Source organism: uncultured Campylobacter sp. (genome assembly GCF_938017775.1).
In the GTDB taxonomy this organism is placed as follows: domain Bacteria; phylum Campylobacterota; class Campylobacteria; order Campylobacterales; family Campylobacteraceae; genus Campylobacter_B.
This window is the reverse complement of record NZ_CALIIU010000019.1, coordinates 1-54,994: the sequence shown is the minus strand read 5'-3', so window position 1 is coordinate 54,994 and position 54,994 is coordinate 1. Positions and strand designations below refer to the sequence as shown.

The window sequence follows — 54,994 nt, the reverse complement described above, 5'->3', positions numbered from 1 at the left end:
GTATGCGTTCGCCTGCCGTGACGGGGATAAATTCTATCTTACCGCGCCCTTCGCCAAATACGCTTTTACTAAGCGCTCTTGCTAACGAAATTTCAAACCCCTCAAATTCGCCGTTCTTGGATTGGCTAAGCGGTGGGCGACCCTCTCTTACGCCGATTCTGATTGTGCCGCTTTGTTTAATGCCTTCAAGGCTATTTACAAAAAGCCCCGCACAAAATAAAAATAATGCAAAAAACAACTTCATTTTTTGCTCCTTTTCTTTGAAATTTATATAATGATATCAAAATAAAACTGTTATTTGTGCTAATAGTTTTCAAATAGCAATTGCTTAAATGTGTGTTTATGCGCATTCTCTCGCAGTAATTGGAATTTAGATAGTAAATTTATAGCTTTTCGCCAACTTCTACGATTTTGCTTAGCACGTATTGCTCCAGATCGCGCCTTGGTATGTCGCTTTTGATCGCTTCGTTGTAGATATTTTCGACTATGCGGCTGTATTTTTCGTAAGGAAAGTATAGGAAATGGTTCGCCCAAGCACGTTTGATGAGCTCGTGAGTAAGCTTTTTTCTAGCCCATGCCTTAAAGCAATCAAAGCCGATAAAAACCGCAGATGTTGCTATGATCGTAAATAAAATGGAGAAGTGAAAGTCGATCTTTTCAAACATCGCGTGCGTCAGCGTTATCAAAAACATTACGCAGACGAATGCGAAGCAGGCGAAGATCACGTAGGATTTGCCGTAGTTAAATTTAAAATTTAGCTTCGAAGGATCGACGAGCATTCCGTCGTTAAACTCGGCGTTGGCTTCGAGCAGATCGCGGAAGAGCACGGGTTTATGCGATACATGAAACATAATTTCTAAAAGCCTATCTTTAAAATTTGATTTATCCATAGGGTTTCCTTCGATTTTTGCGGCATTATATCTTAAATTAAATTGTTATAAGATAAAATAGTGCGAAATTTCAAGGAGCGATTATGTTTGAAATCAGCGGAATGAGCGGCGATGAGATAGTTTATATTAACGGCAAGTTTTGCGCGGCGAGGGATGCGGCGATAAGCCCTTTTGATCGCGGTTTCGTGCTTGGAGACGGCATCTATGAGGTAGCCCCCGTGGTAAATTCTAAAATTTGCGACAGGGCGGATTTTTGGGAGCGCTTTGAGCGCAGCGCCGCGCAGATCGAGCTGAAAATTCCATATTCTCGCGAAAAATATGAGGAAATTTTATATGAGCTCATCGCGCAGGGCGGCGTGAGCGAGGGCGCTTTTTACACCCATATCACAAGAGGTGCGGCGATGCGCGATTTTGATTACGTCCGCGGCATAGAGCCCAGCGTATTTGCTTTCGTCTATCATACGCAAATTTTTGATAATCCGCTCGCAAAAGAGGGTATCGAGATCGTGAGCCTGCCAGAGATCCGCTGGCACAGACGCGATATAAAATCGATCTCGCTTTTAGCCCAGTGTATCTTAAAGCACGAGGCCCACAAGGCGGGTGCTTATGAGTGCTTTTTGATCGAGGACGGGCTTGTTACCGAGTGTTCGAGCTCCAGCGCGTTTATCATCAAAGATGACGTGCTTATCACGCGGCCGCTTTCAAACGACATACTGCCGGGCATCCGCCGCAAGGTGATCCTAGGCCTTGCCGAGCAGGCGGGGCTTAGCGTGCAGCAGCGGGCGTTTGGAATGAGCGAGGTTTACGAAGCCGATGAAGCCTTTATCAGCGCGGCGACGCTGATGGTGCTGCCGATCGTAAAAGCTGACGGCAGAGCGATCGGGGGCGGCACAGTCGGCAAATACGTACCGCGCCTACGCGAGATGTATGCTGCGCGGCTAAGATCCGAAGCGGGACTGTAATAGGGCGGTCAAATTTAGCCCGTTAAATTTAAACGATACGGGCTGATTAAATTTTGCTTTCTAGCTCTCCGGTTATGTGACCCAGCTCGCTTACTAATTCTAAAATCTCAGCCAGTTCGTATTGATGAGCATACGCCGTTCCGGTTGTTGGAGGTATGCTAAATAGCTCTGTTTCGAAGCGATTCGGCGCGCCGTTTAGAAATAGGTAAAATTTATTATCCATAAACGCCGCGCTTATGCTAAATTTATGGTAGTATCGCTTTAGCTCGTTTAGTCGCTCCATCAGCGCAGGCGTCAATAGATAGCGAGCTTCTACCTTGTCGTCGGCAAACACGCGAAATTCACTATTAAAAATGACGTTGTCCATTAGCTCCTTCTCGCCTAAAATTTTTGTATTTAGCTCGCGGCTCGCCAAGATGGTTTTGGCGTAAAATCTCTTACCGAATTCGCATATCAGCACGCTGCCGCTAAAATCCATATATGCATCATATAAGCTCATTGCAAGCGAAGCTAGCTTCACATAGGTATTGTCTACGCCCAGATCGTAGTTCTTTTTGATTCTAATCGCCTCGCTGAAGCTAAATTTTACCCCATCCCATTCGCCTTTTATCTCATCTTCGCTGATAAAATCGGAGTTTGCAAAGATTCCCGCTCGCCTGAATTCCTTCGCGCTTATGCCACGTCCTGGCGAATAAGTAAGCTGCGGATACGCCTGTGAGATCGCCGTGCGTACCAAAACTTTTTTGTAAAATAGTTTATATTCATAAGCGGCGTCCGCAATGCCGTCGTAAATGCAAGCAACATAAATAATCAAAAGCACCGCGTAGATAAGATAGACTTCGATCATCTCGTAATCCGTATCGTCGTTTGTTTTAAATACCGCATCGATCGAAAACATCACTATAAATGGAAACAGATATAAAAATGCTATCTTGGCATAGATCATCACTACCTTGCAAATACACTTTTTTTGTTTGGCTCTACTTAGCGCTATTGCTCTTTCTAGCTGCATGCGCTTCCTTAAATTTTTTGATCCGAAATTTTATAAAATTCATTCTCTTGATAAAATTTCACCACAGCCTCGTCTGCGCTTGCGCTGCGCTGCAAATACCGCAGCAATGGTTCCGCGCGCGTATATATCACGCCAAGCCCAGCAAGGCTCGTCGCACGCGAAAGCGCCACGTAGAGCTGCCCTTTGGCAAAGATCCTGTTGATGTCGCAGATGAGCTGCGGGATGCTCATGCCTTGGGATTTGTGGATCGTGATGGCGTATGCGAGCTTGAGCGGGAACTGATAATACCGCGCCATCACGATCTGCTCGGCATCCGCGCCACTTGCGGCGATCTCGCTTAGCTCGTAGGTTTGCAGCTGCACGCGGCTTAGTATGCCGGAGGGCTTTTTTACGACCACGCTTTCGATCTCGCCGCCGGAGCTTTTTTCGATCTTTTCGACGACGCCTTGCTCGCCGTTAAAAAACTCGCCGCTTTTATTTGCGGTAAACAGCACCTTCGCGCCCTCTTTCAGCGTCAGACTTTGCGGCGCGTTTAGCGAGGCGATCCATTTTTGAATTTTCTGCTCGCTCACTCCGCTTTGCAGCGCTTCATAAACGCCCTCGAAGCTGCTTTGCGGCGCATTAAGCTTGGCTAATCTGGCATTATTTATCGCATCTACTTCGGCGTTTCTGCCCGAGATTATCGTGGCATCTGGTTCTGCTTGCGCGGCATCGATGAGCAAAGATCGCATCAGCTCCGCCGTCTGCTCGCTCGTGATGCCGAGCCGCAGCTCGCAAAGCAGGCGGTATAGCGCCGCATCTGCCGTGCGCTTGGAGCCTATCATCTCGACGTAAAAAAACTCGCACTGCCTCCACGCATACGAGCCGAAGGCGTAATCCGAGTCGCTAAATAGGCTCGCGCGCGGCGCGCTCTCGCCCTCTTTGCGCACCGGCGGAAGCTGATAAAAATCTCCCGTAACGAGCAGCCGTCCGTTAAATTTAGAATTTGAAATTCTAAGATAGATCATCTCGAAAAGCTCGGCGCCGATCATCGAAATTTCATCGATCACGATGAGATCCGCGAGGGCTAAAATTTTTCGCAGCTCGCTTAGCTTGCCGCTTTGTTTGCGATCGAAGCCCTTTAGCTCCTCGTGGTTTTTGCAAATGCCGAAGCGAAAGAAGCTATGCACGGTCACGCCGCCGATCTCTACGGCGCTGATGCCGGTGCTGCCGAGCACGATGACGAGCTTGCCGCGAGCGCGGTAGTTTTCGATGAGCTCTTTTATTACGTAGCTTTTGCCCACGCCTGCGCCGCCCGTGATGAAAATATTGCGATCTTTTAGCTTCTGGATGATGAAATTTATCAAGTTTTTTCCTATTTTTTGGCAAAATTATAGCCAAAATTTTTTAAAAGGCATTTTGTTTGAAACGATTAGTATCTCTTATCTTTGCGGCTTTAATCCTTGCAGGTTGCGGCGAAACCGTCGGCCCGCGCAAGTTTATCCCGGAAAATCCCGCTATTTTGGATCTTGAATACGCTCAAAACAGCGAGCGGCTGCCCGCTCCTGCGTCGGTGCAAAACATAAGCGGAAAAGCGTTTAAGAGCCGCTATTTTAAAATTTGGTTTGACGATGCGCCCGTGAAGGTGGAGATCGATACGTTTTGGGGGCTTAATTACGCCAGGGGGCGCCACTTTGACGCCGCAGGCAGGATATACGACGATGCGATCTATCAAAGCATTCGTATAAACGCCAATGAAGAGGCGTTCGGGCTGATCTCCGAGCCCGCTATAACGGTAAAAAATGCGCTGCTGCGAAATATCCCAAGCGACTTGCCGATTTTCGGCGATCCGAGCGAGCCGGGGGAGGGCGAGCCGTTTGATTACGCCGCAAATTCCGCCGTTGGCATGGGCTATCCGCTGCTGCTGTCGCATTACAGCAGAGACGGCGCGTGGGCGTTCGTGCGCAACGACGGCGTCTGGAGCTGGATCAGAAGCGACGCGATAAAGCGCATTAGTCCTCAGCAGGCGGATATCTACGCAAATTCTAAATTTATAACGATCCTGCGCGAGGGCGCCGCCATTTATGGCGAAAACGGCGTGGAGCTTTTTAGGGCGCGCACAGGCACGATCCTGCCGTATGATTTTAGCGGCGAACGCGATCTTGGCGGCACGCTCGGCGTACTGAGCGTATTTAGCGGCGAAATTTTAACCCAGTTTGGCAGCAGGAGATATTTTGTTAGCGCGGAGGATGCGAGGCTTTGGCCCGCGCCGCTTGATGAGCAAAACTCAAAGATCGTAGCCGCTAGCCTGCTTGGGCAGAAATACGGCTGGGGCGGGTATAAATTTCTTCGCGATTGCTCGCTTATGACGAAGGATTTTTTGGCAAATTTCGGGCTGTGGCTACCGCGAAATTCCAAGGCGCAATCGGCTCGCGGCGAGCGTTTTTCGCTGGCGGGGATGAGCGCGGATGAAAAGCTTGAGCTCATCGGCAAAAACGGCGTGGCGTATAAAACCCTGCTGTATATGCCCGGCCACGTGATGCTCTACGTAGGGCAGGTGGACGGCAAGCCGGCGGTGCTGCACGATATCTGGGGGCTTCGTACGATGGATGGCGGGCGCGCGGTCATCGGACGTACGGCGATTACGTCGCTTACTATCGGCTCGGATCGCGCGGACATCGCCGAGGATCGCCTGCTGATTTCGCGTATCAGCGCGATGAGCGTGCTTTCGGGCGAGGAAGACGGCGTTTTGGACGATCAGTTTGGCTCTGCGGATTTCGGTGCGAATTAAACGCTGTCTCGTAAAAAATAGAGAGCGGGCTATGGGCGATGGCCTCTGAAAAAAGCAACGACGAGAACCGGATGCATGTAAAAAGAGCGGACCGCGCGTTGCAAATATGAGTGCAAGCCGTCGCCGCTATCGAAAGCGGCGCGTTGCTTGCGTATATCTTCTCTGCGAACTGCTCGCCGCTATGGATAGAGGCCCGCGGGTATAAGCGCGCTCGCCGCCGTCCCTTGCAAATCGCTTCGTCTAAAACATCGCCTCTTGCGTATTTCTTACTAGCGATGTGTTTGTCGTTTCGTCGTGCCTACTAGGCGCATCGCTAAATTTTACATTTCGTGTCTTCATCGCCAATATGCGCGCCCTTGCGCCGCCAATAAAATTTTGCTTTGAAATTTCGTTTGAAATTTTAAAGGAGCCGTCGCGAGCCCGGTAAAATTTCATTCGCTGTTAAAATTTCATTCGTTCGGCCCTTAAAATTTTAAGAAACGCTTTTCCGCTAAATGTGCAGACGGCTCTAAACGCACCCAGACTTCAGCCGAAGCTATTATTTTTCGCCGCAAGCGGGAGCGTGCGTCATTTGCCGTCCGGACCCAGGCCGTGCAGTATGTATCCAAACTCCGCGCCACCTACGAGGATGATTTGGTTATTCGCGTTGCAAAGCGAGGCTACTTTGCTTACTTTCTCCGGTAGCTCGACGACATTTCCGCGCATATCTTTAACCGTCCTCGGCTCGCCCGCGGCGGCATTTAGACAAAACGCTAGAAACAAAGCGGCGACGAGAGCCAAATTTTTCCTTACGAACATACTCTCTCCTTAGTGCCAAAATTTTATAAAACGTCTAGGGCTGCGGCATGCCCTAGGTTTTACCCTCCCCTTAGAAAAACAAAAAATATCTCGGCGTCTTGCGTTTATACTCCAAATACTCCCGCCCGTAGGCTTGCTCGCAGTAGCGCTCCTCGCCCAGGACCACGAGATGGTTGTATATGGCAAAGGGCACTATCACTATGAGTAGCCACAGCGACGCCGAGGCGATACAAACGCCCGCCATGCCGAGGAAATAAAAGAAATACATCGGATTGCGCGATAGGCAGTAGATGCCGCCTTGTGCGGCTCTGTCCGCAGGGGCTGCCGCATAGTCGTAAAAGGCTTTGATAAAGCCCGCAAAAGCCGCTACATAGATCACCGCTCCGATCCAAAACCACGCGCTGCCCGTCTTAAGAGGCACGAAGACCGATAAAATGAGCAGCGCTACTTGCAGCAGCGAGCTTATGATCGCATTTCGCTTATCCGCGAGCGTGTACCATGAGGTATCGGTGGCGCGCTTGCCGACCTCTTTATAGATAAACATATATACGAATTGTATCAGCACCATCGCAAATGAGGGTATCCAAGCGCCCGCTAGAGAAGGCTCAAGAGTCGTAAAAAATGAAATTTCCATGACCGCTCCCTTTGCTTTAAATTTTATCTTGCAGCTTTGTTTTGCCCTTGTTTGCTTGTCGTTGCTTTGTCCTTTTTCACCCGCCGCGGGTTTAAATTTTATTCCGCCTCGCACCGCTTATTCAGCGCGCTCTTTGCTAGGTACGCCGCCCGCCGCCGATGCCGCTTTGATGAAGTATATGGTATCGGCCTGCTTGGCGCTATTTGTTGAAAGAGGTTTCGGCGCTGGTAAAATGGCGGTCTTCTCGGCACCGATGTGCGTCGCACGATGAAACATTCTGTACCGATGTGCCGCCACTGATGAGAGATTCGGCACGGATGCTGCCTACTGGGTGCGGCGCCGACGTCTTTCGTTCGGTGCTGCGTCTTATTTGCCCTCCGGGTTAAGTCCTTTTAAAATATAGCCAAATTCCGCGTCGCTTAGCTCGTAATTCATAAATTTTTTATAAAACGCCTTCGTTTCGGCCTTTATGTCGATGTCGGCAAAAAGCTCCGGCTGGATAGTTTTCGCCGCCCATAAAATTTGAAGCACCGTATCCGCGCCGTATCGATCCCAGTTGAAAACTCCGCGCGGATTGCCGTAAACGCGTCCGTTTTTGACCGCATCCGTGCCGCTGTAAACCGGGCTTGATTTGATCTTCTCTACCGCATCTTCGTTGTGATCGCCGCCCACGATTATGATCTGCGGGTTGCTCGCGATGATCTCCTCGGCGGTGATAGTTTTCATCGGGCCTTTCGTGGCGGTGATCGCATTCGTTCCGCCGGCCAGCTCTATCCACGAGTCGATCAGCGTGCCCTTGCCGTCGATCTTTAAAAGATCGCTCCCGCCTACGATGTGAAGGACGCGCGGGCGCTTGTCGGGGCTTAAATTTGCGGTGCGGCCGCTAACCAAAGCTATATTTTTATCGAGATTTGCGATCAGATCCTTCGCTCTTTGCGGCGCGTCGCCGCCTAGCATATCGCCGCACATCTTGATGCTACGCCTCATCTGCTCGTAATCGCTAAAGGACGCCTTTAAAACGGTAAAGCCCTGCTTAGCTAAATTTTCGCCTGCCAATGCGGTTGAGACGATGACTACGTCAGGGTTACGGCTCATCAGCTCCTCTAAATTTACGTCGTTATTTTTTAGCAGTACTGGGATCTGTGCCAGGCGCGGATAAATTTTAAGAAACCATGCGTTTTTGCTGATATTATCGGTGGTAGCGACGATCTTATCCGCTCCGCCCAGAGCCAGTAAAATTTGATTGTTCGAGTGCCAGAGTGCAGCGATACGCTCAACTTTTGCGGGGATTTTGACCTCAGCTCCGTCCATATCCTTGATAGTTCTAAGCTCTGCTGCGCTCGCAAAAAGCGCACCCGCTAAAAGCAGTAGTAAAAATTTTTTCATTTTTTCTCCTAAAGGGCATTGAAATATACGCCGCGATATTACAAAAAACCTCATTAAAATTGCGTAAATTTTAACCGCTATCGCCGCGATTATTTATTATTTTTCAAAGTAAATTTTTATATAATCCATTTTAAATTTAGCATTTTTAAAGGAGAGAAAATGGGTGAAATTTTATATTTGATAGGCGCCGCCGCTGGGGTTTTAATCGCGCTTTTTATCATCGTGCCTCTGTTTTTCAGGCGCATAGTGGAGACGAATGAAGTGCATATCGTCCAAAGCGCGCGCAAGACGACGAGCTATGGCAAAGATACCGGCAACGGCAACAGCTACTACGAATTCCCGAGCTGGGTGCCGGCGCTGGGCGTTACGAAGATCGTTTTGCCGGTCTCGGTCTTTAGCATCAAGATCGAGGATTATGAGGCGTATGATCTGGGCAGGCTTCCTTTCGTAGTCGATATTACGGCGTTTTTTAGGATCGTGGATTCAAATTTAGCCGCACAACGCGTCAATAATTTTCAAGATTTGAACAATCAGCTCACAAATATCATTCAAGGCTCCATTCGTTCGATCCTTTCGAGCCGCGTGCTTGAGGACATCTTGCAGATCCGCTCCGAGCTCGGAGACGATTTTACCAAGGCGGTAAAGACGCAGCTGCAAAACTGGGGTATCGAGCCCGTTAAAAACATCGAGCTCATGGATATCCGCGATAGCAGCGGCAGCAAGGTCATCTTAAACATCATGGAGAAGAAAAAATCCCAGATCGAAAAGGAAAGCCGCGTAGAGGTCGCAAACAACACCAAGCTCGCCCAGATCGCCGAGATCGAAGCCGCGCAAGCAACCGAAGTGCGCCAGCAGGAAGCCAATAAGATGGTAGGCCTTAAAACCGTCGAAAACGAGCGAGAGGTCGCGATCTCAAAGGAGCAGGCCGAGCAGCTCATCAAGGATCAGCAAAAGATCACGCAGGAAAAGGCGATGGAGGTCGTGCGGGTGAACGACGTCAAGCAGGCCGAGATCAAAAAGCAAGTGGAGATCGTAAAAGCCGAGCAGGAGCAGCGCAAGATCGAGATCGACGCCGAAGCGCGCAAAAACGCCAAAATCCGCGACGCCGAAGCGATCAAGGAAAATCAAATTTTAGTGGCGCAGGGCGACAAAGAGAAGCAATTTCTCGCCGCCGCGGCGCTTTTGGAGATGAAGGACAAAGAAGCGCAGGGTACGCTAAAGATAGGCTCTGCGGAGGCCGAGGCGCTTAGGCTAAAAGAGCTCGCGCCCGTAAACGCACAGATCGAGCTGGCGCGTGAGATCGGCGAAAATCAGGGATATCAGACCTATCTCATTTCGATCAAACAGATCGAAGCGAACCGCGACATCGGTCTGGAGCAGGCCAAGGCACTAAGCGCGGCGGATCTTAAGATCATCGCAAACGAAGGTAGCGTGGGCGAGGGGATGAGTAAATTCGGCGAAATTTTAAGCGCCAAGGGCGGCACGCAGCTAGCCGCGATGCTCGAAGCGCTAAATCAAAGCGAGGTCGGCAAAAAGGTGCTGGATAAAATTTCGGGCGCCAAAGAAGAGGGCAAATCCGAGTAATATTCGCAGCGCCTCGGGCGAGTAAAATTTTAAATTTATACGCTAACGGCGTTGCAGGGGAGAGTAAATTTGAGTAATCGCTAGCGGCACCGCGCAGGCGAGCAAATTTGAGTAGTCTGCTTGTTTTGGCAGTCTGTTTATTTGCGCGGTTTGCTTGTCCGCATTAGATAAAATTTAAGGCGCTGGCGGAATTTTAGAGATTGCGAAATTTCAAATACTCGCGGAATTTCGGATTTTCGTGGGATTTTAAAACGTCGTGGAATTTTAAAATGCTGCAGAATTTTAAATATCGTGGAATTTAAACGCTGTGAAATTTCAAACGCTCGTAAAATTTCAGGCTCTCGTGAGCGAGCATTAAAAACGGCGCGGTATCGCAAGTATTCGCAGGGCGCCGAAACTGCGCGTAAATTTTAAAAATTCGCAAGGCGAAGTAAAATTTAGGACGCGCAGCTACCTGTCATAGACTACGCTTAGCGGTTATCGGTTGCTGTCAAATGCTTGAGCTCTGCCGTTTATCGGTCAAATTTTGCCGCCTGCGAGGCTAAATTTATTGGTTCGCATGAAATTTAAGAAGCGCGAGCTGTTGGCGGCAGCGCAAAATTTAACCCGTCTGCATAAAATTTTAAGGAGCGCACGATGGCAAACGCCGTAAATTCCGCGCAGTACCGAGCGCGCATCAGGCAGGCAGAAACTCTTTTCGAGGGGCGAAATTTTACCCGGCGTCAAACGATAAATTTAAGCGGCGGATATGAGATCGTAAAGGACGCATATAGGCTCGGCGCGACAAGCTTCAGCGGCGGCGAATACACGCTGTTTGATACTCACAAAACGCAGATAAAAAGCTGGCGCTGTATAGACGATCGGGCGGAATTTTTTAGCCTGATCCGCCACGCAGACGGCAAATTTTACCTCGTTTTTCGTCAGGATCTATACGGCTACAGCGTGCTTGATCTAGCCTCAGCGCAGATCATGCGCTTCGTGCCGGACACCTGGCTAGACGGCAAGGAGAGCTTCATTTGGGACGGCGTGCACTATCTGCGGGGTTGGGACGCGCTGGCCGCGAGCGGCTGCTACTGGGGTGCTCCAAACGACGTGCATTTGGTAAGCTTTGCCGAGCCGATGAGTGAAGAGCAGAGATATGCAGACGTTTTAGACTGCATGCAGGGCGGTTACGACATCTATGAGCAGGCTGATTTTGCAGGCTTTGAGGATAATGAACTGAGCCTGAAATGCTTTCGCGCGGACACCTTACGATATGAAAACGTAAAAATTTCGCGCGAGCAATACCGCGAATGGATGCGCGAAGCAAAACGGCTATAAGGCTTAAATTTGCTAAATTCGCGCTTAAATTTAAAGGCTTGCAAGTGGTAAATTTTAATGACGAGCCGCAAAAGCGGAATTCAGAGAGACCAAAGGGGCTGAAATAAGGAATACGGATGTTTTTTGAATACATTTTAATTGGCGCCTGCGTAGGCTTTATCAGCGGATTTTTCGGCATCGGCGGCGGCACGGTCGTGGTGCCCGTGATGATGCTCTTCGGCTACGATGTCAAGTACGCCATCGGCATTAGCATCATGCAGATGATTTTTAGCTCGATCTTCGGTTCGTTCGTAAATTTTAAAAGCAAAATGCTAGACGTCGCGCCCGCGCTGGTGCTGGGGCTCGGAGGCTTTTGCGGCGCGCTTAGCAGCGGCTTTATCGTAAGCTATTTCTCCTCAAAATTCCTTCTGGGCACGCTTATTTTGGTGCAGATCATAAATTTAATCAAACTCTTTAAAACCCCGACCGAGCCCGCGGGCGAGACCAACGAATCTAAAATTTTGCTCTTTATCGTGGGGCTGTTCGTCGGCGCCGTGGCGATCAGCGTGGGTATCGGCGGCGCGGTATTCGTGATGCCTATTTTGATCAGCTTTTTAAACTACGACATCAAAAAGGCCGTCAGCACGGGGCTGTTTTTCGTGATATTTTCCTCAAGTGCGGGTTTTATTAGCCTCTCCGCGCACAGACTCGTGCACTACGAAATCGGTGCGTTACTCGGCGTCGGCTCGCTAGCGGGCGTTTATGCGGGCGTCAAAACCTCGCACAAGAAACTCATCGCTCGGGTTCTCGTCGTCTAGATGCGCGGGCGTGACGAGCTCAAGCGCGGTTTGCGGGATCGTCGTTTTAAACGTCTCTATTACCCACTGCTGAAATTTCACGTTTGGATGCACGATAAAGTCGTCGCTGTTTGGCGGCGCGCTAAAATCCTCGTCCCAGCAGATTTCATCGTATCCGATCGCAAGCAATCGCAAAAAATCAAGCCCGCTATGAGCCAAAACGCAGGTCATCGTCGAGCCCGAACCCGATCCCATGTGCCGGGTCTAGTCTCGCCCGCATCATCCAGCCATAGCGCGCACATCGAGCCCTCCGAGCCGCTGCCTGCGAATACGCAAAGCCGATGCTTGATCTCCGCGGCAAGCTCGCGATCCTCGCCGTAAAACCAATACCTTAGCTCCTCGTCGCGATTTTTCGGCTCATCCGTGAAAAATACGATGTCCGTGCCGCCCTCGCGCTCATCGTCGCTCCAACTCTGCTGCAGCCGATCCTGTGGGTAGAGATAGCGCGTCTACGCCCGCCAACGTCGTCATAAAAGCCGTTTGCCTCGATCCACGCATAAAGCGCCTGGATCTCGCTTGGCACGCGCATACCCTGCGGTAGTACCTCGCGCAGCTGCGCTAGTAATAAATTTTCCACGATCGCTCCTTTTGCTAAATTTACAGCTCGAATTTTACTTTATTTCGGCTAAATTTACGGATATTTTTCTAATATCTGCAGCGTTTTACGCGCCTCGTCGCCGCAAGCACAAATCGGGCTTTTAAAATTTAGCCGATTTTAGTTGCGATACGCACGCAGCGGCGTAAGCGCATATTTAAAAAAGAGTGTGATAATTTTAAGTAGAAAAATGCGTAAAATTTTACGACCTAAATTTTACTATTTTAAGGCCTCTTTGCTTTTTTGTAGAAATTTACGATTTTAAATTTAGCTCGCCGTAAAGAGTAAAATTTTAGCGATATCTATAAATTTAAAATTTCCCGCGCCTTTTGTTTGCAAGCCTTAAATTTTTGCTCAAACTCCGCGCGTCTTTGCAGCTCGGTTTTCGCCCCTATTTTGGTGTATCCAGAGCCTCGCCCCAGAAAATATACATAGCCCATATTCTAAAATTTCGTTATAAACGGCATTTTGTCATTATTAAATTTACAAATTTTGCCGCCGTCTGATCGGACGGACGAAATTTCGTCTAAATTCCAAGCTCGGCTCTTACGAGCGCTTCGTTTTGCGGCGTCAAAAAGCCCGCGATATCCTGCCACATGGAGTGAAAGCCGTACCCGCCGTCTATCATCTCGCTGCGCGCGGCGTCCAGACTCCAGCCCTGATAGATCACGCGGTACATCGCCACCACAAGCCCCGTGCGATCGGCTCCGTGATAGCAGTGCACGAGCACGGCGCCCTCCTTTTGGCGCTCGCGAATGGTGCGCAAAACGTCCGCGATCTGTGCGGGCTTTATCTCCCAGCTTTGAAGCGGCTTGTTTGCGAGCCAAAATTGATCCCCAAACGCCCTTTTGTCGCCGCCTCTGCTAAAATGGCGCAGATTTACGATGCTTTTGATGCCAAGCTCGTGCAGCTTCGCGGCGTAGCTTCCATCAAGCTGTGCGCTACGAAACAGCAGCTCGTCCACGCGGTAGAAATTTTTTGCTTCGTCGATGAGGGTTGCTTTTTGCGATGAGTTTGGGTTTGTACCGCGCGCTGCGGTATCTGCGCTCTTAAACCCCACGTTTTGAAATTTGGCGTCTTTTGCGTCCGCGAGATTTTGCTCCGCGCCGCTCGTTTTTCTAAAATTTATGGAATTCGCTTCTGTCGCAAGCTCCGCATTCATGCCGGTCGCAAAGAAAAATACAACCGCTAGCGCAAGGGTTTTAAATTTCAAATTTCATCCTTTAAATTTGGCTAAATTTTATGATTTTTCTAAAATTTTATGCTCGGCAGGTTAAAATGCAAAATTGCAAGCGCGCCTAAATTTAACGCAAAATTTGAGCGTCAAGGCCGCCCAGATCGCCGCCAAATTTTACTGCAAGCCCGCAAGTCGCGCCGCAAAAATTAAAATTTCGTTTTAAAATTTCCCCGTTCCCGCCCTGGGTATCGCTAGATCAGCATTAGGTAGTTACATTGCGTAGTCACATTGCCCCTGTAAATTTACTGAAAATAAATCGTAAAAAGGGGGTGCGCCGTTTCCGCGAGCGCTATTAATTCCGTTGCAGGGAAGGTTTTCATGCTCGCCTCTTGCGATACTTACCCGAAATTTTATCTTTTCGCGAAATCCTTTCGAATTTCGCCGCTAAATTTGACGCTTTAGTCGATCAGATCGGTCTGCCAGTTCGCACCTTGCAGCGTCGTATCAAGCTGTCTGATCTGCCTAGCTAGCTCGTCCACCTGCTTTTGCAGCGCCGCGACGTCGACCGTGCTTAGGATTTTAATCTCGCTGCGTGAATAAACATCCACTTTTTGCGCGGAAGCTTGCGCGAAAGCCCGCAATGCACCAGCTTTTAGCGTGAGTATGTCGCGTTTGGCGATCAGCTCGGTCAGGTTCTTGCCGTCCGCTTTTGCGGTGCAGTTGGTTAAATTTATCCGAACTATCAGGCGCTCAAGCTCGCTTGTGAGCACGTCCAGCTCGGCTAGCAGCGCCTTTGGCTCTTCGCTAGGATTCTCGCCCTCTTGCACTTTCGCATTGTCCGCGAGCCTTGATTTTAGCTGCTCGATGCGTTTTTGTATGTCGGCGCGCAGTATCAGCGCCTCGGCTAGTTTCATTTTCGTCCTTTTTAAAATTTATTTGCCGCTATTTAGCTGCCGATCTTGTCCGTAGTGCGGTGAATACGGGCCGTATAGTAAGCAGTTATTGCAGTTCTGCCCCAAAAGTATCGCATCTGCGCTCGCAGAGAGCTTGTATCCCGCATCGGTGATCGTATCACTAACCTGCTTAATGACAGCGGAGATCAGCATACCCACGAGATTGTTACCGCCTCCGCCCGAGTCGTCGCTGACCTGCGCCGAGCCCTCCCAGAGCATCACGCCGCTTCGCAAATCCACGAGTTTGGCATTGACCGCCACCACGTTCGTGCTTTTGATAAGCATATACGAAGTGCCGTATTTGACGACATTCAGATACAGCACGGCGTCCGCACCGAAAATCTGCCTTAGCTTGTGCGCGGAGACATTTTGGATGTCGCTAGCCTCGTAAATTCCGTTATTTTTGAAGGTCTCATGCACGAGCGCTGGATCAAATACATAATACCCCGCTTCGCTTAGCGGATAGATCGCGTTGGCAAGCACGGCAGCACTTGCGTCCACTTCGGTTGTTTCGTTGCTCGGCATCAGCACCAAAATCGATCGAGGCTTAGCCTGCTGAAGCGCCGAGTAGTCATAAATTTCAGGCTCACTTAGAGCGCACGCATTAAAAAACAGCGCCACGAATACGCTAAAAATAGCTATTTGAGCTTTATTTTTCATTTTTTAGCCTTTTTATTCGTTTTGCCGCCCTGCTTTGCGGCAGCTTTGCCTTGCTTCGCAGAGGCTGCTTTGGCGGCTTCGCGTTCGCTTGATCCTTGGGCTTTATCGGCGCCGGGCTTGGCTGCAGCCTCAGCTTTTTTAAGCGCGGCGGGGTTTGTAACGAAGGTCAAAAACGGTTTTGATTCAGGGAAAGCCTGAGCTTCTTTTTCAAAGTTCTCTCTCGCCCTTGCGCCGTTACCCGCGCTTAGATACAAAAGCCCCAGATGCGAATAAAGCCCCGGCGGGACTTTGAGTCCCTTTTCGTATGCTTTTTGGATAGATTTTTCAAGCGCTTCGATCTGCTCGCCTACGTCGCCTTCCTGCTTTAGATACTGATAGGTCGAGTCCGTGTAGCTGCCGTCCCAGTAATAAATTTGATTCCGGCTCCCGCCGCCGCAGCCGCAAAAGATCACGGCCGCAGCGGTAAGCGCAAAAACGCTACCTGCTTTCAAATTTTATCCTTATCTCACTTTAAACGCGCCGTTTTCAAGGCCGTTTACGAGATTATTGACCGCTTCGATGATCGCTAGGCTTAGCACCTTGCCGTTTAGCGTCGAATCATAGCCCGCAGTGCCGCCGAAACCTAGCACTTCGCGATTAGATAGCTCATACTCGCCCGCACCCTGGGTCGAAAAGACCACCTCGGACGTTCTAACATCAACGATGTTTAAATTTACTTTAGAATACGCGGTTTGAGTCTTTCCCTTGCCTAAAATTCCAAACAGCTGATGATCTCCGGTCGTCTTGCGGCCAAACTCAGTCACGTCGCCGGTGATAACGTATCTGGCGCCTTTTAAGTTTTGTGCGCTTTTGGAGATTGCGCTTTCCTCTTTGATGGCGCGCATATTCGTGCGATCAAGCACCGAGAAACGTCCTGTTTGTTGTAAGCTTGAGATCAAAATTGTCTGCGCTTGGTTGCCCAGTCTGTCCTCCCCGTCGGAGAACACCCCGTTGTTGTAAGAGGACTGGTTGTTAAAGCGTCCTACCGACACGGCGATCCGCTCGCCAGAGTAATTAGTGTTTAGACTCGCTACCGTAGGGGTTTGCACTACGCGAGAGCTCTCTTTCGCGCATCCGCTAAATAGCGCCAGCACTGAAGCTGCAATAACGGCAGCCGATATGGTTTTTTTGAAATTCATTCTTTACTCCTTGAAAAAATTTACGTATGATAGCAAGAAATTCTTAAAAAAACGGATACGATTTGTTTCAAATTTAATTAATTTGCCTTAAAATACGCCATGTCAAAATCGCGGAGATTTGATAAAGATCGCGCGAACAGCGGCGTCACTTTAAAGTAAGCAAATTTTAAAAGAGGCTTGCCGATGCGAAGCCGCTTTTAAAAAGCTTATAAAAAACCGCGCGCAGCTCTGCCTCAATTTAAATTAAACTCATCCGGTTGCGCTGAAATTTAGGGAAGTTTAAACGATATGTTTTTAAAATTTAACTTATATTTTAGCAAGGTGAAGCGCGCGTACTAAAGCTCTGCGAAATTTCAATTTTTTCAATGAGGCAGTCCGGATCGATCTTAAAAACGATAGAAGTTCAAATTTGAAAGGAGCTCATATGCCAAAAAGCTACTTTAAAAATTTATACGCGGATTTGCGCGCAGGCAGGCTGCTGCTGCATCCGATTTTGGTGACGGCGGCATTCTTGGCGGCGCGCCGGCTTTGCTACTTTATAATTTTTCATTTTATTTTCGATCGCTGGTATGGCTGGGATTTCGTAGGAGAAGGGATATTCGTATTTATGCTTGAGTTCACGTGCTGCGCCTATTTTATCACTCTATGCACACATTTTTTGCTCGTGCGAAAGATCAAATACTCTTTTGCGCTTATATGGGCGGCGCTTGCGGTTTTGCTCGTCGCAGCGTGCTTTTTGGGATATTATCGCGTAGATATCGATCATCAAAAAGAAGGTGTGTTTTACTCCTTTTTCCTCGCATCCCTAATCGCCGCGAGCATCTATCTTTTGTTTTTATCGGTCGTATGTAAGCGATTTTTGCCGATTATTTACGCGGCGGTATTTGTCGTGAGCTACGCATTGGCGGTTTATATCGTTTTTAAGGCGCAATCGTTCGGCGCTTTCTCATCCGCTTGGGCGCTGTCGATCGTTTGTCCTTTGCTATGGGCGTTTTATTTCAAATTTGAGTTCAAAAGAATTTTCGCCTCAGAGGATAAAAACACGCAAATAAACGCACCTGCAAGTGGCGAGGAGTGAAAATTTATCCGCAACAAAATACTACAAAATTTTACTGCCGCGCACAAACGAGTAAAGCGGCAAATTTCACTGCCCGGGAGCACGTTTGACAATGCGACGATTAATTTTCGCCTTACAATCACGCCCGTTTATTTTGTCTGCTTGAAAATAAATTTGTTATAATCCCGAAAATTTAAAAAATCACAAAAGGAGTCGTATGTTTAATATCCTACTCGTCGAAGATGACGAGGCTTTGAGCTCGGCGATAAGAGAAAAACTGCTTGACGAGGGCTTTAGCGTGAGCTGCGCCTTCGACGGCAAGCAGGCGATAGAGGCGTTAGACGAGGCTCACTTCGATCTGATCATCTCGGACGTGATGATGCCTAAGATGGACGGCTTTGAGCTTAGCAGATACGTTAGGCGCGACGGAAAGAGCCAGCCGATACTGATTATAACGGCAAAAAGCGAGATCGAGGATATGCAGACGGGCTTTAAAAGCGGCGCGGACGATTATATGAGCAAGCCGATAAATTTAAAAGAGCTCGTGCTGCGCGTGCATGCGCTGCTAAGACGTGCAAAGATCGCGAACGAAAAGCGACTTCTCATCGGTGAAAGCGAGCTTGACTACGATACGCTAAGCGTCTGCGCGGCGGGCGAGCGGATAAGCCTGGCGCCGAAGGAATTTCGTCTTTTGTTTCTGCTACTAAGCTACGCGGGCAGAATTTTTACGAGATTTGAGATAATGAGCGAAATTTGGGGCTACGAAACGGACAGCGACGAGCGCGTCGTCGATACGCACATCAAAAAGCTGCGGGCGAAATTTGAAACCTCCAAGGATTTTGAGATAATCACCGTGCGCGGGCTCGGCTACAAAGCCGTAAAAAAGGAGCGAGCGTGAAAAAATACCTCATCAGCCTTAAAAGCTTCATCGCGTTTTACTCTTCGCTCGCATTCGGCGTGATAAATTTCATCGTCTGCTTTGCGGTTTGCATGCTTTTTTACATAGGCATCGGCGGTAAGATCGGCGGGTTTTGGGACGGAGTGGCGCTGTGTGCGATCATCTGCCTAATCACGATGGCGCTAAATTTTACCCTGCTTTACTTCGGACTTAAAATTTTATTCCGCCCGATCAAGCGGCTACTAGACGCGATCACCGCGATCGCTAACGGCGATTTTGAGGCGCGCGCTGAGCGCAAGATACACAGGTACCGCACTGATTACCTCTATATGCACGAGCTGGACGAGCTTGTAGTAAACGTCAATAAAATGGCGCAGAAGCTGCAAAAGCACGAGCAGCTGCAAAAGGAGTTCGTCTCAAACGTCTCGCACGAGATGAAAACACCGATCTCCTCAATCGCCGCGTTAAGCGAGATGATAGAGGGCGGCGTGAGCGAGGAGCGCGCGGCGCGATACGCAGCCTCGATCGGCGCGGAAGCAAACCGCCTAAGCAAGCTCTGCACCGATATGCTAAAGCTAACGAGACTCGATAGCGGCGCGGCGGTGCGCCTAGATGAAGCGGTACATATAGACGAGCAGCTGCGGCAATGCATCATCTCGCTGAGCCAAAGCTACGAAGGGCACGAGTTTGAGCTAAATTTATCGCCGCTTAGCGTGCGATCAAACGCGGGGCTGCTAAATCAAATTTGGCGAAATTTAATCGAAAACGCGCTTAAGTACTCGCGTCGGGGCGGTAAAATTTTCGTCCGTTGCCGCGCTTGCGACGGCTTTGCGCAGGTGATCGTAAAAGACGAGGGCATCGGCATCGCGCGCGAGAAGCTGGATAAAATTTTTGACCGATTTTATCAGTGCGAGGAATCGCATAAGGAGCTCGGCAGCGGGCTTGGGCTTAGCATCGTACGCAGAGCGCTCGATATTTTAGGCGGACAGATCGAATACGAAAGCGAGCCGGGCGTCGGAACCGAGGCGCGCGTTAAAATTCCGCTTTAAATTTCAGATCAAGACGGCGCGGATGAGCTGCGTCTTATAATTCATAGCTCGCCGTGAAATTTCGCCCCACGGGCGCAAGTCGCGCCGATACAAGCTTTAACGACGTAAAAAAGCGCGGGTGCGTCGCGCGCCGCATTCACATAAAATTCTGCTTTAAATTTTATATCGATTTGCTGCGGACGCCTCGCGCGCCGCGACGAGGTCGGAATTCTGCTTTAAATTTACCGCGCGCTGCGACTTTGCCGCCCTTTACGGCTTTACCGCGCATTACGGCGGGCGGCAGGCTCGCTTAAATTTGCCGCGCCTTAACACAGATAGCTGAATTTTGCCTGAAATCTGCCGTCGTCTCGCACTTTACGACGGACGGAGAAAATTTTGTCCTAAATTTCAAAAGACACATTAAGAACACAATCATCTTATATAATCCCGCCCATAGATCGATCGGGTACGCCCCTAGCGGCCCGAGCCGAGCAATAAATAGAATTAAAAACAAAGGAGAAGCGATGAATACGACCGTACTTCATTCGGTGCTAGCGATAGAGGCCATTTTATGGGGGCTTTTGTCGGCTGTAGTTTTAGGCGCGTAATTTTTACGCTTTGAGCTCGGCGATCTGCCGAAAATTTATAAAATTTACGAAATTTGCGCCCTGCCTCGCATCCGCTGCGAAAAGGGGCGCACCCTCGCTAACTATCTAAACTAAAATTTTAATCCGCTATCCTCTCATCACGCGCTGTATATTTTCAAAGTAAAATTTACGCTCATAGCAGCGCTGCGCTAAGCTAGTGCGCCTTTAAGTTTGACGAATTTATTTAAACAAACGCAGTAAAATCCGAGCGTAAAATTTAACGGAGTAAATTTTACTTTGCATCAAAGCGCAAATCTAGGAGCCAAAATGCCAAAAATCGTAAATTTTTTCAAATGCGTCTGCACAGATATTTTCGCGGGCAGGGTCTTGCTACATCCGATTTTACTTACGGCTGCGTTTTTAGTGGCTAGATCCAGCGCGTTTTGGCTGATAAATAACGCAATATTTGGCCTCGGTTACGACTGGGGTTTCTTGGGCGACGGCTTCTTTTTAATGTTTTACCACTTTATCGTAAATGCGTATTTTTTAGTATTTTGCTCCTATATGCTATTTAGGGCTTCTTTCGCGCGCTGGCTCAAATTTATCTGGCTGGCGCTCGCTATTTTTATACTTATAGGCTGTATTTACGGCTATTTTGACGCTCATATAAACCGCCAAAAAGAAGGGGTATTCGTCGGCTTTTTTATCGCATCTTTAATTGCGATTTGCGCTTATGTTTTAGTAATAACGATTGAGTTAAAAAGTTTCCTACCGATCGCATACACGGTCGTTTATCTGATTAGTTTTTCCGCCTCGATATAGCTGGTTTTTAATACTCAAGGAAATTACACTGCAATGGTTTTAAATATCCTTTGCCCGCTTGCGTGGACGTTTTATTTTAAATATAAATTTAAAGGAGCGCTTACTAAAAACGCCGAAAACGAGAGTAAAATTTAAAGTACAAAGTCGGACAAATTTGGAGATTTAGCGAGTTAAATTTTCATTTCGTCTGCAAATCCGTCAAATTCAGGGTCAAATTTTACTACCCAAATTTTAGCCGTGATCAAAAATACGCAAGTAAAAAAGCTATTTTGCGTTAAAGTCCTCAAATTTAGTCGGTAAATTTCGCTTCAAAGGGCGGTTTTAAACGCCGATGTTTAACTAAATTTAGAAATCTTAAAAACTAGTCAAAAGATCCGAAACCCAAAATCCAAGCCGTGCCAAAAGTCCTAAGTCTAAAAATTTATCTACCGTTATACAAAGTATCGTGACGATAAGTGCGATCATCCAGCGCTTTTGAGCTTTTTTGCCAATTTGATCTGGGTAAATCGCGTCGCTGGATAAAATTTGAAGCGGCTTTGCAAGATATCTGCTCGCAAATTTTGGCCGCTTATCTTAGTTTTTACTTGAGCATTTTTGAGAATTTGAGCTTGCTTGATAGGACAGCATGGTTTTGCAAATAGTTGTTTTGTAGATCGGCGGCAAGACGTAAATTTAGATAAAATTTTTGGCTCAATTTAATCGCAAAATAGCAGATCAATCCGCCGCACCGCGGTTTATTAAGTAAAGCATATGTTTTGTTTGGTCGCAGTAAACGGCTAAATTTTATTTTCGGCAAATTTTAAGCGGTAAATTTTAGATAAATTTTACCCCCGAGCGGATTGTCGGGGGTAGGGAGATAGCGCTAGATTAGCGCAGGAGCTACGATAAATCCTAGAGCAACCGAAAGCGCAACCATAATGGTTCCCGGAAGGAAAAACGAGTGGTTAAATACAAATTTACCGACTCTGGTTGTTCCGGTATCGTCCATTGCGATCGCGCCGAGCGTCGTAGGATAGGTAGGGAGCACGAACAAGCCTGAAACGGCTGCGAACGATGCGACTAAGATCCAAATTTGACCGGAATTTTCAGGGCTAGTCATTCCAAGCGCAGCGGCGACGGCAGGCATCATAACCTTTGTGGTCGCAGCCTGCGAGTATAGCAAGCAGCTTAGGAAGTATAGCGCGACGGCTAGTACGAAAGGATACTGCGTAACGACGTTTTTAGCTACCTCTTTGATGCTGTCGATGTGACCGTTTACGAAAGTAGTACCGAGCCATGCGATACCGATGACGCAGATGCACGCATTCATACCGCTTTGGAAAGTGCTGGTAGAGAGCAGTTTGCCCGTATCGATCTTGCACAAAACAGCGATAAGAAAGCCGATAGTTAGCATAAAGCTAATGATCGCGCTATCTCTTGAAAGGATTGGTTTTTCTACCAAGCCGACGCTCTTTGAGATCGCAAGCGCATAGCAAACGACGATCAAAACGCCGATAGCAAATATCGCAACCGATCTTTTCGCGTAAGGCTTTGGCTCTTTATACTCCTCGGCTTTGATCTCGGCTACAAGACCTTTTGAAAGTCTCTCTTTGTAAACAGGGTCTTTTGAAAGATCGAGATCGTAAAATTTATTTACGATAAAAGCCGTAATCAACATAGCTACGAAGGTAGTAGAGATGCAGATAAACAAAAGTTTAGGATAGCTAACGCCTAGCTTTTCGCACAAGCCGCTCATAGCGACGAACGCCGCTGAAATAGGGCTCGCAGTGATCGCTACCTGAGATGAAACGACTGAAAGCGCAAGAGGAGCGGAAGGCTTGATATTTTGCGTCTTTGCGACCTCGACGATAACCGGGATCATAGAAAACGCAGTATGTCCGGTGCCCGCAAGTATCGTAAGTAGATAGGTAACGATAGGCGCTAGGAAGTTGATCTGCTTAGGATTTTTCCTTAAAATTTTAGATGCTACCTGAACCAAATAATCAAGTCCGCCTGCGACTTGCAGCGCCGTAATCGCGGAGATTACCGATGCGATAATTAGGATAACGTCAATCGGGATATCCTTCATATCGACCTTCATACCCAAAATGGCTAGGACGATGACGCCTAAGCCACCTGCATAACCGACGCCCATGCCGCCTAGCTTAACGCCTAGGTAGATGCCGCCTAACAAAACAATAAATTGCAATATCACCATAAAGTCCATTGCAAAACTCCTTATAAAGTAATTTTTTTAACGGCGCGCAGAATTCTAAAGATTTCAGCAGGTAAAATCCGAATTATCTTTATAATTCAGTGGTCGGAATTCTATGCGGAATTTTATCCTAAAATTTCGCAAGTGGAATTTTACTCCACGGAAGCTAAATCTAACTTGATGAAATTCTGCATCTACGGAATTCTGCACGATCAATTTTATCTATTTAGAATTCTACTTTGCGGAATTTCGCCTATTAAATTAACCGACGAAATTCCGCGCCGCACCTAGTTTGAAACTATTTTTTGCTCATATGCGGGTTGAGCATAGATTTAGGCTCTAGGATCTTATCGATCTCCTCTTTTTTCAAATATCCGCGCTCTAAGCAGATTTCACCGACGGATTTTCCGGTCTGAAGCGCCTCTTTGGCGATACTTGCGGATTTTTCGTAACCGATATATGGATTGAATGCAGTAACGATACCGACGGAATTTAGCACCGATTTTAGGCAAGCTTCAGGATTTGCCTTTAGATGTTTGATAGCTTTTTCAGCTAGTGTATTCATCGCATTTTCCAAAAGCACGATCGAGTTAAATAGCGCATATGCGATGCCAGGCTCAAACGCATTAAGCTCGAATTCTCCGCGCTCGGAGCAAAGCATAATAGTCACGTCGTTGCCGATTACCTCGTAGCAAGCCTCGCCTACGACCTCGGCGATGACTGGGTTTACTTTGCCCGGCATGATGGAGCTGCCCGGTTGCATCTTAGGAAGCTCGATTTCGCCTAGTCCGCATCTAGGACCGGAGTTCATAAGACGTAGGTCGTTTGCGATTTTACTTAGGCGGACGGCTGCTGTTTTTAACGCGCCACTAACGTGGACGAAGTCCGCAGTGTCTTGTGTGGCGGCGATGAAGTCCTCTGCGGCTTTAAATTTAACGCCGGTGATCTCGCCCAGTTTTTTCTCGACTACGTTTTTGTAATCAGGGTGGCAGTTGATGCCCGTACCAATCGCCGTAGCGCCCATATTTAGGTAAGTCATCGACTCTCTAGCAGCTTTGATAAGTGCGATATCGGTTTTGATGTAGGTAGCAAAAGCGTTGAAAGTGTTTCCAAGAGTAGTAGGAACGGCGTCCTCAAGCTCCGTCCTTCCCATTTTTATGACATCTTTGTATTCTTTGGCTTTAACTTCAAGCTCTTTTTTCAAATTTTCCATAGCTTTTAATAGATCGGTTAGCTTGGCGTAAGCGGCGACTTTGATCGAGCTAGGATAGGTATCGTTGGTGCTTTGACCCAAATTCGTGTGATCATTTGGATGGAGGTATTGGTATTCGCCCTTTTTATGTCCCATGCTCTCCAAAGCTATATTGGTAATGACCTCGTTGGTATTCATATTCGTTGAAGTTCCGGCGCCACCTTGGATCATATCGACTACGAATTGATCTCTGAACTCTCCTGCGATGAGCCTGTCGCAAGCTTTTGCAATCGCATCGGCTTTTTGCGCGTCTAGGACTCCGACCTCTTTATTGGCTAGTGCAGCTGCTTTTTTGATTTGTGCAAATGCCTTGATAAAAAATGGATAGTCTTTGAGCGCTCGTCCGCTTAGGTGGAAGTTCTCTAGTGCCCTAAATGTTTGCACACCGTAGTAAAAATCGTCGGAAATTTCTAATTCCCCGATGAAATCGTGTTCTTTTCTGGTCTTTGCCATAATAAGTCCTTTCGTTGAAATTGTTAATGAAATTTTAAAGCTTTTAGTATTAAAAGCAGCTTAAAACGTAACGAAAAATTAAAATTTAGAAATTAGTATGATTGTTTAAGGCTTTAAATAGAATTTTACTTAAAAAATATTTTGGAATTCGTTACTAAGGCATAATTACACTTTAATAGAAATATCGTATCGCACGCAGATTATGAAAGTAAAATTATAAAAATTCTTGTTTAGCTTAAATTATAATTTGAAAAATTTGAAGTTAAAGGCAGCAAAATGGAATTTTTCATTGTATTTGTATTTACTAGCGCGGAGCTATTTTTTGCGTTTTATAAAATAAACATATAGGAGCGAGATTATAATGACGACGGCGAACAGAGCGATCGTAATTAGATGCAGATCTTGCTTGATTAGCTCCTCGTTTTCGCCGATGAAATATCCCAAGCTCATTAGTATTAGTGTCCAAATCGCAGCCCCAAGCCCGGTAAATAGCACGAAGCGCGCGACATTCATCTTTGCAAGCCCCGCAGGAAGGCTGATGTATTGACGAATACCTGGGATTAGGCGGCAGTTAAACGTTGAAATTTCGCCATGACGGTTAAAAAAAGCTTCGAATTTTGCAAATTTCTCCTCGGTGATGCCTACGTATTTGCCGTATTTAGCGATAATCTTACGTCCAAAAAAGTAGCATAGATAGTAATTAAACAGCGCGCCGGTGATGCTGCCGCCAAGCCCACAAACAAATGCTATAACAAAGCTCATCTGCGATTTTGAGGCCAGATAGCCCGCAGGGATCATCACGACTTCACTTGGGAAGGGAAAGAAGCTGCTTTCTAAAAACATCATCACAAAAATGCCAAGGTATCCCCAACCTGCGACAAATTCTACGATAAAATTTACGATATTAGAAAGCATTTGAATTCCTTGATTTAATGTAAAAAACCGGCTGCGCTTAAAATTCCGCAAAATTTAACATCGGCAGAGCGAATAAGTTTAGAATTTAACAATCCGGCGATACAAGAGTGATCTTAAAATTTCACAAAATTTAGCGCATATAAAATAAAGGCGCGGGCTAAAATTTATCCTTGCAAGTTACTGCCGCAGCGAACTTGCATATAAATTTAATAGCCTCGCGCCTTAAAATTAAAACTATTTTGCGTATTCGATGTTTAGTTTCCCGAATAGCTCGTTAGCCTTGTCATCGATTTTTTTGTTTACTTTGCTTGGAAGTAGCTGATTTTTGATGAGATCTTTTACCTTTTCAAACGGCATAGTCTCGGCCTTTTTGCTGCTTTCTTTGTAGATTACATGATATCCGAATTGTGTCTTTACCGGCGTTTTGCTCATCTCACCATCTTTTAGCGCAAACGCTGCTTTTTCAAACTCCGGCACCATCATCCCTTTGCCGAAAGAGCCTAGATCGCCACCGTTTTCTTTCGCACTTGGATCGATTGAAATTTCTTTAGCTAGCTTATTAAATTCCTCTTTTAAATTCTCTTTTTTGACTTTTGATAGCTTCGCAATCGCGTTTTTAGCAGCCTTTTCGTCTGCTACTAAGATATGACTTGCGGTAACGGAATCTGGTTGCATGAAATTCTGTTTATTTTCATCATAAATTTTTTTGGCTTCCTCGTCGCTGATGCTTACGTCTTTAGCCTGTTCGCGTTGCCATAGATTAAATGCGATGCCATCTTTAGCAAGCTCTAGCTGATGTTTATATTCGTCGCTGTTTTCAACGCCTGATTTTTTCGCCTCTGCGATTAGAAGTTTGTATTTGATTAGATCGTCGATTAGTTTTTTCTTCTCATCGGCGGTCGGTTCCTGCCCGCCGTGCTGCATACCTTGAGCTAAAAACGGTGCAACATCCTCATCCGTAATAGTGATATTCGCGTCTTTTGCAGTAGCCAAAACGCCTGCATTAAGCGAAGATATAGCCATAGCGGCAACAAAGCTGAAAGATAAAATTCTTTTCATTATTTTTCCTTTATTCGGTAAATTTCGCGCAATTATAAAAAAAGATAGTAAACAAAATAGCGAATGTCAGCAAATTCGGCGCGAATCCTGCGCCGAATTTTAAAAAGAGAGGAGTTAAAACGACGGGATGATTGCGCCTTTATATTGCGTCTCGATAAATTTTTTCACTTTCTCGCTTTGGATCGCTTTATCTAGCGCCTTGATTTTAGGGCTGTTTTCGTTGCCTTCTTTAACACTGATGACATTTGTGTAAGGGTTGCCCTCAGCCTTTTCTAAAAATAGCGAATCCTTGATTGGGTTTAAATTTGCGTTAAAGGCAAAATTTGAGTTGATGACTGCAATATCGACATCGCCCAGGGTGCGTGGAAGCGCGGCGCCTTCAAGCTCTAAAATTTCTAAATTTTTAGGATTTTTCGTGACATCTAACGGCGTGCGAAGCTTAGCGTTTTGATCTACTTCGATGAGCCCCGCGGCTACGAGCAGATCAAGAGCGCGGCTTTCGTTGGTCGGATCGTTCGGTACGGCAACTTTAGCGCCGTTTTTAAGATCTTTTAAATTTTTAATCTTATGGCTGTAGATGCCCATCGGCTCTAAGTGCACGCCCACGGTCGCTTTTAACTTCGTGCCTTTATTAGCGTTAAATTCCTCCATATACGGCACGTGCTGGAAAAATCCGGCATCCACGTCGCCGCTGTCGGTAGCGAGGTTCGGGGTTACGTAGTCGTTAAAAACCTTGACCTCAAGATCGTAGCCTTGGGCTTTTAGATCAGGCTTAATCTGCTCTAAAATTTCGGCATGCGGTATCGGAGTAGCGGCGACTACGATTTTTTCGGCAAGAGCGAAGCTGACGACGCTGGCGCTAAGAAGCGAAGCGAGAAGAAATTTCTTCATATTTAATCCTTTTGGTTAAAATTTCGCGGTATTATAGCAGGTAGAATTTTTAATGTCAAGTGTTTTTATATGATTTTTTAAAATTTTATCTAAAATATTCTAAAATTCGATATTCATATATATATTTAAATACTACATTTTATTGTATAATGCAGAATTGGCACGCTTTAATGAGCGCTTTACATAAATTCCGCTAAAATCGCAAAATTTAAAATTTTAAAAAAGGGCTGAAAATGGCAGATTTTTACGACGCGAAAGCCGTAGAGGAGAGCTTTTATAAAATTTGGGAGCAGCGCGGCTACTTCGAGATCGACGGAAATAAAGATATCCAGCAAAAAGGCAAAAACTTTTGTATCATGATGCCCCCTCCTAATGTCACCGGAGTGCTTCATATCGGGCACTCGCTCACTTTTACGTTGCAAGACATAATGACGCGATACAAGCGAATGGACGGCTATCGCACGCTGTGGCAGCCGGGGCTTGATCATGCAGGCATTGCGACGCAAAACGTCGTCGAGCGCGAGCTTTTGGCGCAAGGGATCAAAAAAGAAGAGATAGGGCGCGAGGAGTTTTTAAAGCACGTTTGGTACTGGAAGGAGCAAAGCGGCGGGCAGATCATAAAGCAGATGAAGCGCCTGGGCGTCACGCCCGCGTGGAGCAGACAGCGCTTTACGATGGACGAAGGGCTTAAAAACGCCGTTCGCAAAGCCTTCGTAAGCTTATACAACGCGGGGCTCATCGTGCGCGGAAACTACATGGTAAATTGGTGCACGCACGACGGCGCGCTAAGCGACGTGGAGGTCGAGCATAAGGAGAACAAGGGCAAACTTTATCACTTGCGTTATTACTTTGCGGACGGACAAAATTCAAACTCTTGCAAAGATTCGAGCGAGACGAGCCGCAACTACATTGTTGTCGCTACTACACGCCCTGAGACCTACTTCGGCGACACCGCCGTCATGGTAAATCCCGCGGACGAACGCTATAAAAATTTGATCGGTAAAAAAGTCGTGCTGCCGCTAATCGGCCGCAAGATAGAGATCATCGCCGACGAATACGTCGATATGAGCTTCGGAACGGGCGCTGTGAAGGTCACGCCCGCGCACGATACCAACGACTATGAGGTCGGCAAGCGCCACGAGCTGGAGTTTATCACGGTATTTGACGAAAAAGGAATTTTAAACGAGCAGTGCGGTAAATTTAGAGGTTTAGAGCGGCTTGCCGCGCGCGATCAGATCGTAGCAGAGCTCGAGCGGCTGGGCTTTATCGAAAAAATCGAGGATTACGAAAATCAAGTCGGCTATTGCTACCGCTGCAAAAACGTCGTCGAGCCATACATCTCGCAGCAGTGGTTCGTGCGCGCAGATATCGCAAAAGATGCAATTACCAAAGTAAATTCCGGTGAGGCGGATTTTTTCCCGAAACATTGGATCAATAGCTTCAACGCCTGGATGCGCGAGCTAAAGGACTGGTGCATCAGCCGCCAGCTGTGGTGGGGGCATAGAATTCCTGTGTTTTACTGCGACTGCGGCCATCAGTGGGCGGATGAGCGAGAAGCTCCCGATGCCTGCCCAAAATGCGGCGGTAAAAATTTTACTCAAGACCCCGATGTGCTCGATACGTGGTTTTCAAGCGGTCTTTGGCCGATCAGCACGCTTGGCTGGGGCAACGGCGAGGCGCTGAAAAACGAGAAGTGGTTTGAGGAGGATTTGAGCGAATTTTATCCAAACACCATGCTAATTACCGGCTTTGACATTTTGTTTTTCTGGGTCGCGCGCATGATGTTTCAGTGCCAAAACGCCATGGGCGAGCTGCCGTTTCGCGACATCTACCTTCATGCTCTGGTTAAGGACAAAGACGGCAAAAAGATGAGCAAATCGAGCAAAAATGTAGTCGATCCGCTACTAAAAATCGATGAATTTAGCGCCGATATTTTGCGCTTTACGCTTACGATTTTGTGCGTGCAGGGGCGCGATTTGCGCCTTAGCGACGATAAGCTTTTGATATATCGAAATTTTACGAATAAGCTTTATAACGCGAGCAAATTTTTGCTTTTAAACGCGTCTAAATTCGACGATTTAGACGCGGCGCAGATCAAAACGAGCCTCGGCAGATATATGCTTTCGCGCTTTAACTGCTGCGTAAATTCCGTGCGCGAGAGCCTAGATACTTACCGCTTCAACGACGCTGCGACCGAGCTTTATAAGTTTTTTTGGGACGAGTTTTGCGACTGGGGCATCGAGCTTAGCAAGGCGGACAAGGCCGCGATCGGCGAGCTAGGGATGATTTTTAAGGAAGCGATGAAGCTGCTAAGCCCGTTTATGCCGTTTCTAAGCGAGTATCTGTATCAGGAGCTAAGCGGCACGAAACTGCAAGACGCGAGCTCCATCATGGTGATGCGATACCCACAGCCTGGCGAGCGCGACGAGCGGATCGAAGAGCTATTTTCGCTCGTTATCGAAGCGATCGTTAGCATCCGCCGCGCAAAGGCGACGATCGAGCTCGGCAATGCGCGCGTAGCCAAAGCCTACGTCAAATCCGCAGTCGATCTAAGCGCCGCCGCGGATTATATCAAAACGCTAGCCAAGGTAGATGAAGTGGAATTTACGCAGCAAAATATCGCAAATTCTGCCCGCGACGTAAGCGAGAGGCTAGAAACTTTCGTGCCGCTTGAGGGGGTCGATCTTAGCGGCGTGATTTCACGCCTTAGCGCGCAGAAAGCAAAACTGCAAAAAGAGATCGAAAAGCTCTCTGCAATGCTTGGCAATGAAAAATTTATCTCCTCCGCGCCAGCTGCCGTCGTCGCCTCAAACCGCGAAGGGTTGCAAAGCGCGCAGGAAAAATTCGCCAAAGTATGTGACGAGCTAAAGGCGTTTGGCGAGTAGTCCGCTCGTTTGAGTCTAAATTTAAATCAAGGAGAAAAATATGTCAAAAGGTAGTATCGGTGGATTTACGTTAGGCACGGTCATAGCCGTCGCACTATCGTGGGGAGCCAATAAAAGCATAATGTGGGCGATAATCCACGGATTTTTAAGTTGGTTATACGTAATTTATTATTTCCTACTGAGGTAAAATTTCATCGGCGGCGCGCCGTTTTACGCGCTAAATTTTAAAATTTATCAAGGATAAAAAATGAGCGAAAAAATAAAAATAGCGGTTTTGGGATATGGAAATTTAGGTCGCGGCGTGGAGTTTGCCGCGCGAAATAGCAAGGATTTAGAGCTTTCGGCGGTTTTTAGCCGCAGAAATCCAAGCGAGGTAAAAACATGCGGCGCGCCGGTGTTTAGCACGGATGAAATTTTATCGTACAAGGGCAAATTTGACGTTTTGGTGCTTTGCGGCGGTAGCGCGACCGATCTGCCGACGCAGACGCCCGAGTTTGCGCGGAGCTTTAACGTCGTCGATAGCTTCGATACGCATGCAAAAATCTCGGAGCACTTCGCCGCGGTAGATGCCGCAGCCAAAAAGGGCGGAAATGTAGGCATCATCGCCGTGGGCTGGGATCCTGGGCTGTTTTCGTTAAATAGACTGCTTGGCGAGAGCGTGCTAGAAAACGGCAGCAGTTATACGTTTTGGGGTAAAGGCGTGAGTCAAGGCCACTCCGACGCTATCCGCAGGATCGAGGGCGTCGTGGACGCGCGACAATACACCGTGCCGATAGAAAGCGCCTTAAAGCGAGTTCGCGCGGGCGAAAATCCGAAACTTAGCACGCGCGAAAAGCACCTACGCGAGTGCTACGTCGTAGCCGAAGAGGGCGCCGAGAAAGTGCGCATCGAGCGCGAGATAAAAACGATGCCGAATTACTTTGCCGACTACGACACGGGCGTACATTTCATAGATCTTGCGACGCTTAAAAAAGAGCACGGCGGCATCCCTCACGGAGGATTTGTCTTGAGAAGCGGAGCGACAGGCGAGCGCGGAGAAAATAAACACTTAATCGAGTTTTCGCTAAAGCTTGACTCAAATCCAGAATTTACAGCTAGCGTGCTTGTTGCCTACGCCCGCGCGGCGTATCGCTTGGCGCAAAAGGGCGAGTGCGGCGCGTTTAGCGTGTTTGACATCGCGCCGGCGCTTCTTTCGCCAAAGAGCGCAGACGAGCTAAGGCGCGAAATTTTATAAATTTCTGGGGGCGTTTCAGCGGAATTATTAACGAGGAAATCTGAGTGATAAAGATAGAAAATTTAAAGAAATTTTACGGCAAAACCTGCGTGATCGACGATGTGAGTCTGGAGGTGAAACAGGGTGAAATTTTTGCTATCGTCGGTCGTAGCGGCGCGGGTAAAAGCACTCTGCTGCGTTGCATAAACGGCCTTGAGGACTATCAAGAAGGAAGCCTCAAAGTAGAGGGTAGGGAGGTAAGAGAGCTAAGCGGCGCTCAGATCCGCGAGCTGCGCAAAAATATCGGTATGATTTTTCAGCACTTCGCGCTTATGAGCCGCCGCAGCGTCGCGCAAAACGTCGCCACGCCGTTAGAATTTTGGGGATATTCAAAGGATCACACGAAGCGCCGCGTCGCCGAACTTTTGGAGCTCGTAGGGCTTGCGGATAAAGCAAACGCCTATCCTAGCGAGCTTAGCGGCGGACAGAAGCAGCGCGTGGCGATCGCGCGCGCGCTTGCATTAAGCCCTAAAATTTTGCTTTCCGACGAGGCAACCTCGGCGCTTGATCCCAACACCACCGCGCAAATTTTATCGCTTCTGCGCCGCATCAATCGCGAGTTAGGCATCACGATCGTGCTCGTCACGCACGAGATGGAGGTCGTAAAAGGCATCGCGCAGCGTGCGATCCTGCTTAAGGGCGGGCGCGTGAGCAACTCGGGCGATATCGTCTCGCTGTTTTTGCACCCGGATGAGAATATGAAGGAGTTTTTGGGCGAGGAGGAGGTGCTGCCCGCAAGCGGCGTAAATATCAGGCTCTTTTTCCCGCCCGCGGTCGCGTTTGACAGCGTGATCACGCATATGGCGCGCGCTTTGGAGATAAATTTTAACATCGTCTGGGGCAAGCTCGAGCGCCTCGATAAAAACGTCGTCGGAAGCCTCGTGATCAACGTAGAGCCCGCACACGTCGCGCGCGTGGAGGAGTTTATCAAAAAGGCGGGCGTAATCTACGAGATTGTAAGCGAGGATGAGATCAAAAGCTGCGCCGCGATCTAGGTGCGATTTCGCGCCCTGTGCGCTTGTGCCGCACTAAATTTAAGGGCTTACGCGGCATAGCGAATTTAAAAGCTCGCGCGAGGTCGCGAACTCAAAGGCTGGCTCGGCGTTTCTGATTTGACGTGCGCGTCGTGGCATTACAAATTTAATTAGTTTTGCCGGCGGTTTAAATTTTTATCTCGCCGCGGTAAAGCAAGCTCGGTGATGCGCTGTTGGCGTGCGCCCTCGTTAGCTTTGATTTGCGTTTAGAATTTGACTAGCCGTAGCGAGGCGATTTAAATTTCAGAGATCGCGACCGACCGAGCGCATTTAAGCCGCGTCGCGTTTGAAATTACAGGCGTTTAAATTTAAATTTGAATTTTTTTGGAATTTCACACATACTTCACTTTTGCGGAAGTATAATTCCGCTAATTTCTTTTAAGGAGTACGTAATGAAAAAACTTACTTTGTTTGCGCTTAGTGCGCTATTTGCTGGCACTTTTGCCGTAGCTGCCGATATGGGCATGAAAGATGAGATGAAGGACGCCAATACATCAATGCATAATAGTGCGAAAGAGATGAAAGGCGATATGAAGGATATGCACAAGGATGCTATGAAAGAGGGCAAACATATGAAGGATGAGATGAAAGGCGAAATGAAAAAAGAGATGAAAAAAGAGATGAAAAAAGAGATGAAAAAAGAGATGTAGTGAGTAAAATTTTACTCGTAGAGGACGATGAGACGCTTTGCGATCTCATCGGTGAATATCTAAAAGACGCGGGCTTTGACGTGTGCGTTTGCAGCGATGCTCAAAGCGCCGCGGATCTTGCTTATGAGCAAAAATTTGATCTTTTTATCTTTGACGTGAAAATCCCCAAAGGCGACGGATTTTCACTTTTAAAAGAGCTTCGCAAGAGCGGCGATCGCACCCCTGCGATATTCGCCACGTCGCTAAATACGCTTAATGATCTTGAGGTCGGTTTTAAAAGCGGCTGCGACGACTATCTCAAAAAACCGTATGAACTAAAAGAGCTACTGCTGCGCGTTAATTCGCTCATAAAGCGAAGCTTCAGCCACAATTTCGATGATTTCGTAACCGTCAGCGATGAGTTTAAATTTTATTTTGCAAGCAAAGAGCTACGCAGATCGGGCGTGCCCGTCGCGCTTTCAAACAAAGAGCGCGAGCTATTGGCGCTTTTTTTACAAAATAAAAACAGGCTTTTAAGCAAGGATGAAATTTTCTCCGCAATCTACGCTTTTGACGAAACTCCGAGCGAGGAAGCGCTGCGAACTTACATCAAAAATCTACGCCGCGTCCTAGGCGAAGAGCACATCATAAATCGCCGTAACGCAGGGTATCTGTATGTCTGAAAAGACCGCTTTAACGCTTAAAATTCTATCTTTATATCTCATTTCAAGTGCGTTGTTTTTAGGATATTTTTTCAAGATAAATTACAGGATGAACGAAGCCGCGCTGCTTTCGCACAGGATAAAAGAGCTAAAAGAGATCAAAATGATGATCTATATGAAAGCGAGCATGGACGGGCTGGAATCACTAGCGGACTTCGAGCGCGAAAAGGGCGTGAGTGCGTGTATATTTAAGCCAAACTCTGATGAAATTTACGGCTGCGGCGGTGAGCTTGGAGCGCTTGATAAAGCGAAGCTAAAGGCGGAATTTATAAGTGGCGGAAGGCTGGGAATTTATGAGAATCTGCAAAATATGGAGGAGCGAAACGCTTTTTCCAAGGCTAAAATCATCCTGCTTGGAAGTAGCGTGCGGAGCGAAATTTTAACGCTTCGTATCAAAACCGCAGCGATGATGATAACGCTTTTGGGCGTGATATTAGCCGTGGCGTTTTATCTGGTGCGGCTAGGCACAAAGCCGCTTTACGATAAGATCGACACACTAAATCGCTTCATCAAGGATAGTACCCACGAGATTAATACTCCGCTTAGCATTATCTCCATGAGCGTCGAGACGATGCGGCACGCAGAGCTTGGAGAATACAACGCCAAGCGCGTTGCTAATATCGACCTTGCCGCTAAGACGCTTTCGCGCATCTACGAGGATCTCGTGTTTTTAACCTTCGGTATGAATAAGGAGGGCGAGATTAGCTCGATCGATCTAAAAAGCCTCGTCGCTTCGCGCTGCGAATACTTCGCGCCGTTTATTCAAAAGCGCAGACTAAGCCTTAAAACCGATCTTGCGGATGCGAGCATGAACGCAAACGTCTATGAAATTTCGCGCCTGATCGACAATCTGCTAAGCAACGCCGTAAAATACGCCGATGCAGGCGGCTACGTGGATGTGCGGCTAAGGCGCGGCGAGCTAGCGATCTCAAACAGCGGCGAGGGGATCGACAGGAAAAAGGGCGACGAAATTTTCAGGCGCTTTGCGCGCTTTAACTCAAGCGAGGGCGGCTTTGGAATCGGGCTTAGCATCGTAAGCGAGGTCTGCAAAAAATACTCCTTTTCTATCTCCTACGACAGCGTGCCGGGCGAGATAACGACCTTTCGCCTTACGTGGCGCAAATAAAATTTTAAAATTTAGTGAAATTTAAAATTTAAAAGCGACCGCCTGCGGTTTAAATTTAATCGTAGTTTGGTCGCTTAAATTCCGCGCAAAAAGGCTTTAATTACCGGAGCGTTTAAATTTAATCGTCGCTTGTTTTTGTTCTAAAACGGAGCGTAGAATTTTATCAGTCGCTCGCTTTGCGCTCGTAAAATGACCCTAAAAGTTATGGGTGCGGAATGTTATTCGTCCGCGATTTTATAAAATTTAGCTTTTATTTCTCGATAGATATATCCAGTGGACTATATTACTGAATAAAATCGGAACAGACATACCAAAAAACATTGAGCCGCCTCCAAAAAACGATAGCCAACCAAACAGGCTCTCTCTGCTCGCAAAAGTTGGAAACGTCCGCCCGTTGCCTACTTTGTGTGGGATGCCGTTTATGGCAAAATCGGCGTAGAAATAATTATTTAGAAGCCAATAGATAAAAGGTATGCCGATAAGCATAATTAGCTGCGTCTTGACGGCGGGAAGCTCTTTTTTGTATAAGAATGTGGCGATCGGACAATACACGCAGCTTAGCGCGAAAGCCGTTAAAATAGGTATCCACAATGCCGCGACGTAAAATTCCGCAAGTTGCGTATGCGGGCTTATTTTGCCGATTGCGGCGATGTTTGGAAAAAACCGCTTCATAAATCCAACGAAGTCCGCGCATGCCGCGCTTACGTCTAAAATGTTTTCGGGTAGCGCAAATACACTAAGCGCCGTGATCGCAAACAGCGCAAAAACCGCCGCGTAAAGTCGCCCGAAAAATTTAGTAAATTTCGTATCGGGATACGGCGCCTCTTGCTCTTGCGCGCCTTGAGAATTTAGCAAATCGCTCATCGTTCGCTCCTTTAATAAAATTTGCGCGTCAAAACCCGGCTTGCGCTAAATTTTAAAATTTTATGCCTTATTATCCGGTAAATTTCACAATAAGGACCTGTTTTGGAATTTTACGGTCTAATTTGAAGCCAAATTTATTAAATTTAACCAGCAAAGCTTTGTTTAAAAACAAAGCGTCGCCGCTTCTAACGCGCAGTGATCTAGGCGGGGTTTGGGCGGCAGACCTGCTTGCGGTTGCTGGCCGAAGCAAAGTAAAAGGGAGCTTCGCAAGTATAGCCCCTTCCGCTCCGCCTCTTCCGAGCAAGAATTTAAGCCTTATAGGAAGCGACAAATAAAATTTAAACCCGCGCGTAGCATAGCAACTTCTCGTGTCGTCTTAGCCAGAAAGCCACTAAAATAAAGAAAGCCCTTTCATTTCACGCAAGCTCACAGCCAAAGCTTAAAATTTAATTGCCTAACAAAAAAGCAAGTTGGCGTTGCTGCTCGCGAAATAACCGCGGAATCCCGCTAGATCAAATTTAAAATTCCGAGTATTTCTGATAGTCGATCTGCGCGGAGTTTTTGTTGATCGTATCGACCGTAGCTTCAGCGATCGCAAGTTCCTCGTTGGTGGGAATTACGAGCGTTTTGATTTTGCTATCTACTGCGCTTAAATTTCTAATCGAGCCGGTATTTTTGGCGTTTTTTGTCGCATCGATTTCGATGCCGATATGAGCGAGCTTCTCGCAAACATTTTGTCTAAAATGCGGTGCATTTTCGCCGATACCACCGGTAAAGATCAAAGCGTCCACGCGCCCGAGCACGGCATAATACGCCCCTATCATCTTAACGACGCTGTAAACGAGCATCTCAAACGCAAGTTTTGCGCGCGGCTCGCCATCTTCCATCTTTTCATATACCTTTCGCAGATCACTTGCGCCGCAGATGCCCAAAAGTCCGCTTTTTTTGTTCATTATGGCGTCCATATCCTGCGCATTGTAGCCCGCGACGCGCTCGATGTATGGGATGATCGCAGGATCGATCGAGCCGCATCTGGTGCCCATTATGATCCCCTCAAGCGGCGTTAGCCCCATCGAGGTGTCGATACACTTGCCGTTTTCTATGGCGCTTACGCTCGAGCCGTTGCCAAGATGTAGCGTAATGGCGTTGAAGTTTTCGTATTTTTTACGCAAAAATTTCGCTCCCATTGTCGAGACAAACCAATGCGATGTGCCGTGCGCGCCGTAGCGACGAACCTTATATTTTTCATAGAATTCATACGGCAGCGCGTACATATACGCATAAGGCGGGATGCTTTGATGAAAGATCGTATCGAAAACCGCTACGTTTGGAATTTTAGGAGCGATCTTCAGGCAGGATTTGATGCCTGCTAAATTTGCGGGATTGTGTAGCGGCGCAAGCGGCGCAAGCTCGGCGATTTTAGCCATTACGTCCTCATCTATGAGCGCGGGAGCGTCGAAATAATCCGCGCCCTGAACGATGCGATGCCCGATACCGCCTACTTGAGTTAGATCTTTGATTACTCCGCTTTGTTTTAAAAGATCAATCGCGATTGCGATCGCGGTTTCGTGATTTGAAATTTGCTCGTTTTCAACTTTTATGCTTCGTCCGTTGGCGCAATTGATGCTTCCGCTTGCGTGCGTCGAGCCGATCTCCTCGATGAGCCCGCTCGCGATGCAGGCGTGATTTAGCATATCGTGGAATTTAAATTTAACCGAGCTCGAGCCGGAATTTATGACTAGGATATCCATTAATTCTCTCCTGCTTGAATGGCGCTGATAAGTATCGTGTTTACGATATCGGCGACCTTGCAGCCGCGGCTTAGATCGTTTACCGGCTTTTTTAAGCCCTGCAGAATCGGCCCGATCGCCACGGCGCCTGCGGTGCGCTGAACGGCCTTATAACAGATATTTCCGCAGTTAAGATCAGGGAAGATAAATACGTTCGCATGCCCTGCGACCGCGGAGCCTGGCATCTTTTTCTTGGCAACCGCTGCATCAACCGCTGCGTCGAATTGCAGCGGTCCGTCGATTAAAAGCTCGGGCGCCTTTTCACGCGCTTTTTGCGTCGCCGTTTTGATAAATTCCACGCTATCGCCGCTGCCGCTATCGCCGCTGGAGTAGCTTAACATCGCCACACTCGGCTCAAACCCGAACGCCTTTGCGGTCGCAGCGCTTGAGATCGCGATACCCGCCAGATACTCTGCGCTCGGGCTCGGCGCTACGGCGCAGTCGGCAAAAAGCAGAGCCTGCGTATCCAGGCACATTATAAACGCACCGCTAACGCTCGCGATGCCGGACTTTGTCTTGATGATTTGAAGTGCGGGGCGGATCGTCTCCGCAGTAGTCGTGCCGGCGCCGCTTACCATCGCATCGGCTAGCCCTTCATACACAAGCATCGTGCCAAAGTAGGTGCGATCGCGCACTAAATCGCGCGCCTGCGCCTCGCTCATACCCTTTGCCTTGCGAAGCTCATAAAGATCGCGCGCAAATTTTTCTAAGCTCGCATCCGTCTGCGGATCTAAAATTTTAACGCCGCTTAGATCGAGACCTAGCTCGCGCGCGCTTTTTTGCACTTCGTCTTGCCGCCCTAAAAGGATCAAATTTGCAGCGCCGCTTTGTTTTATAATCGCAGCTGCGCGCAGAATTCTCTCGTCATCACTTTCTGGAAGCACGACGGTTTTAACGTTCGCGCGAGCCTTTGCGTAGAGCTTGCTTTCAAATTTCAACGGAGTTAGAATTTCACAGCGCGTGGAGTTTGCAGCGTCCGTGAAGTAGCTTTTGTCGGCAACGACTTTATCAAGCTCTATCGCGCCGCTTTGGCAAGCAGAATTTTCGTCGTGAAATTTTGCATCACTTTCGCAAGCGGAATTTTTGCCGCAAAGCTCCGATTTTTTAGAATTTGCACCCTCTTGTGCAGGTCTTAGCGCGGAAAATGAAATTTTATCCTCATATACGCTGGCAAAGCTTACCGCTTTTGCTGCGGTGATCAAGCGCGTGCCGATGCGCGCGGCAATTTCGTTAGGATAAAATCCGCAAACGGGGATATTTAGATCCTTTGCGATTTGCAAATTTAGTTCGCGCAGATCGGCCCCCGCTACGCTATGAACCAGCACAAAATTACACTGCTCTAAAATCTGTGCGAAGCGCTCTATCGCCGCCTTTCGCACGCGCTCATCCTGCCCGTTTGCGAGCGCTTTTTCAAGCTCACTCCTGCTAAAAAGGGCATTGTCGCCAGCGATGCAAAGTTGCAAAACGTTGTGAAAGCTCATGGATAAAATTTTATCTAGTTTTTTTAGCTCGGATTCGTAGGCGGTAGGCTCGTCGCATAGCAGCAAAATTCCGTTCATTGATCGGTCCTTTTAAATAAGATAGGCAATTGTAGCAAAATTTTGCTTGCGTGTTAATCAAAGATTTATCGTGAGGGTTTAGAATTTGGTAACTTCCAACAAAGGAGCGCACATGAAAAATTTAGTGATTTTGGCTCTTTTAGTGAGCCTCGCCGCGGCGAAAATCAACATAAACGAAGCTAGTCGCTACGAGCTGATGACGATCGGTGGGCTTGATGCGGGTAGGGCGGATATGCTTATGCAATACCGCCAAAAGCGCGAAATTTCAAGTGCAGATGAGCTAAAGGGTATCAACGGCTTTGCAAGTTACGATACCGCCAAACTGCAGAAGAGCTTTGAAATATCGCCTAGAGCTAACGTGCAGCAGCCGGTGCAGCCTGATCGAGACATAGTCGTGGTCGAAAAGACCCGCACCCGCACGGTTTACGGAGGCTCTACTTACAGACGCGTTGAAAATTACGGCAATGGCATCACGATCACAGAGACCGGTACTTTACCGCCGCCTCCTCCGCCAGGATATGGTAGGCACGGCGGCATGATGCCGCCTCCTCCCCCGCCTCCTGGCGGCATGCCACCACCTCCGCACGGAGGTATAAAACCGCCTCCTCCGCCACCGCCTCCGCGTGATGATTATTCTCGCAGGAGAAGTTCTAGCAGTATGAGCGATAGCGAGATTGGCGGAAGCTCGCGCCGTAACATGCCGGTGCCTATGCATATGGGAACAATCCGCTCGAAAAGATCCAGTAGTGTCACAAGCTTCGGTGACTGCGATCCGCAAAGCGGCAACTGCGCTAGCGTGGGCGTAGGCGTGCAGGTAGATAGAGGATTTTAAAATTTAATTTTACGTGGGCGGAATTTTAGAATTTTATAATCGAGATTCCGCCCGCCCTAAATTTACGGCTAAATTTTAAAATTTCGTAACGTAGAATTTAAAATTTACGCTGGCGTCGCTCCACGCTACGATAAAATTTCAAAAAATTTTGTAAATTTAATCCAAGCCTCGCGTGGTAAAATTTCAAGCCAAAATTTTACGTTAAAACTTCTGCGCCGCATTTTGTCAAGATAAAATCTGCACTTTAAAATTTTAAATCCGAACATCCCGTCCGTTTTAAATTTATGGCTAAATTTTAAATTTGCCTTTTCTACTCTCGCTAAATTCCGAAATTTTGCCCCGTCCGCGCCGCTATTAAATTTGAAATTCTACCCGATTTAGCGCCTAAAATTCGTGAAATTTAATTTACAAAATAATATAATCATAAAATTATTCCAACGAAACAGGATGGGCGTATGAAAGAAATTAGCGGATCGCAGATGATCGTGGAGGCGTTGCGGCAGGAGGGGGTTGAGGTTGTTTTCGGCTACCCGGGCGGCGCGGCGCTGAACATATACGATGAAATTTACAAACAAAAATACTTCAGACATATTTTGGTGCGCCACGAGCAGGCCGCGGCGATGGCTGCGGACGGATACGCGCGCGCTAGCGGCAAGGTAGGCGTGGCCGTCGTCACAAGCGGTCCTGGATTTACGAACGCGCTTACAGGGCTTGCTACGGCGTATAGCGACAGCATCCCGATCGTGCTTATCAGCGGTCAGGTGGCGACCTCGCTTATCGGCACCGACGCCTTTCAGGAGATCGATGCGATCGGAATTTCACGCCCCTGCGTCAAGCATAACTATCTAGTTAAAACGATCGAAGAGCTGCCTAGAATTTTAAAAGAGGCCTTTTACATCGCTCGCAGCGGCAGACCCGGACCCGTGCACGTCGATATTCCCAAAGACGTAACGGCGAAGCTTGGAGTTTTTGAATATCCTAGCGAAATCAAGATGCAGACTTACAAGCCGAATTATAAGGGTAACGCTAAGCAGATCAAAAAAGCCGTCGAGCTAATCGCTAATTCCAAAAAACCCATTCTCTACATCGGAGGCGGAGTTATTAGCGCGGACGCAAGCGAGCTGGTTCGCGAGCTTAGCGAGTTTGCGCAGATCCCAGTCGTGCAAACCCTTATGGCGCTGGGAGCGGTGCGAAGCGACGATAAGCTAAATTTAGGTATGGTTGGAATGCACGGCAGCTACGCCGCAAATATGGCGCTTAGCGAGTCTGATCTGATAATCTGCTTGGGCGCGAGATTTGACGATCGCGTCACGGGTAAGCTTAGCGAATTTGGCAAAAACGCAAAGATCATCCACGTCGATATCGATCCTAGCTCGATCTCTAAGATTATAAACGCGGATTATCCGATCGTGGGGGACGTGAAATCGGTGCTAGAGGAGATGCTGCCGCGTATTAAAAGCGAGGTCAGCCCTGCAAATTTCGAGCAGTGGCGCGAGCTCATCCGCAAATACGATGAAATTCACCCGCTTAAATTTAACGACAGCGATGAAATTTTAAAGCCGCAGTGGGTTATACAAAGTACCGCAAAAATCGCGGGCGAGGACGCTATCATCGCTACGGACGTGGGGCAGCATCAGATGTGGGTTGCGCAGTTTTATCCGTTTTGCAAGCCGCGCACTCTGCTAAGTAGCGGCGGGCAGGGCACGATGGGATACGGCCTCCCTGCGGCATTGGGCGCGAAGGCCTATGCGGGAAATAGACCCGTTATAAATTTCAGCGGCGACGGCTCGATTTTGATGAATATCCAAGAGCTGATGACGGCGAGCGCGAGCGGTCTAAACGTCGTAAATATCGTATTAAACAACAATTTCTTAGGTATGGTGAGGCAGTGGCAGAGCCTATTTTACGGGCAGCGTTTCTCATCGACCGATCTTAGCTCGCAGCCTGATTTCGTAAAGATTGTCGAGGGCTTCGGCGGCCTGGGCTTTAGCGTTAGCACCAAAGCGGAATTTAAGGACGCGCTGAAGCGGGCTCTTGCGAGCAAAAAGGTAAGCGTCATCGAGGCCAAGATCGATCGCTTCGAAAACGTCTGGCCGATGGTGCCCGCAGGCGGCGCGCTTTATAATATGATTTTTGAGCAGGAGTCGCAAAGATGAATAGCATAAGAAGAATAATCTCGGTCGTCGTTACTGACGAGCACGGCGTTTTATCGCGGATCTCGGGGCTTTTTGCGGGGCGCGGCTATAATATTGACAGCCTCACCGTTGCGCCGATCCCAAATACCGGTCTATCGCGCCTTAGCATCGTCACTTCGGGCGACGAGCGCGTCATAGAGCAGATCACTAAGCAGCTTCATAAACTGATCCCCGTCTACAAGGTCATCGAGGATGCAAAATTCGTCGAAAAGGAGATGGTTTTGGTAAAGATCGCGCTGGGCGAAAATTTAGCGGGGCTTGATGCGGTTTTAAAAGCCTACAACGGCAGCATCGCAAACAGCGACGACAGCAAGATCGTCATCATGGCGTGCGACGACGCAGACCGCATCGATGGATTTTTAAAGACGATAAAAAAATACAATCCGATCGACGTCGTCCGCGGCGGCAGCGTCGCGCTGGATATGTAAGCGGCGATAAAATTTAATCAAAGGAGCGCAAATGAAATTATCAAAAATTGCCGAAATTTTAAACATAGAGCTTAACGGAGCGGACGCGGAGATCACCGCGATCAATTCGCTTCAAAACGCAAGGCAAAGCGAGCTGAGCTACTGCGATAGCGACAAAAACGAGAAATTTTTATCCGCCACCAAAGCCGCCGCCGTATTGGTAAAGTGCGGCACCGTAGCCCCAAGCGGCGTGCGAGCGCTGGAGTGCGAAAATCCGCATCTAGCCTTTGCTATCTTAAGCGCGCATTTTGCTAAGCCGCTCATTCGCAGCGGCGCGCCCGCAAAGATCGCCGCCAGCGCGCAGATCGGGCAGAGCGTGCATATCGGCGTAAATTCCACGATCGGCGAGAATTGCGTTATCTTAAGCGGCGCGTATATCGGCGATGACGTGCATATCGGAAGCGGCTGCGTGATCCACGCAAACGCCGTCATCTATAACGACACGATCATCGGCGAGCGCTGCGTGATCCACGCAAACGCCGTCATCGGAAGCGATGGCTTCGGCTACGCGCACACCAAAACGGGCGAGCATGTTAAAATTTATCACAACGGCAACGTCGTGCTGCAAGACGAGGTCGAAATCGGCGCGTGCACGACGATCGATCGCGCGGTATTCGGCTCGACGATCGTTAAGCGCGGCAGCAAGATCGACAATCTCGTTCAAATCGGGCACAACTGCGAGCTTGGGCAAAACTGCCTCATCGTCTCTCAAGTTGGGCTTGCGGGCTCGACGACGCTTGGACGCAACGTCGTGATGGGCGGACAGAGCGGCAGCGGCGGGCACGTAAGCGTGGGTGATTTCGCTCAGATCGCGGCGCGCGGCGGTATAAGCAAGGATCTAGCGGGCGGCAAAAACTACGCAGGGCATCCTATAATGGAGCTTGGCGAGTGGTTCAAGCTACAGGCTAAGATCGTTAGATTTTTTAAAGATAAAAAGCACTAGCCGTTTTGCCTTGGCTGATTAGATCGATCGGCTTGATTTGATCGTTTTGATCGTTCGCTCTGATCGACTCCTCTAGCCAGCTCGATTTGATCGGTTCGCGTCGTTTTAGTGAAGTTTGAAACCGTCAGGAAGTTGGCGATTGTGGAGTGGTTTGCGTTGCCGTTTGGGTTTTTGTATAGTTTGCAAACCGCTGCGGCGGTAAATTTTGCCCTTTTATCGGCGAAATTCTGCCCGCGCCATTTTTCATCGTGTGCTTGCTTTGTGGGCGCGGTAGAATTTGATCTACTCGTTTTGAAATACGTTTGCTCGCAGTCATTGCGGCCAAGCTTTACGAGCGCTTTAAATCAGCGCAAATTTAATGAAAGGAAAAACAATGATAGAGATGTTTTTATGCTCCTATTTTGCGGGTGCGGCGACGCTTTTTGAGGACTATGCGAGGCAAAATATCCGTGCCAAGGAGGTGCTTTTTATCCCGACCGCCGCAAACGTAGAGGAGTACCGAGGCTACGTGGACGAGGCGAAAGAGGCGTTTGCCAAAATGGGTTTTGAGGTTCAAATTTTAGACGTTTCCAAAGCGAGCGAGGCCGAAGCGAAGGCAAAGATCGGCGCGGCACAGATGCTTTACGTAAGCGGCGGCAACACATTTTATCTTTTGCGCGAACTTAAAAAGAAAGGTCTTACAGGCCTCATCACCAGTCGCGTCCGAAGCGGCGAGCTCATCTACGTGGGTGAGTCGGCGGGCGCGATGATCGCAGCTCCCAGCGTGGAGTACGCAAGCGTGATGGACGATGCGGGCGACTACGGGGCCGCGGCGCAAACGGGGCTTGATCTGGTTAAATTTTGCCCCGTGCCGCACTACGGCGAGGAGCCCTTCGTGCAAAGCACAGCCGAAATTTTAAAAATTTACGGCAGTAAGCTAAATTTGACGCCGATAAATAACGCCGAAGCGATCGCGGTGCACGGCGATAAATTTGAAATTTTAGGGCGCTAAACTGCAGCGTGAAAGTAAAATTTAGTAATTAAACGTTTCGTAAAATTTATGCTTACATTTGCGCATAGAGCTGCGAAGTGAAATTTTAACTTAGGTGTGCGAGTGTCGCTAACGAATAAATTTAATCAAAGGATTAAAATGAAAATACTACTTATCAACGGCGGAGCGCCGTTTAACGGCAAAGGCGGCAAGCTAAGTAAAACCTTGCACGAGCTAGCAAAAAGGACGCTAAAGTCCATAGGGCACGAAACGCGCGAAACCACGATACATGAGGGCTACGACTTAGAGGGCGAGGTGGAGAAATTTCTATGGATGGACTCCGTGATCTGGCAGATGCCCGCGTGGTGGATGGGCGAGCCTTGGCTAGTCAAAAAGTACGTTGACGAGGTGTTTATGGGCGGCATAGGCAAGATAGTGGCAAACGACGGGCGACACAGCGCAAATCCAAATGACGGATACGGCACCGGCGGACTGATAAAGGGCAAATCGCACATGCTAAGCGTCACTTGGAATGCGCCGCTTCAGGCATTTGACAAACCAGGCGATTTTTTCGAGGACGTGGGCGTGGACGGCGTTTATTTGCATTTTCATAAAGCAAACGAGTTTTTAGGCACAAAGAGGCTGCCTACTTTTATGTGCAACGACGTCGTTAAAAACCCGGACGTAGAGCGTTTTATGAGAGATTACGAAGCGCATCTAAAAAGGGTTTTCGGCTAGCCTTAACGGACCCAAGAGTTATCTACTCGCAATACAGCGCCAGATGGGCTAAAACGGATTATAAAATCGCTTCTTAAGTTCGGATATTACGTCGTTTGTGAAATTTTAATCGGTAAATATCGGATCTACGCGGGTTTGCCACTTCGCAAGCGGTGGTGCGATATGAAGCCAAAAGTATGGTTTGTAACGGCGGCACTGGCATCCGTATTCGCTCATATAGCGAGCGCAGTATTAGAATTTCGCGCCTAGCGAGTAAAATTAATGCAGACGCGCCCGCGCGTTTTTGATTGCGCCTGTCCGTTTATTTACGGCGCAGACGCTAAATTTCATTAGGCTTTGCTTGCGCGCAGTATCTTTAAAACGTCGCCAAAGGAGCGAAATGTTAAAAATTGATATGCTTAAATTCTTTCGCTCGGGCGAGTTTGCAGGCGTAGAAAGGGGCTTGAGCTGCGCGCAGATCGCCGCGATGTTCGGCCCTGCGGATGCGAGCTTTAAGAGCGCGGGAGCTGAAATTTTAAGATACGGCGCCTTTGAGTTTCACTTTTTTCGGGACGAAATTTTTATGATTTTTTCGGATCATTTCAGAAGCGAGCCTCTAAATTTCGGCGGCGCAAGGGCGCAGCAAATCGAAATCGAGCCTTGGATATTATCGGGCTGCCCTGCTCCCATCGATCTTGCGGCGGCAAAAGACGCTTTAGATTGCGAGCGGATCGAGTATCGCGAGCTCGCAACAGATGAAGGTTTGAAGCTAGACTTAAGCAGCGGCGTTACGCTTGCGTTTGAAAGCTTAAGCGGGTTGGGCGGGCCCCGCGGCTACGAGCTTGCCGCATTTTGGATGAAATTTTAGCGGAATTTAAAAAGAGAAATATTTTCTTTCGCGCGCTTTTTAAATTTAGCTTTTAAATTTACTCTTCGTCGAATGAAAATGAATGAAAATCCAAGCTAAATTTTGGCAGAAGCGGCGCCTTGTATCGCGCACGGCGCCGGAAAAACCGAACCGTATTGGCTACAGAAGTGCGGATTTAAAGATCGTGAAAGTTTGGAGTGAGTAGCTCCGCTTTTCTGCCGCTACGGCGCGCCAGGATGAAGTGCCGAGATAAAATTTTAAACAAAAGAGCTTTGATGTTTTTTGATACAAAATACGATGAAAAAAGATCGCTAGCTTTAATCAGATGAATACGCTTTTAAGATGCGTGCTGCTGTTTTTTATCCTTGGCGCGGGCGCGGCGCTGTATATGTCCTACACCGCGGTGCTACCTTCTAGCCCAGAGGATTTGCAGACCATAGAGAGGGGCGCGTCATATATGTGCAAACGAATAAGGGCAGAGGGACTAGTTATTATAAGTTAAATTTGGTGGATGGCGCGCTTAAACAGAGGCGTTTTTATTTAGATGTTTACGGTACACAGATAGACGGATACAGGGCCGCGATATACGACAAGGACGTAAAAATTTGGTACCAAAGGGTCAGGGGCGATACCGACCTTGCACGGCAGATCGCCCTTAAAGACGGGCAAATGGTTTTAAAATACGATTATGCTTTTGCAACCAGATTTTATTACAATACCATATCCGATTCCTATAAAATCACATATTTGAAATGGGGCGGCGGTACGCTTGCGCTTTTGATCATTCAGATCGTTTTGACTCGGATAGCAAGGAAAAAATACTGCGCCAAATGGGGCTACTACGAAAAACCTACGAATAAAATTTAAACTCGGTCGTCGCCGAATAAATTTAGGCAAAATTTTAACCTGGTAAAATTTCTGATCGGCTTTTGTGCGCTGATTAAATTTACACGCCAGTTGCGCCGCAAAATTTAAATCTTAAATTTAAAGAGCGAAATAGAGAAAGTGAAATCGCGGTTTAAATTTTACTTTTTAAAATCGTTTTGAAAAAGGGCGGGTAGAGACCAGAGTTTTATCACGGAATTTTGTTTTTGGCAACTCCTGCGGGGAGCGACAGAAACGCGCACTCTTTATTTTTTATTTGCGCGGTCAAGTCGGTGCTTTAAAATTTACTCGCTTTTGGATGGTGGTTTGGCCGTCGATGAAATCTTGGTCACAAACTCATACTTCAAAATTTAGCTGTAGTGAAATGGCAGTGCAGCTTAAGCATAAATTTTATCGTTGTGCCTAAGTTTTACTTCGACATCATGCGCGGTAAATTTATTAAATTTCACGCTGTGCAATGTAGGAAAAATCGGTCTGTAAATTTCTCAAATAGGTGGCAAAATTTAGCCCAAATTTAAGGCTAAATTTTCACACGCTTCCTAATTTTTCTCGATTAATTTCCTCTCGATAAAGCTTAAAATTTCATCCGCGCTTACGCTTTCGCGTTTTAGACCTGCGCGAGTGATGAACTCGACGCTTCCCTCCGCTAGGGCTTTGCCCGCGAGCACCGCGTACGGAAAGCCCATCAGCTCGAAGTCGTTCATCTTCACGCCGAAACGCTCCGCGCGATCGTCTAGCAGTACGCGAACGCCCAGTGCGCGGCACTGCTCGTACAGTTTCTCGGCAAATTCTACCGCTGCCGCGTCTTTGTGATTTGAGATGATGATCTCAAGCTCGAAAGGCGCCAGCTCGCGCGGCCAGATGCAGCCTCGCTCGTCATGGCTGCTTTCGATCGCTACGGCGATAAGGCGGCTTGCGCCGATGCCGTAGCAGCCCATGTAAAACGCACGAGCCTTGCCGTTTGCGTCCAAAAATCGCGCTCCCATCGGCTCTGAATAGCGCGTGCCGAGCTGAAAGATATGGCCTACCTCGATTCCTTTCGTGATGCTAAGCTCGCCGCCGCAGCACGGACATGCATCGCCTTCGCTCACAGCGGCGAGATCCGCAAAGCGCGATTCGTTAAAATTTATCACGCTAGCGCCCACGTAGTGGTAATCCGGCTCATTTGCGCCCACGATCATCTCGCGCGCTCCTTTTAGCTCGGCGTCGATATAAAATTTCGCCCCCTCGCCGAGCCCGAAAGGTCCGCAAAAGCCCGCCGTAAAGCCCGCTTGCGTGATCTCCTCCTCGCTGGCATCGATTAGCTCCAGCGCACCGCAGGCGTTTTGCGCCTTGGTCTCTTGCAGCTCGTCGCAGCCGCGGATAAAAAACGCTACGATCTCGCTGCGATCCTCGTATAGCGCTTTTTTGATCACCGCTTTGATAGTGTAGAATTTATCCACTTTGAAAAATTCCGCGACTGCGTCGATCGTTTTCATCGCGGGGGTTTTAAATTTCATCATGCCGTCGGTCTCGGGCGCGGCGGCGTTCGTAGTTTTGGGCGCGCGGCGCGCAGCCTCGATGTTTGCGGCATACTCGCAGCGCTTGCACACGATTATATCGTCCTCGCCGTTGTCCGCTAGCACCATAAATTCCTTACTGCCGCTGCCGCCGATCGCGCCGCTGTCCGCATCGACCGCGCGGAAATTTAACCCAAGCCGCGTAAAGATCCGCGAGTACGCCTGCCTCATCACCTCAAACTCACGCTTCATATCCGCAGCGTCTGCGTGGAAGCTATAAGCGTCCTTCATCGTAAACTCGCGTCCGCGCAGAAGCCCGAAGCGAGGGCGCGCCTCGTCGCGGAATTTCGTATTGATCTGATAGATATTTAGCGGCAGCTGCTTGTAGCTCGTGATCTTATCCGCTACCATCAAAACCGCTGCCTCCTCGTTGGTTGGGCTTAGCACGAAGTCGTTATCCTTGCGGTCTTTGAAGCGCAGCAGCTCCTTGCCGTATTTGGCGTAACGACCGCTTTTTTTCCACGCATCCGCAGACGTCACGACGCTAAAAGAGACCTCCTGCGCGCCCGCAGCGTCCATCTCCTGCCTGATGACGGCGCAGATCCGCTCCAGCACTATCTTTCCTAGCGGCAAAAAATTATAAAGCCCGCTGCCCAGCTGCTCGATAAATCCCGCGCGGATCAAAAGCGCGTGACTAGGTAGTACCGCGTCTCTGGGAGCCTCTTTTAGGCTCGGAGCGAAAAGCTTGCTAAATTTCATTTTGTTTGTCCTTTTTTTCGTTTTCTTGATTTAAAAATTTTTCGTAGTTTTCTTGCAGTTCAAAAATTTCTACTAGCGCATTTACCGTGCCCTCAGCATCGTCCGCTTCGCCGAGGTTTTTCAAATTTACCGTCGGAGCGTGCAGAAACGCTTTAAAAACCTGATGGATCAGCTTGCGCGCCTCCTCTGCATCGCTGTGCTTTAGATAACCTTTTTTAAGCGCCTTGGCTAGCTCCAGCTCGGCTACTTGTTTCGCGCTCTGGCGCAAGGCCTTGATGATCGGCGTGGATGCCGCCGCCTTGAGCCATTTGAAAAACTCGTTCGTGTATTTTGCCACGATCGAGTAAGCGATCTGCGCCTGCTCCTCGCGAAGCAGCAAATTTTTCTTTACGATCTCCTCCAGATCATCGACGCTATAAACCTCGACGTCCTCACTTTGGGTGAGCTCTACGTCGCGCGGCACGGCTATATCGAAAAAATATCGCTTAAAGCTTTTGGGCTCTAACAAGCTATCGGTAATGATCGGCTCTTGCGAGCCCGTAGCGCTGAAAAATAGGCTATTTACGTTTAGATATTTTTTGAGATTATCAAGGCTATCGATTTTAATACGGGATTGCGCCTGCGCGGAGGAATTCGCTAAAGGGGCAGAATTTTTATCGTCCTTTGGATTTTCGCCTGCTATGCGAGATTCATTGCTGTCTGCAAAAGTCTCTTTATTAAAATTTACGCCGTCTTTGGAATTTTGTTTTTGCGCGGGATTTTCGCCCGCGAAATTCGCGATATTTCCGGAATTTAAGCCGTCTGAATTTTTTCCTGTGCCTGGATTTTCATCCGCGCAATTTTTCGCATCCAAGGAATTCTCGCCAAGTAGCGAGGCGGCTAGCCTCTGCGCACCGGCTAAATTTCGGTTCAAGATCGTGATATTAGCGCCGTTTGCGAGCAGGTGTTTGCACGCTAGCTCGCTCATCTCTCCCGCGCCCACTACCACGGCGTCCGCGCCCTGCAAGGAGCCCAGTCTATCCTTTGCCATCGCCACGGCGACGCTTGAGACCGAGATCGGATTTTTTGAAATTTCGGTTTGGTTGCGGATGCGCGCCGCGCACTTTAGCGCTTCATCTATCGCTCTTGCGATCTGCGCGCCGGCGCGAGCGTTTTGCATCGCGAATTTATAGGCGTCTTTGAGCTGGCCTACGATCTGAGTTTCGCCCACTACGAGGCTATCAAGAGATGCTGCGACGGCGAAAAGGTGGTGTATCGCGCCGCGATCCTCATATATGTCGGCTAGGTTTTGCAGCTCTTCAAAGCTCACGCCGCTAATACGCGAAAGTGCCAAAAGCACAAATTTCTGCGCTTCATCAAAGTCGCTTACGACGGTGAAAATTTCTACGCGGTTGCAGGTGCTTAGCACCAAACACTCCTCTATCGCGGAGTTCGAAGCCAAAAGGCGCAAAATTTCTTTCTTGCGCACATCGTTTGAAAACGAAAGTTTTTCGCGAACCGTGATATCCGTGTTTTTGTGGGTGAAGCTCACGCTCATATACGCCATCAAAACTCCCTATCTATCATATCTCGCACGATTTGCTCCAGCTTGTCGTTTTTAAATTCCGCCACGGCTTCGAGCGCCTTCTGCCCGTAGGCGCGAGCTTCGTTTATACAGCGCTCGATGATGCCGTGCTCGCTAAGCTTCGCTTTTATCCATGAAATTTCGCTCTCGCGCAGCTGTTTTTTAAAAAACGATTTTAGCTTTTGCCGCTGTGCATCATCTAAATTTTCGTATAAATAGATGTAGGGCAGAGTGGTTTTACCCTCCGCGAAATCGCTCAAGCTCGGCTTGCCGAGCACTTCTGAGCTTTGCGTCACATCTAAAATATCGTCGATGATCTGAAAGGCAAGCCCAAGGTTTTTGCCGTATTCGCCGAATTTTGCGCTCGCGCTTGAAATTTTATCATGATCTTTCGCGGCTTTCGGATTCCTATCCTCGTTTTTTGCGCCGTTAATATCTGAAATTTCGCTGCGATTTTCCGCGCCGCCGAATTTCAAAAAAGCCCCGCAGCGCGCGACTTCTTCGATCAAAGCGGAGGTTTTTAGATAGATCATCTGCAGATATTTGCTCGCATCGTCGTTGAAATCGTCGCTTAAGCTCACGTCCATTAGCTCACCCACAGCAAGCTTCGTGACGGCGAGCGAAAGCGCGGCGGCGATGTGGTTTTCAAATTTAGAAAGCTCGAAGTATGCCTTGGAATAGAGTATGTCGCCCAGCATCACGGCATTTTTGGAGCCGTAGGTGGCGTTGATCGAGGGCTTGCCGCGGCGCACCGAGCTTTCGTCGATGACGTCGTCGTGCAGCAGGCTCGCGGCTTGAATGAGCTCGATAATCGCGCACAGACGCAGCGATTTTTCATCTTTTTGCGCGATGTTTAGCAGCAGCTTGGAGCGCAGTTTTTTGCCGGGGCTTAGCCTGTCAAACATCTCGCCAGCGGGCTCGTATCCGCAGTCTGCGATGAAGCTTTTCATAATTAAATCGATTTGATCTTGCATTATTCGTTATTGCTTAGGATATTTCCGCTCATTTGCAAAAATTTGTCGTTTAGCTCGTCTTGTAGATCCTGCTGCGCGATGAAGCTTTCGATCTCGCGCTCGCTAATACCGCGCGCTTCGCAGAGCCGCTCACAGGCGATTAGGCGGATTAGAGCTTCTTCGATTTCGTTTTGCACCAAAGTAGGGCTTGCAGCGGATAAAATTTCAAAAAATTTCTCTCTTGGGCTGCCTTCAAAAATATCCATTTACCTTCCTTAAAATTTCGCGATTATAGCAAATGTAAAATTTAATTTAGGTTAGGGCGCGGCAAACTATCGGGGCTTTTAAAACAGGAGCGATTACGCAGATTTTGCGCTTGCGTTCGGTAAATTTTAAGCTTAAGCGCGGGATTTTGGGCTTTAGATTTCGCAATTTTAAAATTTTACTTGTTTGCGAGATAGGCAGAGCGAGCGGAATTTAAAAATTTAATCTTGGTAGCGTGGCGGATTAAACGCGAAACTTTGCAGATAGGCGGAATTTTAAATTTACAGATAAGCGGCTTGATTTTTGCGGAAATTTTAAAATTCCGTGGCGCGGGTGAAATTTTGGATTTCTTGTGAGCGGACAGAATTCTGCTTTACTTGAGCGGTAAAATTCTTGAATTTCGCGCAGCCGGAGAGGATTTTCGCTTTGCTTGTGCGGTAAAATTTTGATTTCTGCACGGCGGATAAATTCTATTCTCACAAAATCTAATCGTGTGTATAACACAGATCAGGCTTTTTAAAATTTTAAAATTCCGCCGCTTTGCGAGAATTTGAAATTTCATGGACGCAGCAAAATTCCAAAATCGCGTTTGGCATTAAATTTTAAGTCTGGTTTTCGAGGCAAATTTTAAATTAATCTGCGAGAGTATCTCTAAATTTAGAATTCCGTCACCTTTTACAAATAGGATTTTCATTTTTTACGCAGATAAAATCGCGCACCACAAAAGCTACTTTTAAAATTTTAAATTCCACTCGCGCAGATGAAATCCCGGTTTCTCGTGCTAGCGGAATTTTCTGCGCAAGGATTATTTTTAAATTTAACCTCGCTTACGTTGCACGCGAAGATGGAATTTGCTCTATTTTAAGAGCCTAAGCGTGATTTTGCCATGCTGCAATACTACTTTTAATTAGCTATGCCTCAAAAGCTAGGCTACTTTAAATTCCGCCGATGATTTCGCGCGCTTGCGTGATGCTTAGGGCATTGCGACTTAGTTCGCTAGGCTCGCCAAACCCCCAGCATACCTGCAAATACTCAAGTTTTGCGCCTCTTAGATCTGCCAAGTTTGCCCGAAAACATCGCGCTGCTGCAGCTTGTGCGCTTTCCGTCGCTTCTGCTTTTGCGGAAATTTTAGCGCCTTTAAAGCTTAGCGTTGCCGCCCCGTCAGCATCTGTGTCGTTAGGGCGGAATTTTTCATCTGAGTTAAGATTTTCGCCGCAAGAGCTTAAGCTTCCGCTGCTAGCGCTGAAATTCTCTCTACTCGTGTCACGGCTAGCATTTAAGCTCTTGCCGTCATTGCCGCCTTGAAATTCTAAATTTTGTAAAAATTCCGCGCCACGAAGTGCGGCTAACTCATCCTTTTTGCTATCACCTAAAAAAATCGCGTTTTTGTGCGGCGAGCGTGCGATTACGTGTAGCAGCATCGCAGGGTTAGGCTTTGAGGGCATCTGCTCGTCAGCGCCTACGACCAGATCAAATAGCCTGCGCACCCCCGTTTTTTCTAAGATCGCGCTTAGGGTATAGGAAGGCGCATTGGAGGCGACTGCAAGAAAAAATCCTGCTTTTTTGCACGAGTGCAAAAGATCTTCGATACCTTCGTAAAGCACGGCGAAATCGCGGTAATTGCTTACGAATTCCTTCTCGAAAAAAGCAAGCTCTTCGGCGCTCGCTTCGGTTTTGCCGTAAAATTCCAAAAAGGCGTTCTTGCTCGGATCGTTGATGGTGTGGACGATGAGATTCTTTCGTAGCGGCGCTAGTCCGTAGAGCTCGCGGCGAGTGTTATTGACGCTGATTTCGATCGCGCGCGAGGAGTCGAGCAGCGTGCCATCCATATCAAAAATCACGGTTTTCATCTAATAATCCTTTAAAAAATCGATTTTGTGCTTGTCTTTTTTGTAACTCTTATTATTTTTGAGCTTTTGCAGAGCGTTTGCTTCATGCTGTAGCGCTGATCTAAACGCGGCATCGCTGATCTGTCCTGCCTCGCTAGCATCAAGGACGTTTTTAGCAAAGCTCTCAAGTGCCTTGGTGTAGGGACTATCGAGATTTGTAGCGGCCGCTTTAGATAAAATTTCATAGTTTTTAGCTATTCGCTTCGCAAAAAGCTCTGCGTCGAAATCCTCGCGCTTTAGCAGTGCTACGGCTGATTTTACGAAGCGTTCTAACGCGCGGATATATTTAACGCGCTCATCTTTTTCTTTGATTTGCATGATTTTTCCTTAATTAAAGCGCGCATTATAGCAAAATTCGAAATTTTGGCAAAATTACGCATATTATAAAACTATATT

Annotated in this window: 54 protein-coding genes and 1 pseudogene; 25 read left to right on the top strand and 30 right to left on the bottom strand. The window is 48.0% G+C overall.

Features of this window, described 5'->3' with window-relative positions:
- Window positions 1-244: pseudogene (locus Q0537_RS03365) on the bottom strand (amino acid ABC transporter substrate-binding protein); the annotation flags it as partial.
- Window positions 245-383: 139 nt separating this feature from the next.
- Window positions 384-890, bottom strand: coding sequence for a hypothetical protein (locus Q0537_RS03360; protein ID WP_299225092.1), 507 nt, complete (start codon window positions 888-890; stop codon window positions 384-386).
- Between the two features lie 83 nt (window positions 891-973).
- Between Q0537_RS03360 and Q0537_RS03355 the strand changes: the two genes are divergently transcribed.
- A complete protein-coding gene (locus tag Q0537_RS03355; protein WP_299225090.1) occupies window positions 974-1,852 on the top strand; it encodes an aminotransferase class IV in 879 nt (292 codons plus the stop codon).
- Between the two features lie 46 nt (window positions 1,853-1,898).
- On the opposite strand, the gene Q0537_RS03350 is transcribed toward Q0537_RS03355, so the two are convergent.
- Window positions 1,899-2,864, bottom strand: a complete 966-nt coding sequence (locus Q0537_RS03350) for a DUF3137 domain-containing protein (protein ID WP_299225088.1) — start codon at window positions 2,862-2,864, stop codon at window positions 1,899-1,901.
- 8 nt (window positions 2,865-2,872) lie between these two features.
- Window positions 2,873-4,210 (bottom strand): AAA family ATPase, encoded by a 1,338-nt coding sequence (locus Q0537_RS03345; RefSeq protein WP_299225086.1) that lies wholly within the window; start codon window positions 4,208-4,210, stop codon window positions 2,873-2,875.
- A 56-nt stretch (window positions 4,211-4,266) separates the two neighbouring features.
- On the opposite strand from Q0537_RS03345, the gene Q0537_RS03340 reads away from it, so the two are divergent.
- Window positions 4,267-5,634, top strand: coding sequence for an SH3 domain-containing protein (locus Q0537_RS03340; RefSeq protein WP_299225084.1), 1,368 nt, complete (start codon window positions 4,267-4,269; stop codon window positions 5,632-5,634).
- Window positions 5,635-5,874: 240 nt separating this feature from the next.
- Here Q0537_RS03340 and Q0537_RS03335 read toward each other — a convergent pair whose 3' ends face one another.
- The 5 genes from Q0537_RS03335 to Q0537_RS03315 form a co-directional block, all read right to left on the bottom strand.
- Window positions 5,875-6,069, bottom strand: coding sequence for a hypothetical protein (locus Q0537_RS03335; protein WP_297989700.1), 195 nt, complete (start codon window positions 6,067-6,069; stop codon window positions 5,875-5,877).
- Window positions 6,070-6,201: 132 nt separating this feature from the next.
- Window positions 6,202-6,432: a hypothetical protein gene (locus Q0537_RS03330; RefSeq protein ID WP_299225082.1), complete on the bottom strand. Its 231-nt coding sequence runs from the start codon at window positions 6,430-6,432 to the stop codon at window positions 6,202-6,204.
- A gap of 70 nt (window positions 6,433-6,502) precedes the next feature.
- Complete coding sequence (locus tag Q0537_RS03325; RefSeq protein WP_299225080.1) at window positions 6,503-7,066, bottom strand: isoprenylcysteine carboxylmethyltransferase family protein; 564 nt, start codon at window positions 7,064-7,066, stop codon at window positions 6,503-6,505.
- Window positions 7,067-7,183: 117 nt separating this feature from the next.
- On the bottom strand, window positions 7,184-7,342 hold the full coding sequence (locus Q0537_RS03320; RefSeq protein ID WP_299225078.1) for a hypothetical protein: 159 nt from the start codon (window positions 7,340-7,342) through the stop codon (window positions 7,184-7,186).
- Window positions 7,343-7,432: 90 nt separating this feature from the next.
- On the bottom strand, window positions 7,433-8,452 hold the full coding sequence (locus Q0537_RS03315; protein WP_299225076.1) for an ABC transporter substrate-binding protein: 1,020 nt from the start codon (window positions 8,450-8,452) through the stop codon (window positions 7,433-7,435).
- 159 nt (window positions 8,453-8,611) lie between these two features.
- On the opposite strand from Q0537_RS03315, the gene Q0537_RS03310 reads away from it, so the two are divergent.
- The 3 genes from Q0537_RS03310 (at window position 8,612) to Q0537_RS03300 (ending at window position 12,153) form a co-directional block, all read left to right on the top strand.
- Complete coding sequence (locus Q0537_RS03310; RefSeq protein WP_299225074.1) at window positions 8,612-10,036, top strand: SPFH domain-containing protein; 1,425 nt, start codon at window positions 8,612-8,614, stop codon at window positions 10,034-10,036.
- A 636-nt stretch (window positions 10,037-10,672) separates the two neighbouring features.
- A complete protein-coding gene (locus Q0537_RS03305) occupies window positions 10,673-11,356 on the top strand; it encodes a hypothetical protein (RefSeq protein WP_297997407.1) in 684 nt (227 codons plus the stop codon).
- Window positions 11,357-11,472: 116 nt separating this feature from the next.
- Window positions 11,473-12,153, top strand: a complete 681-nt coding sequence (locus Q0537_RS03300) for a sulfite exporter TauE/SafE family protein (RefSeq protein ID WP_299225072.1) — start codon at window positions 11,473-11,475, stop codon at window positions 12,151-12,153.
- On the opposite strand, the gene Q0537_RS03295 is transcribed toward Q0537_RS03300, so the two are convergent.
- The 7 genes from Q0537_RS03295 to Q0537_RS03265 form a co-directional block, all read right to left on the bottom strand.
- Entirely contained in the window at window positions 12,085-12,387 is a 303-nt protein-coding gene (locus tag Q0537_RS03295) for a hypothetical protein (RefSeq protein WP_299225070.1), read from the bottom strand. The two genes, Q0537_RS03300 and Q0537_RS03295, sit on opposite strands and share 69 nt — an antisense overlap.
- Window positions 12,388-12,523: 136 nt before the next feature.
- Window positions 12,524-12,769 carry a hypothetical protein gene (locus Q0537_RS03290; protein WP_299225068.1) on the bottom strand — a complete coding sequence of 82 codons (246 nt, stop codon included), beginning with the start codon at window positions 12,767-12,769 and terminating at the stop codon, window positions 12,524-12,526.
- Window positions 12,770-13,313: 544 nt separating this feature from the next.
- A complete protein-coding gene (locus tag Q0537_RS03285) occupies window positions 13,314-14,000 on the bottom strand; it encodes a tyrosine-protein phosphatase (RefSeq protein WP_299225066.1) in 687 nt (228 codons plus the stop codon).
- 422 nt (window positions 14,001-14,422) lie between these two features.
- Window positions 14,423-14,878, bottom strand: coding sequence for a DIP1984 family protein (locus tag Q0537_RS03280; RefSeq protein WP_299225064.1), 456 nt, complete (start codon window positions 14,876-14,878; stop codon window positions 14,423-14,425).
- Between the two features lie 18 nt (window positions 14,879-14,896).
- Window positions 14,897-15,577, bottom strand: coding sequence for a DUF799 domain-containing protein (locus tag Q0537_RS03275; protein WP_299225062.1), 681 nt, complete (start codon window positions 15,575-15,577; stop codon window positions 14,897-14,899).
- Window positions 15,574-16,068 carry a DUF4810 domain-containing protein gene (locus Q0537_RS03270; protein ID WP_299225060.1) on the bottom strand — a complete coding sequence of 165 codons (495 nt, stop codon included), beginning with the start codon at window positions 16,066-16,068 and terminating at the stop codon, window positions 15,574-15,576. The genes Q0537_RS03275 and Q0537_RS03270 overlap by 4 nt, the downstream gene beginning before the upstream one ends.
- A gap of 9 nt (window positions 16,069-16,077) precedes the next feature.
- Window positions 16,078-16,755, bottom strand: coding sequence for a CsgG/HfaB family protein (locus Q0537_RS03265; protein WP_297902493.1), 678 nt, complete (start codon window positions 16,753-16,755; stop codon window positions 16,078-16,080).
- A 424-nt stretch (window positions 16,756-17,179) separates the two neighbouring features.
- Between Q0537_RS03265 and Q0537_RS03260 the strand changes: the two genes are divergently transcribed.
- The 4 genes from Q0537_RS03260 to Q0537_RS03245 all read left to right on the top strand — a co-directional run bounded on the left by Q0537_RS03260 (window position 17,180) and on the right by Q0537_RS03245 (window position 21,147).
- Entirely contained in the window at window positions 17,180-17,833 is a 654-nt protein-coding gene (locus Q0537_RS03260; RefSeq protein WP_299225058.1) for a hypothetical protein, read from the top strand.
- A gap of 196 nt (window positions 17,834-18,029) precedes the next feature.
- The gene (locus tag Q0537_RS03255; protein WP_297883365.1) at window positions 18,030-18,710 is read left to right on the top strand and encodes a response regulator transcription factor; all 681 of its coding nucleotides are present in this window, start codon (window positions 18,030-18,032) and stop codon (window positions 18,708-18,710) included.
- Window positions 18,707-19,759 (top strand): HAMP domain-containing sensor histidine kinase, encoded by a 1,053-nt coding sequence (locus tag Q0537_RS03250; RefSeq protein WP_299225056.1) that lies wholly within the window; start codon window positions 18,707-18,709, stop codon window positions 19,757-19,759. Before Q0537_RS03255 ends, Q0537_RS03250 begins: the two co-directional genes overlap by 4 nt.
- Before the next feature lie 893 nt (window positions 19,760-20,652).
- Window positions 20,653-21,147: a hypothetical protein gene (locus tag Q0537_RS03245; protein WP_299225054.1), complete on the top strand. Its 495-nt coding sequence runs from the start codon at window positions 20,653-20,655 to the stop codon at window positions 21,145-21,147.
- Between the two features lie 862 nt (window positions 21,148-22,009).
- Here Q0537_RS03245 and Q0537_RS03240 read toward each other — a convergent pair.
- The 5 genes from Q0537_RS03240 to Q0537_RS03220 all read right to left on the bottom strand — a co-directional run bounded on the left by Q0537_RS03240 (window position 22,010) and on the right by Q0537_RS03220 (window position 27,911).
- The gene (locus tag Q0537_RS03240; RefSeq protein ID WP_299225052.1) at window positions 22,010-23,353 is read right to left on the bottom strand and encodes an anaerobic C4-dicarboxylate transporter; all 1,344 of its coding nucleotides are present in this window, start codon (window positions 23,351-23,353) and stop codon (window positions 22,010-22,012) included.
- A 286-nt stretch (window positions 23,354-23,639) separates the two neighbouring features.
- A complete protein-coding gene (locus Q0537_RS03235; RefSeq protein WP_005870686.1) occupies window positions 23,640-25,046 on the bottom strand; it encodes an aspartate ammonia-lyase in 1,407 nt (468 codons plus the stop codon).
- A gap of 315 nt (window positions 25,047-25,361) precedes the next feature.
- Window positions 25,362-25,961 carry a DedA family protein gene (locus Q0537_RS03230; protein WP_297916153.1) on the bottom strand — a complete coding sequence of 200 codons (600 nt, stop codon included), beginning with the start codon at window positions 25,959-25,961 and terminating at the stop codon, window positions 25,362-25,364.
- 234 nt (window positions 25,962-26,195) lie between these two features.
- Window positions 26,196-27,020: a peptidylprolyl isomerase gene (locus Q0537_RS03225; RefSeq protein WP_297881087.1), complete on the bottom strand. Its 825-nt coding sequence runs from the start codon at window positions 27,018-27,020 to the stop codon at window positions 26,196-26,198.
- 114 nt (window positions 27,021-27,134) lie between these two features.
- Window positions 27,135-27,911, bottom strand: coding sequence for a MetQ/NlpA family ABC transporter substrate-binding protein (locus Q0537_RS03220; RefSeq protein ID WP_005870677.1), 777 nt, complete (start codon window positions 27,909-27,911; stop codon window positions 27,135-27,137).
- A gap of 233 nt (window positions 27,912-28,144) precedes the next feature.
- On the opposite strand from Q0537_RS03220, the gene Q0537_RS03215 reads away from it, so the two are divergent.
- From Q0537_RS03215 to Q0537_RS03185, 7 genes are all read left to right on the top strand, one after another.
- Window positions 28,145-30,796, top strand: coding sequence for a valine--tRNA ligase (locus Q0537_RS03215; RefSeq protein ID WP_299225050.1), 2,652 nt, complete (start codon window positions 28,145-28,147; stop codon window positions 30,794-30,796).
- Window positions 30,797-30,836: 40 nt separating this feature from the next.
- Complete coding sequence (locus Q0537_RS03210; protein WP_169748464.1) at window positions 30,837-30,983, top strand: hypothetical protein; 147 nt, start codon at window positions 30,837-30,839, stop codon at window positions 30,981-30,983.
- 60 nt (window positions 30,984-31,043) lie between these two features.
- On the top strand, window positions 31,044-32,030 hold the full coding sequence (locus Q0537_RS03205) for a diaminopimelate dehydrogenase (RefSeq protein WP_299225048.1): 987 nt from the start codon (window positions 31,044-31,046) through the stop codon (window positions 32,028-32,030).
- A 44-nt stretch (window positions 32,031-32,074) separates the two neighbouring features.
- Window positions 32,075-33,064 (top strand): methionine ABC transporter ATP-binding protein, encoded by a 990-nt coding sequence (locus Q0537_RS03200; protein ID WP_299225046.1) that lies wholly within the window; start codon window positions 32,075-32,077, stop codon window positions 33,062-33,064.
- Window positions 33,065-33,495: 431 nt separating this feature from the next.
- On the top strand, window positions 33,496-33,753 hold the full coding sequence (locus Q0537_RS03195) for a hypothetical protein (RefSeq protein WP_299225044.1): 258 nt from the start codon (window positions 33,496-33,498) through the stop codon (window positions 33,751-33,753).
- On the top strand, window positions 33,753-34,415 hold the full coding sequence (locus tag Q0537_RS03190; protein ID WP_299225042.1) for a response regulator transcription factor: 663 nt from the start codon (window positions 33,753-33,755) through the stop codon (window positions 34,413-34,415). The genes Q0537_RS03195 and Q0537_RS03190 overlap by 1 nt, the downstream gene beginning before the upstream one ends.
- Window positions 34,408-35,580, top strand: a complete 1,173-nt coding sequence (locus Q0537_RS03185) for a HAMP domain-containing sensor histidine kinase (RefSeq protein ID WP_299225040.1) — start codon at window positions 34,408-34,410, stop codon at window positions 35,578-35,580. Before Q0537_RS03190 ends, Q0537_RS03185 begins: the two co-directional genes overlap by 8 nt.
- Window positions 35,581-35,823: 243 nt before the next feature.
- Here the strand turns inward: Q0537_RS03185 and Q0537_RS03180 are convergent, their stop codons facing one another.
- Window positions 35,824-36,444, bottom strand: a complete 621-nt coding sequence (locus Q0537_RS03180; RefSeq protein WP_299225038.1) for a hypothetical protein — start codon at window positions 36,442-36,444, stop codon at window positions 35,824-35,826.
- A 122-nt stretch (window positions 36,445-36,566) separates the two neighbouring features.
- Between Q0537_RS03180 and Q0537_RS03175 the strand changes: the two genes are divergently transcribed.
- A complete protein-coding gene (locus Q0537_RS03175; RefSeq protein ID WP_299225036.1) occupies window positions 36,567-36,779 on the top strand; it encodes a hypothetical protein in 213 nt (70 codons plus the stop codon).
- Window positions 36,780-36,962: 183 nt separating this feature from the next.
- Here Q0537_RS03175 and Q0537_RS03170 read toward each other — a convergent pair whose 3' ends face one another.
- Both Q0537_RS03170 and pta read right to left on the bottom strand, forming a co-directional pair.
- A complete protein-coding gene (locus tag Q0537_RS03170; RefSeq protein WP_299225034.1) occupies window positions 36,963-38,195 on the bottom strand; it encodes an acetate kinase in 1,233 nt (410 codons plus the stop codon).
- Entirely contained in the window at window positions 38,195-39,793 is a 1,599-nt protein-coding gene (gene pta / locus Q0537_RS03165) for a phosphate acetyltransferase (protein ID WP_299225032.1), read from the bottom strand. The genes Q0537_RS03170 and pta overlap by 1 nt, the downstream gene beginning before the upstream one ends.
- A gap of 112 nt (window positions 39,794-39,905) precedes the next feature.
- On the opposite strand from pta, the gene Q0537_RS03160 reads away from it, so the two are divergent.
- The 8 genes from Q0537_RS03160 to Q0537_RS03125 all read left to right on the top strand — a co-directional run bounded on the left by Q0537_RS03160 (window position 39,906) and on the right by Q0537_RS03125 (window position 47,652).
- Window positions 39,906-40,625 carry a helix-hairpin-helix domain-containing protein gene (locus Q0537_RS03160; RefSeq protein WP_299225030.1) on the top strand — a complete coding sequence of 240 codons (720 nt, stop codon included), beginning with the start codon at window positions 39,906-39,908 and terminating at the stop codon, window positions 40,623-40,625.
- A gap of 455 nt (window positions 40,626-41,080) precedes the next feature.
- Window positions 41,081-42,781 carry an acetolactate synthase large subunit gene (locus Q0537_RS03155; protein ID WP_299225028.1) on the top strand — a complete coding sequence of 567 codons (1,701 nt, stop codon included), beginning with the start codon at window positions 41,081-41,083 and terminating at the stop codon, window positions 42,779-42,781.
- Window positions 42,778-43,248: an acetolactate synthase small subunit gene (ilvN, locus tag Q0537_RS03150; RefSeq protein WP_298081850.1), complete on the top strand. Its 471-nt coding sequence runs from the start codon at window positions 42,778-42,780 to the stop codon at window positions 43,246-43,248. Before Q0537_RS03155 ends, ilvN begins: the two co-directional genes overlap by 4 nt.
- A gap of 31 nt (window positions 43,249-43,279) precedes the next feature.
- Window positions 43,280-44,230, top strand: coding sequence for a UDP-3-O-(3-hydroxymyristoyl)glucosamine N-acyltransferase (gene lpxD / locus Q0537_RS03145; protein ID WP_299225025.1), 951 nt, complete (start codon window positions 43,280-43,282; stop codon window positions 44,228-44,230).
- A 373-nt stretch (window positions 44,231-44,603) separates the two neighbouring features.
- Window positions 44,604-45,221 carry a Type 1 glutamine amidotransferase-like domain-containing protein gene (locus Q0537_RS03140; protein WP_299225023.1) on the top strand — a complete coding sequence of 206 codons (618 nt, stop codon included), beginning with the start codon at window positions 44,604-44,606 and terminating at the stop codon, window positions 45,219-45,221.
- A gap of 138 nt (window positions 45,222-45,359) precedes the next feature.
- Window positions 45,360-45,938, top strand: a complete 579-nt coding sequence (locus Q0537_RS03135; protein ID WP_299225021.1) for an NAD(P)H-dependent oxidoreductase — start codon at window positions 45,360-45,362, stop codon at window positions 45,936-45,938.
- 379 nt (window positions 45,939-46,317) lie between these two features.
- Window positions 46,318-46,785: a hypothetical protein gene (locus Q0537_RS03130; RefSeq protein WP_299225018.1), complete on the top strand. Its 468-nt coding sequence runs from the start codon at window positions 46,318-46,320 to the stop codon at window positions 46,783-46,785.
- A gap of 459 nt (window positions 46,786-47,244) precedes the next feature.
- Window positions 47,245-47,652: a hypothetical protein gene (locus Q0537_RS03125; RefSeq protein ID WP_299225016.1), complete on the top strand. Its 408-nt coding sequence runs from the start codon at window positions 47,245-47,247 to the stop codon at window positions 47,650-47,652.
- 557 nt (window positions 47,653-48,209) lie between these two features.
- Here Q0537_RS03125 and Q0537_RS03120 read toward each other — a convergent pair.
- From Q0537_RS03120 to Q0537_RS03095, 6 genes are all read right to left on the bottom strand, one after another.
- On the bottom strand, window positions 48,210-49,928 hold the full coding sequence (locus tag Q0537_RS03120; RefSeq protein WP_299225014.1) for a proline--tRNA ligase: 1,719 nt from the start codon (window positions 49,926-49,928) through the stop codon (window positions 48,210-48,212).
- The gene (hemA, locus tag Q0537_RS03115) at window positions 49,918-51,474 is read right to left on the bottom strand and encodes a glutamyl-tRNA reductase (protein ID WP_299225012.1); all 1,557 of its coding nucleotides are present in this window, start codon (window positions 51,472-51,474) and stop codon (window positions 49,918-49,920) included. Before hemA ends, Q0537_RS03120 begins: the two co-directional genes overlap by 11 nt.
- Complete coding sequence (locus Q0537_RS03110) at window positions 51,474-52,466, bottom strand: polyprenyl synthetase family protein (protein WP_299225010.1); 993 nt, start codon at window positions 52,464-52,466, stop codon at window positions 51,474-51,476. The genes hemA and Q0537_RS03110 overlap by 1 nt, the downstream gene beginning before the upstream one ends.
- Entirely contained in the window at window positions 52,466-52,711 is a 246-nt protein-coding gene (locus Q0537_RS03105; protein ID WP_177387432.1) for a DUF2018 family protein, read from the bottom strand. Before Q0537_RS03105 ends, Q0537_RS03110 begins: the two co-directional genes overlap by 1 nt.
- 933 nt (window positions 52,712-53,644) lie before the next feature.
- Window positions 53,645-54,559, bottom strand: a complete 915-nt coding sequence (locus tag Q0537_RS03100; RefSeq protein ID WP_299225008.1) for an HAD family hydrolase — start codon at window positions 54,557-54,559, stop codon at window positions 53,645-53,647.
- Window positions 54,560-54,919 (bottom strand): hypothetical protein, encoded by a 360-nt coding sequence (locus Q0537_RS03095; RefSeq protein WP_177387463.1) that lies wholly within the window; start codon window positions 54,917-54,919, stop codon window positions 54,560-54,562. It abuts the gene before it with no gap.
- Window positions 54,920-54,994: the final 75 nt, after the last annotated feature.

What these genes read in the sequence shown, in the direction of transcription:
- Q0537_RS03295 (WP_299225070.1), bottom strand. Translation starts at nt 12,387, where the DNA reads ATGGGATCGGGTTCGGGCTCGACGATGACCTGCGTTTTGGCTCATAGC.
- Q0537_RS03225 (WP_297881087.1), bottom strand. Translation starts at nt 27,020, where the DNA reads ATGAAAAGAATTTTATCTTTCAGCTTTGTTGCCGCTATGGCTATATCT.
- Q0537_RS03305 (WP_297997407.1), top strand. Translation starts at nt 10,673, where the DNA reads ATGGCAAACGCCGTAAATTCCGCGCAGTACCGAGCGCGCATCAGGCAG.
- Q0537_RS03210 (WP_169748464.1), top strand. Translation starts at nt 30,837, where the DNA reads ATGTCAAAAGGTAGTATCGGTGGATTTACGTTAGGCACGGTCATAGCC.
- Q0537_RS03245 (WP_299225054.1), top strand. Translation starts at nt 20,653, where the DNA reads ATGCCAAAAATCGTAAATTTTTTCAAATGCGTCTGCACAGATATTTTC.
- Q0537_RS03220 (WP_005870677.1), bottom strand. Translation starts at nt 27,911, where the DNA reads ATGAAGAAATTTCTTCTCGCTTCGCTTCTTAGCGCCAGCGTCGTCAGC.
- Q0537_RS03300 (WP_299225072.1), top strand. Translation starts at nt 11,473, where the DNA reads ATGTTTTTTGAATACATTTTAATTGGCGCCTGCGTAGGCTTTATCAGC.
- Q0537_RS03360 (WP_299225092.1), bottom strand. Translation starts at nt 890, where the DNA reads ATGGATAAATCAAATTTTAAAGATAGGCTTTTAGAAATTATGTTTCAT.
- Q0537_RS03160 (WP_299225030.1), top strand. Translation starts at nt 39,906, where the DNA reads ATGAAAAATTTAGTGATTTTGGCTCTTTTAGTGAGCCTCGCCGCGGCG.
- Q0537_RS03140 (WP_299225023.1), top strand. Translation starts at nt 44,604, where the DNA reads ATGATAGAGATGTTTTTATGCTCCTATTTTGCGGGTGCGGCGACGCTT.
- lpxD (WP_299225025.1), top strand. Translation starts at nt 43,280, where the DNA reads ATGAAATTATCAAAAATTGCCGAAATTTTAAACATAGAGCTTAACGGA.
- Q0537_RS03120 (WP_299225014.1), bottom strand. Translation starts at nt 49,928, where the DNA reads ATGAAATTTAGCAAGCTTTTCGCTCCGAGCCTAAAAGAGGCTCCCAGA.
- Q0537_RS03240 (WP_299225052.1), bottom strand. Translation starts at nt 23,353, where the DNA reads ATGGACTTTATGGTGATATTGCAATTTATTGTTTTGTTAGGCGGCATC.
- Q0537_RS03110 (WP_299225010.1), bottom strand. Translation starts at nt 52,466, where the DNA reads ATGCAAGATCAAATCGATTTAATTATGAAAAGCTTCATCGCAGACTGC.
- Q0537_RS03230 (WP_297916153.1), bottom strand. Translation starts at nt 25,961, where the DNA reads ATGCTTTCTAATATCGTAAATTTTATCGTAGAATTTGTCGCAGGTTGG.
- ilvN (WP_298081850.1), top strand. Translation starts at nt 42,778, where the DNA reads ATGAATAGCATAAGAAGAATAATCTCGGTCGTCGTTACTGACGAGCAC.
- Q0537_RS03105 (WP_177387432.1), bottom strand. Translation starts at nt 52,711, where the DNA reads ATGGATATTTTTGAAGGCAGCCCAAGAGAGAAATTTTTTGAAATTTTA.
- Q0537_RS03260 (WP_299225058.1), top strand. Translation starts at nt 17,180, where the DNA reads ATGCCAAAAAGCTACTTTAAAAATTTATACGCGGATTTGCGCGCAGGC.
- Q0537_RS03255 (WP_297883365.1), top strand. Translation starts at nt 18,030, where the DNA reads ATGTTTAATATCCTACTCGTCGAAGATGACGAGGCTTTGAGCTCGGCG.
- Q0537_RS03330 (WP_299225082.1), bottom strand. Translation starts at nt 6,432, where the DNA reads ATGTTCGTAAGGAAAAATTTGGCTCTCGTCGCCGCTTTGTTTCTAGCG.
- Q0537_RS03350 (WP_299225088.1), bottom strand. Translation starts at nt 2,864, where the DNA reads ATGCAGCTAGAAAGAGCAATAGCGCTAAGTAGAGCCAAACAAAAAAAG.
- Q0537_RS03265 (WP_297902493.1), bottom strand. Translation starts at nt 16,755, where the DNA reads ATGAATTTCAAAAAAACCATATCGGCTGCCGTTATTGCAGCTTCAGTG.
- Q0537_RS03100 (WP_299225008.1), bottom strand. Translation starts at nt 54,559, where the DNA reads ATGAAAACCGTGATTTTTGATATGGATGGCACGCTGCTCGACTCCTCG.
- Q0537_RS03335 (WP_297989700.1), bottom strand. Translation starts at nt 6,069, where the DNA reads ATGAAATTTTACCGGGCTCGCGACGGCTCCTTTAAAATTTCAAACGAA.
- pta (WP_299225032.1), bottom strand. Translation starts at nt 39,793, where the DNA reads ATGAACGGAATTTTGCTGCTATGCGACGAGCCTACCGCCTACGAATCC.
- Q0537_RS03235 (WP_005870686.1), bottom strand. Translation starts at nt 25,046, where the DNA reads ATGGCAAAGACCAGAAAAGAACACGATTTCATCGGGGAATTAGAAATT.
- Q0537_RS03315 (WP_299225076.1), bottom strand. Translation starts at nt 8,452, where the DNA reads ATGAAAAAATTTTTACTACTGCTTTTAGCGGGTGCGCTTTTTGCGAGC.
- Q0537_RS03320 (WP_299225078.1), bottom strand. Translation starts at nt 7,342, where the DNA reads ATGTTTCATCGTGCGACGCACATCGGTGCCGAGAAGACCGCCATTTTA.
- Q0537_RS03170 (WP_299225034.1), bottom strand. Translation starts at nt 38,195, where the DNA reads ATGGATATCCTAGTCATAAATTCCGGCTCGAGCTCGGTTAAATTTAAA.
- Q0537_RS03130 (WP_299225018.1), top strand. Translation starts at nt 46,318, where the DNA reads ATGTTAAAAATTGATATGCTTAAATTCTTTCGCTCGGGCGAGTTTGCA.
- Q0537_RS03325 (WP_299225080.1), bottom strand. Translation starts at nt 7,066, where the DNA reads ATGGAAATTTCATTTTTTACGACTCTTGAGCCTTCTCTAGCGGGCGCT.
- Q0537_RS03355 (WP_299225090.1), top strand. Translation starts at nt 974, where the DNA reads ATGTTTGAAATCAGCGGAATGAGCGGCGATGAGATAGTTTATATTAAC.
- Q0537_RS03135 (WP_299225021.1), top strand. Translation starts at nt 45,360, where the DNA reads ATGAAAATACTACTTATCAACGGCGGAGCGCCGTTTAACGGCAAAGGC.
- Q0537_RS03205 (WP_299225048.1), top strand. Translation starts at nt 31,044, where the DNA reads ATGAGCGAAAAAATAAAAATAGCGGTTTTGGGATATGGAAATTTAGGT.
- Q0537_RS03275 (WP_299225062.1), bottom strand. Translation starts at nt 15,577, where the DNA reads ATGAAAAATAAAGCTCAAATAGCTATTTTTAGCGTATTCGTGGCGCTG.
- Q0537_RS03310 (WP_299225074.1), top strand. Translation starts at nt 8,612, where the DNA reads ATGGGTGAAATTTTATATTTGATAGGCGCCGCCGCTGGGGTTTTAATC.
- Q0537_RS03155 (WP_299225028.1), top strand. Translation starts at nt 41,081, where the DNA reads ATGAAAGAAATTAGCGGATCGCAGATGATCGTGGAGGCGTTGCGGCAG.
- hemA (WP_299225012.1), bottom strand. Translation starts at nt 51,474, where the DNA reads ATGGCGTATATGAGCGTGAGCTTCACCCACAAAAACACGGATATCACG.
- Q0537_RS03180 (WP_299225038.1), bottom strand. Translation starts at nt 36,444, where the DNA reads ATGAGCGATTTGCTAAATTCTCAAGGCGCGCAAGAGCAAGAGGCGCCG.
- Q0537_RS03195 (WP_299225044.1), top strand. Translation starts at nt 33,496, where the DNA reads ATGAAAAAACTTACTTTGTTTGCGCTTAGTGCGCTATTTGCTGGCACT.
- Q0537_RS03185 (WP_299225040.1), top strand. Translation starts at nt 34,408, where the DNA reads ATGTCTGAAAAGACCGCTTTAACGCTTAAAATTCTATCTTTATATCTC.
- Q0537_RS03280 (WP_299225064.1), bottom strand. Translation starts at nt 14,878, where the DNA reads ATGAAACTAGCCGAGGCGCTGATACTGCGCGCCGACATACAAAAACGC.
- Q0537_RS03215 (WP_299225050.1), top strand. Translation starts at nt 28,145, where the DNA reads ATGGCAGATTTTTACGACGCGAAAGCCGTAGAGGAGAGCTTTTATAAA.